Annotated in this window: 52 protein-coding genes and 1 pseudogene (2 of these 53 cut by a window edge); 19 read left to right on the top strand and 34 right to left on the bottom strand. The window is 71.2% G+C overall.

The genetic code is table 11. The features are described from left to right. The 5 genes from ACQP12_RS16340 to ACQP12_RS16320 all read right to left on the bottom strand — a co-directional run. Positions 1-795 carry the 5' portion of an aldehyde dehydrogenase family protein gene (locus ACQP12_RS16340; protein ID WP_433288923.1) on the bottom strand. The gene continues 642 nt to the left of window position 1, outside the view, so the window shows 795 of its 1,437 coding nt (coding positions 1-795); it begins with the start codon at positions 793-795; its stop codon lies off the left edge, out of view. Continuing rightward, on the bottom strand, positions 792-2,012 hold the full coding sequence (locus ACQP12_RS16335; protein WP_433288921.1) for an NAD(P)/FAD-dependent oxidoreductase: 1,221 nt from the start codon (positions 2,010-2,012) through the stop codon (positions 792-794). Before ACQP12_RS16335 ends, ACQP12_RS16340 begins: the two co-directional genes overlap by 4 nt. 7 nt (positions 2,013-2,019) lie before the next feature. Next, positions 2,020-2,397 (bottom strand): Rieske (2Fe-2S) protein, encoded by a 378-nt coding sequence (locus ACQP12_RS16330; RefSeq protein ID WP_433288919.1) that lies wholly within the window; start codon positions 2,395-2,397, stop codon positions 2,020-2,022. A 98-nt stretch (positions 2,398-2,495) separates the two neighbouring features. Continuing rightward, positions 2,496-3,209, bottom strand: a complete 714-nt coding sequence (locus tag ACQP12_RS16325; RefSeq protein WP_433288917.1) for a TenA family transcriptional regulator — start codon at positions 3,207-3,209, stop codon at positions 2,496-2,498. A 611-nt stretch (positions 3,210-3,820) separates the two neighbouring features. Beyond that, the gene (locus ACQP12_RS16320) at positions 3,821-4,696 is read right to left on the bottom strand and encodes a DUF4253 domain-containing protein (protein WP_433288915.1); all 876 of its coding nucleotides are present in this window, start codon (positions 4,694-4,696) and stop codon (positions 3,821-3,823) included. A 210-nt stretch (positions 4,697-4,906) separates the two neighbouring features. On the opposite strand from ACQP12_RS16320, the gene ACQP12_RS16315 reads away from it, so the two are divergent. Then, positions 4,907-5,317, top strand: a complete 411-nt coding sequence (locus ACQP12_RS16315) for a hypothetical protein (RefSeq protein ID WP_433288913.1) — start codon at positions 4,907-4,909, stop codon at positions 5,315-5,317. 82 nt (positions 5,318-5,399) lie between these two features. Here ACQP12_RS16315 and ACQP12_RS16310 read toward each other — a convergent pair whose 3' ends face one another. Further along, entirely contained in the window at positions 5,400-6,047 is a 648-nt protein-coding gene (locus ACQP12_RS16310; protein WP_433288911.1) for a response regulator, read from the bottom strand. Continuing rightward, a complete protein-coding gene (locus ACQP12_RS16305) occupies positions 6,044-7,273 on the bottom strand; it encodes a sensor histidine kinase (RefSeq protein WP_433288909.1) in 1,230 nt (409 codons plus the stop codon). Before ACQP12_RS16305 ends, ACQP12_RS16310 begins: the two co-directional genes overlap by 4 nt. Before the next feature lie 17 nt (positions 7,274-7,290). On the opposite strand from ACQP12_RS16305, the gene ACQP12_RS16300 reads away from it, so the two are divergent. The 3 genes from ACQP12_RS16300 to ACQP12_RS16290 all read left to right on the top strand — a co-directional run bounded on the left by ACQP12_RS16300 (position 7,291) and on the right by ACQP12_RS16290 (position 9,268). Then, positions 7,291-7,884 carry a CDP-alcohol phosphatidyltransferase family protein gene (locus tag ACQP12_RS16300; protein WP_433288907.1) on the top strand — a complete coding sequence of 198 codons (594 nt, stop codon included), beginning with the start codon at positions 7,291-7,293 and terminating at the stop codon, positions 7,882-7,884. Continuing rightward, the gene (locus ACQP12_RS16295; protein WP_433288904.1) at positions 7,881-8,351 is read left to right on the top strand and encodes a hypothetical protein; all 471 of its coding nucleotides are present in this window, start codon (positions 7,881-7,883) and stop codon (positions 8,349-8,351) included. The genes ACQP12_RS16300 and ACQP12_RS16295 overlap by 4 nt, the downstream gene beginning before the upstream one ends. A gap of 254 nt (positions 8,352-8,605) precedes the next feature. Continuing rightward, positions 8,606-9,268, top strand: a complete 663-nt coding sequence (locus tag ACQP12_RS16290; protein ID WP_433288902.1) for a Type 1 glutamine amidotransferase-like domain-containing protein — start codon at positions 8,606-8,608, stop codon at positions 9,266-9,268. A 122-nt stretch (positions 9,269-9,390) separates the two neighbouring features. Here ACQP12_RS16290 and ACQP12_RS16285 read toward each other — a convergent pair whose 3' ends face one another. Next, positions 9,391-10,581, bottom strand: a complete 1,191-nt coding sequence (locus tag ACQP12_RS16285; protein WP_433288900.1) for a hypothetical protein — start codon at positions 10,579-10,581, stop codon at positions 9,391-9,393. Positions 10,582-11,089: 508 nt separating this feature from the next. Beyond that, positions 11,090-11,506 (bottom strand): annotated as a pseudogene (locus ACQP12_RS16280) (hypothetical protein); the annotation flags it as partial. Positions 11,507-11,648: 142 nt separating this feature from the next. Between ACQP12_RS16280 and ACQP12_RS16275 the strand changes: the two are divergent. Next, positions 11,649-12,341 carry a hypothetical protein gene (locus tag ACQP12_RS16275; RefSeq protein WP_433288898.1) on the top strand — a complete coding sequence of 231 codons (693 nt, stop codon included), beginning with the start codon at positions 11,649-11,651 and terminating at the stop codon, positions 12,339-12,341. Here the strand turns inward: ACQP12_RS16275 and ACQP12_RS16270 are convergent. Beyond that, the gene (locus tag ACQP12_RS16270; protein ID WP_433288896.1) at positions 12,325-13,032 is read right to left on the bottom strand and encodes a hypothetical protein; all 708 of its coding nucleotides are present in this window, start codon (positions 13,030-13,032) and stop codon (positions 12,325-12,327) included. The two genes, ACQP12_RS16275 and ACQP12_RS16270, sit on opposite strands and share 17 nt — an antisense overlap. A gap of 168 nt (positions 13,033-13,200) precedes the next feature. On the opposite strand from ACQP12_RS16270, the gene ACQP12_RS16265 reads away from it, so the two are divergent. Then, on the top strand, positions 13,201-13,815 hold the full coding sequence (locus tag ACQP12_RS16265; RefSeq protein ID WP_433288894.1) for a dihydrofolate reductase family protein: 615 nt from the start codon (positions 13,201-13,203) through the stop codon (positions 13,813-13,815). On the opposite strand, the gene ACQP12_RS16260 is transcribed toward ACQP12_RS16265, so the two are convergent. After that, the gene (locus tag ACQP12_RS16260; RefSeq protein WP_433288892.1) at positions 13,812-14,096 is read right to left on the bottom strand and encodes a hypothetical protein; all 285 of its coding nucleotides are present in this window, start codon (positions 14,094-14,096) and stop codon (positions 13,812-13,814) included. The genes ACQP12_RS16265 and ACQP12_RS16260 overlap by 4 nt on opposite strands. Before the next feature lie 31 nt (positions 14,097-14,127). Between ACQP12_RS16260 and ACQP12_RS16255 the strand changes: the two genes are divergently transcribed. Together ACQP12_RS16255 and ACQP12_RS16250 are read left to right on the top strand one after the other, a co-directional pair. Further along, the gene (locus tag ACQP12_RS16255; protein ID WP_433288890.1) at positions 14,128-14,625 is read left to right on the top strand and encodes an N-acetyltransferase; all 498 of its coding nucleotides are present in this window, start codon (positions 14,128-14,130) and stop codon (positions 14,623-14,625) included. A 103-nt stretch (positions 14,626-14,728) separates the two neighbouring features. Continuing rightward, positions 14,729-15,226, top strand: coding sequence for a DUF2809 domain-containing protein (locus ACQP12_RS16250; protein ID WP_433288888.1), 498 nt, complete (start codon positions 14,729-14,731; stop codon positions 15,224-15,226). Here ACQP12_RS16250 and ACQP12_RS16245 read toward each other — a convergent pair. Continuing rightward, positions 15,189-16,463: a DUF1479 domain-containing protein gene (locus tag ACQP12_RS16245; RefSeq protein ID WP_433288886.1), complete on the bottom strand. Its 1,275-nt coding sequence runs from the start codon at positions 16,461-16,463 to the stop codon at positions 15,189-15,191. The genes ACQP12_RS16250 and ACQP12_RS16245 overlap by 38 nt on opposite strands. An 89-nt stretch (positions 16,464-16,552) precedes the next feature. Here ACQP12_RS16245 and ACQP12_RS16240 point away from each other — a divergent pair, with 89 nt between their 5' ends. Beyond that, positions 16,553-17,662, top strand: coding sequence for an ROK family transcriptional regulator (locus ACQP12_RS16240; protein WP_433288884.1), 1,110 nt, complete (start codon positions 16,553-16,555; stop codon positions 17,660-17,662). 335 nt (positions 17,663-17,997) lie between these two features. On the opposite strand, the gene ACQP12_RS16235 is transcribed toward ACQP12_RS16240, so the two are convergent. The 6 genes from ACQP12_RS16235 to ACQP12_RS16210 form a co-directional block, all read right to left on the bottom strand. Continuing rightward, positions 17,998-19,878: an L-lactate permease gene (locus tag ACQP12_RS16235; RefSeq protein WP_433288882.1), complete on the bottom strand. Its 1,881-nt coding sequence runs from the start codon at positions 19,876-19,878 to the stop codon at positions 17,998-18,000. A gap of 55 nt (positions 19,879-19,933) precedes the next feature. After that, complete coding sequence (locus ACQP12_RS16230; protein WP_433288880.1) at positions 19,934-21,355, bottom strand: (Fe-S)-binding protein; 1,422 nt, start codon at positions 21,353-21,355, stop codon at positions 19,934-19,936. Beyond that, positions 21,355-22,602 (bottom strand): FAD-binding oxidoreductase, encoded by a 1,248-nt coding sequence (locus tag ACQP12_RS16225; protein ID WP_433288878.1) that lies wholly within the window; start codon positions 22,600-22,602, stop codon positions 21,355-21,357. The genes ACQP12_RS16230 and ACQP12_RS16225 overlap by 1 nt, the downstream gene beginning before the upstream one ends. Continuing rightward, positions 22,602-24,074, bottom strand: coding sequence for an FAD-linked oxidase C-terminal domain-containing protein (locus ACQP12_RS16220; protein WP_357949121.1), 1,473 nt, complete (start codon positions 24,072-24,074; stop codon positions 22,602-22,604). Before ACQP12_RS16220 ends, ACQP12_RS16225 begins: the two co-directional genes overlap by 1 nt. A gap of 30 nt (positions 24,075-24,104) precedes the next feature. Then, complete coding sequence (gene aceB / locus ACQP12_RS16215; protein WP_433288876.1) at positions 24,105-25,688, bottom strand: malate synthase A; 1,584 nt, start codon at positions 25,686-25,688, stop codon at positions 24,105-24,107. Between the two features lie 173 nt (positions 25,689-25,861). Further along, positions 25,862-26,776, bottom strand: a complete 915-nt coding sequence (locus tag ACQP12_RS16210) for an alpha/beta hydrolase (protein WP_433288874.1) — start codon at positions 26,774-26,776, stop codon at positions 25,862-25,864. An 85-nt stretch (positions 26,777-26,861) separates the two neighbouring features. On the opposite strand from ACQP12_RS16210, the gene ACQP12_RS16205 reads away from it, so the two are divergent. Next, positions 26,862-27,617 (top strand): PIG-L deacetylase family protein, encoded by a 756-nt coding sequence (locus ACQP12_RS16205; protein ID WP_433288872.1) that lies wholly within the window; start codon positions 26,862-26,864, stop codon positions 27,615-27,617. Positions 27,618-27,747: 130 nt separating this feature from the next. On the opposite strand, the gene ACQP12_RS16200 is transcribed toward ACQP12_RS16205, so the two are convergent. Then, positions 27,748-28,686 carry a hypothetical protein gene (locus tag ACQP12_RS16200; RefSeq protein WP_433288870.1) on the bottom strand — a complete coding sequence of 313 codons (939 nt, stop codon included), beginning with the start codon at positions 28,684-28,686 and terminating at the stop codon, positions 27,748-27,750. 225 nt (positions 28,687-28,911) lie between these two features. Between ACQP12_RS16200 and sigJ the strand changes: the two genes are divergently transcribed. Then, the gene (gene sigJ, locus ACQP12_RS16195) at positions 28,912-29,853 is read left to right on the top strand and encodes an RNA polymerase sigma factor SigJ (RefSeq protein WP_433289293.1); all 942 of its coding nucleotides are present in this window, start codon (positions 28,912-28,914) and stop codon (positions 29,851-29,853) included. An 86-nt stretch (positions 29,854-29,939) separates the two neighbouring features. Next, entirely contained in the window at positions 29,940-30,875 is a 936-nt protein-coding gene (locus ACQP12_RS16190) for an NAD-dependent epimerase/dehydratase family protein (RefSeq protein ID WP_433288868.1), read from the top strand. 185 nt (positions 30,876-31,060) lie between these two features. Here the strand turns inward: ACQP12_RS16190 and ACQP12_RS16185 are convergent, their stop codons facing one another. Beyond that, on the bottom strand, positions 31,061-31,951 hold the full coding sequence (locus ACQP12_RS16185) for a hypothetical protein (protein ID WP_433288866.1): 891 nt from the start codon (positions 31,949-31,951) through the stop codon (positions 31,061-31,063). A 151-nt stretch (positions 31,952-32,102) separates the two neighbouring features. Then, positions 32,103-32,480, bottom strand: a complete 378-nt coding sequence (locus ACQP12_RS16180) for an MmcQ/YjbR family DNA-binding protein (protein ID WP_433288864.1) — start codon at positions 32,478-32,480, stop codon at positions 32,103-32,105. Between the two features lie 256 nt (positions 32,481-32,736). Here ACQP12_RS16180 and ACQP12_RS16175 point away from each other — a divergent pair, with 256 nt between their 5' ends. The 6 genes from ACQP12_RS16175 to fxsT all read left to right on the top strand — a co-directional run bounded on the left by ACQP12_RS16175 (position 32,737) and on the right by fxsT (position 41,335). Then, positions 32,737-33,198: a GntR family transcriptional regulator gene (locus tag ACQP12_RS16175; protein WP_357949145.1), complete on the top strand. Its 462-nt coding sequence runs from the start codon at positions 32,737-32,739 to the stop codon at positions 33,196-33,198. After that, complete coding sequence (locus tag ACQP12_RS16170) at positions 33,195-34,115, top strand: ABC transporter ATP-binding protein (protein ID WP_433288861.1); 921 nt, start codon at positions 33,195-33,197, stop codon at positions 34,113-34,115. Before ACQP12_RS16175 ends, ACQP12_RS16170 begins: the two co-directional genes overlap by 4 nt. Further along, complete coding sequence (locus tag ACQP12_RS16165) at positions 34,112-35,173, top strand: ABC transporter permease (protein ID WP_433288859.1); 1,062 nt, start codon at positions 34,112-34,114, stop codon at positions 35,171-35,173. Before ACQP12_RS16170 ends, ACQP12_RS16165 begins: the two co-directional genes overlap by 4 nt. A gap of 200 nt (positions 35,174-35,373) precedes the next feature. Beyond that, positions 35,374-35,808, top strand: coding sequence for a hypothetical protein (locus ACQP12_RS16160; RefSeq protein ID WP_433288857.1), 435 nt, complete (start codon positions 35,374-35,376; stop codon positions 35,806-35,808). 48 nt (positions 35,809-35,856) lie between these two features. Further along, positions 35,857-37,353: an effector-associated domain 2-containing protein gene (locus ACQP12_RS16155; RefSeq protein ID WP_433288855.1), complete on the top strand. Its 1,497-nt coding sequence runs from the start codon at positions 35,857-35,859 to the stop codon at positions 37,351-37,353. 91 nt (positions 37,354-37,444) lie between these two features. Beyond that, the gene (gene fxsT / locus ACQP12_RS16150) at positions 37,445-41,335 is read left to right on the top strand and encodes an FxSxx-COOH system tetratricopeptide repeat protein (protein ID WP_433288853.1); all 3,891 of its coding nucleotides are present in this window, start codon (positions 37,445-37,447) and stop codon (positions 41,333-41,335) included. Positions 41,336-41,358: 23 nt separating this feature from the next. Here the strand turns inward: fxsT and ACQP12_RS16145 are convergent, their stop codons facing one another. From ACQP12_RS16145 to ACQP12_RS16125, 5 genes are all read right to left on the bottom strand, one after another. Next, positions 41,359-43,035 carry an HEXXH motif domain-containing protein gene (locus ACQP12_RS16145; protein WP_433288851.1) on the bottom strand — a complete coding sequence of 559 codons (1,677 nt, stop codon included), beginning with the start codon at positions 43,033-43,035 and terminating at the stop codon, positions 41,359-41,361. A 547-nt stretch (positions 43,036-43,582) separates the two neighbouring features. After that, a complete protein-coding gene (locus ACQP12_RS16140) occupies positions 43,583-44,704 on the bottom strand; it encodes an effector-associated domain 2-containing protein (RefSeq protein ID WP_433288848.1) in 1,122 nt (373 codons plus the stop codon). Positions 44,705-44,927: 223 nt separating this feature from the next. Next, on the bottom strand, positions 44,928-45,530 hold the full coding sequence (locus tag ACQP12_RS16135) for a LutC/YkgG family protein (RefSeq protein ID WP_433288846.1): 603 nt from the start codon (positions 45,528-45,530) through the stop codon (positions 44,928-44,930). Then, complete coding sequence (locus ACQP12_RS16130) at positions 45,527-46,936, bottom strand: lactate utilization protein B (RefSeq protein WP_433289291.1); 1,410 nt, start codon at positions 46,934-46,936, stop codon at positions 45,527-45,529. Before ACQP12_RS16130 ends, ACQP12_RS16135 begins: the two co-directional genes overlap by 4 nt. 17 nt (positions 46,937-46,953) lie before the next feature. Beyond that, on the bottom strand, positions 46,954-47,727 hold the full coding sequence (locus ACQP12_RS16125; RefSeq protein WP_433289289.1) for a (Fe-S)-binding protein: 774 nt from the start codon (positions 47,725-47,727) through the stop codon (positions 46,954-46,956). A gap of 191 nt (positions 47,728-47,918) precedes the next feature. On the opposite strand from ACQP12_RS16125, the gene ACQP12_RS16120 reads away from it, so the two are divergent. Continuing rightward, positions 47,919-48,650, top strand: a complete 732-nt coding sequence (locus tag ACQP12_RS16120; protein WP_433288844.1) for a phosphotransferase enzyme family protein — start codon at positions 47,919-47,921, stop codon at positions 48,648-48,650. 232 nt (positions 48,651-48,882) lie between these two features. Here ACQP12_RS16120 and ACQP12_RS16115 read toward each other — a convergent pair whose 3' ends face one another. The 8 genes from ACQP12_RS16115 to ACQP12_RS16080 all read right to left on the bottom strand — a co-directional run. Further along, positions 48,883-49,362: a heme-degrading domain-containing protein gene (locus ACQP12_RS16115; protein ID WP_433288842.1), complete on the bottom strand. Its 480-nt coding sequence runs from the start codon at positions 49,360-49,362 to the stop codon at positions 48,883-48,885. 139 nt (positions 49,363-49,501) lie between these two features. Beyond that, the gene (locus ACQP12_RS16110) at positions 49,502-51,112 is read right to left on the bottom strand and encodes an FAD-dependent monooxygenase (protein WP_433288840.1); all 1,611 of its coding nucleotides are present in this window, start codon (positions 51,110-51,112) and stop codon (positions 49,502-49,504) included. 151 nt (positions 51,113-51,263) lie between these two features. Then, on the bottom strand, positions 51,264-52,517 hold the full coding sequence (locus ACQP12_RS16105) for an MFS transporter (protein WP_433288838.1): 1,254 nt from the start codon (positions 52,515-52,517) through the stop codon (positions 51,264-51,266). Then, positions 52,517-53,932: an FAD-dependent oxidoreductase gene (locus ACQP12_RS16100; protein ID WP_433288836.1), complete on the bottom strand. Its 1,416-nt coding sequence runs from the start codon at positions 53,930-53,932 to the stop codon at positions 52,517-52,519. The genes ACQP12_RS16105 and ACQP12_RS16100 overlap by 1 nt, the downstream gene beginning before the upstream one ends. Before the next feature lie 76 nt (positions 53,933-54,008). Beyond that, entirely contained in the window at positions 54,009-54,503 is a 495-nt protein-coding gene (locus tag ACQP12_RS16095) for a GNAT family N-acetyltransferase (RefSeq protein ID WP_357949174.1), read from the bottom strand. Continuing rightward, entirely contained in the window at positions 54,503-54,829 is a 327-nt protein-coding gene (locus tag ACQP12_RS16090) for an ArsR/SmtB family transcription factor (protein ID WP_433288834.1), read from the bottom strand. The genes ACQP12_RS16095 and ACQP12_RS16090 overlap by 1 nt, the downstream gene beginning before the upstream one ends. An 11-nt stretch (positions 54,830-54,840) precedes the next feature. Continuing rightward, positions 54,841-56,085 (bottom strand): M28 family metallopeptidase, encoded by a 1,245-nt coding sequence (locus ACQP12_RS16085; RefSeq protein WP_433288832.1) that lies wholly within the window; start codon positions 56,083-56,085, stop codon positions 54,841-54,843. Continuing rightward, positions 56,082-56,229, bottom strand: partial view of a hypothetical protein gene (locus ACQP12_RS16080; RefSeq protein ID WP_433288830.1) — the 3' portion only. 101 nt of this gene lie beyond the right edge of the window; only the last 148 of its 249 coding nucleotides appear in the window; the start codon falls outside the window, past its right edge — the gene reads right to left on this strand; its stop codon occupies positions 56,082-56,084. Before ACQP12_RS16080 ends, ACQP12_RS16085 begins: the two co-directional genes overlap by 4 nt.

The raw sequence follows: 56,229 nt of genomic DNA, 5'->3' as shown, positions 1-56,229 counted from the left end.
GATGTCGGCCGCCCGGTCGAGGTCGGCGTCCGCCAGCACGATCACCGGGTTCTTTCCGCCCATCTCCAGCTGGCAGCGCTGGCTGGGCCCGACGGCGCGGTGGATGGCCGCCCCGACGTCGTACGAGCCGGTGAAGGTCACCGCGCCCACCCGCGGATCCGCGACCAGTGCGGCGCCGGCCTCGCCGCCGCCCTGCACGAGGGCGAGCGCGCCGGCCGGGACACCCGCCTCGAGCAACGCCTCGACCAGCCGCTGGCCGATCAGCGGGGTCACCTCGCTCGGTTTGAACACCACCCCGTTGCCCGCCGCCAACGCCGGGCCGAGCTTGCGGGACGGGATGTTCAGCGGGAAGTTCCACGGGGTGATGGCCACGACGACCCCGACGGGTTCCCGGGAGGTGTAGACGAGGCTGCCGTCGCCGGTGGCGTACGTGCGGCCGGCGACGCGCAGCGCCTCACCGGCGTAGAACCGGAGGTTCGACGGGGTCCGACGGGCCTCGGTGAGCGCTTCGGTGAGCGTCTTGCCCTCCTCGCGGACCAACTCCCGGGCGAGGTCGTCGGCGCGGGCGGCGAGGATGTCCGCGGCCCGGTGCAGGACCGCGGACCGCTCCTCCGGGCCGCGCTCCGCCCACTGCCGGTAGCCGCCCGCTACCGCGGAAACCGCATCGTGCGCGTCCTTCGCATCCGAATCCGGGAAGACCGCGAGGACCTCGCGCTCGTCAGCCGGGTTCCGCCGCTCGCGGGTGCGCCCGCTGGCCGAGCCCACCCACTCGCCACCGATGAAGTTGCCCTTCACAGTTGCTCCTCCAACGCCGTCAGGTCGGACAGGTCGACGTCCTCGTCGGCGAGGATGCGGGGATCGACGCTGACCCGCCCGGCGATCAGGTCCTTGGCGACGAGGACGTCCGCGCCGCGGTCGACCGCGAAGGCCGCCCGCACCAGGCCGTCGCGCAGATAGAACGCCGAGAAGTCGCACTCTTCGACCGAGCCGCGCACGACCAGCTCGTCCCAGACCGGCGCGTGGCCGGTGTACTGCAGGTTGTGCTCGTACTGGTCCGACCAGAACCAGTGCGGGTCCGCGTACGGGGTGATCCGGCCGATCATGTTGTTGGCGGCGGCGGTCGCCTGCCGGCTCGCGTTGTCGAAGTGCTCCACCCGGATCCGCTCCCCGAAGAGCGGATGCCAGTGGTTGGCAACGTCGCCGGCGGCGTACACGTTCGGCACCACGGTCCGGCAGTGCTCGTCCACGAGGATCCCGTTGTCGACGGCGAGGCCGGACTGCTCGGCCACGGATGTGTTCGGCGTGATGCCGATGCCCACCACCACCAGGTCGCCTTCGATGCGCCCGCCGCTGGTGGTGACGACGACGCCGGTCGGTGTCTCGACGATCGACTCGACGGACTCCCCCAGCCGCAGCGTGACGCCCGCACGGCGGTGGATCGCCGCGCAGGTGGCGCCCATCTCGGGTCCGAGCACGCGCTGCAGCGGCACGTCGAGTGTCTCCACCACCGTGACGTCGGCGCCCCTGCCGCGGCTGGTGGCGGCGACTTCGGCGCCGATGAACCCGGCGCCGATGACGATCAGGTGTACGCCCGGGCGGAGCTGCGCGCGGAGGCGGTCCGCGTCGCGCCGGGTGCGCAGGTAGTGGATGCGCTCGCCCTCGACTCCGGGCAGGCGGCGCGGGCTCCCGCCGGTGGCGACGAGGACGGCGTCCGCGGCGACCTCCGTGCCGTCGGCCAGCTCGACCAGCCCGCGCTCCGCGCGGATCCGGACGGCCGGTTGGCCGAGCCGCAGATGCACGTCGTTCGCCGCGCACCACTTCTCCGGCAGGAGGTGCAGGCCGCAGTCGTCGTCGCCGGCGAGGTACTCCTTCGACAGCGGCGGGCGCTGGTACGGCGCCTCCGGTTCCGCACCGAGCAGCTCGATCCGGCCGTCGAAGCCGCGCCGGCGCAACGCGCGGGCGGCGACGGCGGCGGCCTGGCCGGCGCCGATGGTGACGATGGTCCTGATCATCGGCGTCTCACCCCGCAGCCGTGGTCGTGTACGGGGCGGTGTCGGCGTCCACGCGGCCGGGACGCCGTCCCGGGTCGACGTAGACCTTGTCGTCCTCCACCCGCACGTCATACGTCGGCTGGCACTCGACCTGGTTCGCCGCCTCTCCGGTCGCCGGGTCGAAGGACCACTGGTGACCGGGGCAGATGATCCGCCCGTGCAGCACGGTTCCCTTGCTCAGCGAGCGCTGCTTGTGAACGCAGACGTCGTACAGCGCGAACACCCGTCCGTTGACGAGGAACAGCGCGATGGGTGTGTCGCCGACGACCACCTGCTTCTTCTTGCGGCGCGCGAGCTCGGACAGCTCGGCGACGAGCACCCACTCGACGGGGTTAGGCTCGCTCACTCCCGACTCCCTCCGGGTCTGACGCGGTGTACGGATCTCCGCCCGCAGATGCCGGAAGGGTGGGCCAACCAGTGGACCCACCCGTCCGGCGGCTTCGATCAGGCGCTGACCAGGTCCTGCGCCACGTAGGTGTCGTAGAGCGCCTTGGTGTAGGAGAAGCGCATCTCCGCGCCCCAGCGGACGAACTGCAGCGATCGCTGCTGCAGCTCGGGCGTGTTCGCGTGGTCCAGGACGATCTGGTAGCCGCGCTCGCCGTGCACCTCGTCCGAGGTGATGTGCAGGTCGAAGAACTCGATCTCGTCCTCGGTGAAGCCGTACGCCTCGCGCAGCGGGACGATCTGCTTCTTGTAGATGCTCGGCACCTGGGACTCGAGGCCGACGACGAGCGCCGCGGTCGCCACCGCGAAGTGCTCCCGAATCGAGGTGGCGTAGCACCACGCCTGGAGGCCGCGGGTCACCGCGTTCATGTTGTTCGGGTCCTCGATCCGCTCCCGCGTAGTCCCGCACGCCTCGGCGAAGCGGATCAGCAGGTCGGTGTGGCGGATGTCGGCCAGTTCCTCCTCGTACATGTTCTGCAGGAGGAAGTCCTTGGCGTCCGTGCAGGTGTCGGGGGTGTTGGCGTAGACGTAGCTCAGGTAGTCGGCGAACGGGCCCACGTAGTGGTAGTGATTCTCCGCCCACCGCGCGAAGTGGTGCCGCTGCAGCTTGCCGTCGGCCCAGGCCTGGCTGAACGACGCGTTCTTGGCCTCCCTGCCCTTGATCGCGTCCTCGAGGGCAGCCCGGAAGTTGTCGCGGGAGAGCAGCTCGGTCATCTGGTCGCCTCTCTCTGTGATGCGTCGGTGCGGTCCCGGCAGCTCGGCGTGGCGTCACGGGAGTTCCTGGGGTGCCATCAACGCTAGGGAGCCGGCGACCAGCGCCCCACGGTCAAGATGCACATCGTTCCCCGTACTCTTCTGTGCAGACAGCCCACGGCGTTGCGCGGCCACCGCCCACAGGGCTGTCGACACAAAGCGCCAAGAGCCTCGTTGTGGCGGCGCCGCGAGGGTGGCAGCTGCGGCGGCCGCTCCCGCGAGAAGCACAGCCGCGGCTGGCCATGCGGCGTTCGTGAGGCCGATGAAGGCGTGGTGCCCCATCATCGCGGCGGTCAGCACCGTACCGCCGTAGATCGCGCTGGACGTGCTCGCGGCCCAACCCACCCAGGAGGGCCACCGCGACAACCAACTCACCTCTGAGCCGGCGCCCGGATCACAGCAGACCGGCTACTCGGACTGGTCCCCTGCGAGGCATCCGCCATGCACGAAGTATCGACAGCCCTGCCTGTGAATCGGCTGAGAAGCGCAACCGCACATACCGCCGAGCGGCCGTCAGGCCTCAAAGAGCGGCACGGTCGGCGGGTTCGACCGGTCAGGTCTGCTCGAGTTTGTCAGGGCCGGTTGTGCACGAACCACGCGTCACCGGCGGGCATGGCGACCGCGACCTCCCACCGGCTCAGGGCGAGGTTCGGGGCGAGCGCCTTGAGCTGGCCGGCCGCGGTCCACGCCTCCGCACCCGGTGTCGGGCGGCGGTCCACCTGGAACTGCAGCATGGTGCCCCACGACGCGACCAGGCGGGCGTCCCACCGGTGACGCCACTGCGCCAACACCTCGGCGAGCCTCCTCTGGTACTCCCGGGTGGGCGCACCGAAGAAGTCGACCCAGTACCCCGAGCTGCGGACGTCGCTCGTGGGCAGCAGCATGAGCAGGACGCTGGTCGGTGTGTACCAGTAGTCGGTCTGCGTCACGAACCGCGCGCTGCCGAGCACCCGGGCATGCAGGTCGGCGTCGGCGAGCAGCCGGTCGTACAGCTCCCGCTCCAGCGCCTGACGCCCAGTCGGCAGCGCCACATCCGACACCAGGGCCGTCAGGTCGACGCCGGTCACGCCACGCGCGTAGTACTCGACCTCACCCTCGTGGACCTCGTCGTCCTCGCTGTAGTGGTGGTAGACCAGCCAGGGATCGGAAGACTCGGCCGCCTCGGCGAACGCGCGCAGCTCCGACGCCGACGGGCCCGGCTCGGGCTCGGGCCGGAACCTCAGCCCGCCGTGGAAGTCGTCGGTGATCATGACGGGCCGGCGTCCGGTGGCCGGCACCAGCGCCTCGGCAGCCTGCCACGCCTCGTGCAGGCGATTGGGGTCGATGTCGGCGACGAGGATCGTGCCCGACGGGCCGTATCCGATCGGCAGGCCGGCCAGCGGCGTACCGAGGAACACCGCTTCGATCTGGTCGAGGTCGGTCAGCATGGTGAAAGTCTCTCCGATCATCGGCGCTCGACCAGACCCTGACCCGCGAAGCTCAGTAACTCCCCGCCAGACCGACCAGCCGGCGAACGGGTGGAGACCCGCGCACAAATCTGCCGCTGGTCGGTGCCGACCGATCGCGCCGGGTCGGGCGAGGGAAGGTGGCTCACGATGCGGCGATGACCGTCGGCCCGTCGATGTTCGACGATTCGGCTCCTGCCGAGATACTGCCGGATGACCAAGACTGAAGCGATGCCTCACGATGTCGGGGGTGCGCCACGCATCCAGGTAGCAGTCACCGCGCTGCTCATCGTCGCCGGCGTGCTCGTGCTCTTCGTTCCCGCCGGTGACGAGGGTCCAGTCCTCGTGCCGGTCAGCGACGGCCACGGACTGTCCGCCGTGGACGGGGTCGGCGCGGCGCTGCTGGCGGTGGGTGGCACCTGGCTGGAAGTGCTCGTGGTACGGCGCCTGCCGTACCTCGCGCTGCCCCCACGGGCCCTGTTCGGACTCGGCCTGCTGGCCGGCCTCGGCATGGGACTTCTGATCGCCTCGGTCTTCACCGGATTCTTCTGGTGGTGGGCTGTCGGCGCCGCCGCACTTGGCGTTGCCGTCCTCGTCCTCGCGCCTCTGACGGCGCGCCGTTGAGATCGCTGACCGTACGTCTGCTCTGCCGTGGGGCCGCTCGGCCTGCGATTGGATACGCCGAGCGAACCGCTGCTGGTTCTTGTCAAGGTGAAAGGCCCGCCCGGATCGCCAGGATGGCGGCTCCTACGCGGTCGCGGCTACCCGTCTTGGCCAGCACATTGGTGACGTGGGTCTTGACGGTGCTCATGGAGAGGTAGAGGCGGTCGGCGATCTCGTTGTTGTTGAGCCCGGCACCGATCAAGGCGAGCACGTCGGTCTCCCGAGCGGTCAGCTGGTAGGCCGCCAGTTCCACGTGGGTGGCCGGCCCGGTCGCGCGTACCCGGTCGAGCACGGCGCCGGTGACCTCGGCGGAGAGGATCGCCTCGCCGGCGGCGACGGTGCGCACCGCGGCGATGAGGTCGCGGGCGCTGCACCGCTTGAGCAGGAACCCCCGCGCGCCGGACGCGATGGCGTCGAGGACGTAGGCGTCGTCGTCGAAGGTGGTGACGACGATGACGGCCGGGGCGTGCGGGATCGCGGCCAGCTCGCGGGTGGCTTGCAGGCCGTCGAGTACCGGCATGCGGATGTCGACGAGGGCCACGTCGATGCGGGAGTCGTGACGCACGGCTTCGAGGAGCTGCTGCCCGTCGGCAGCCTCAGCTGCGACGTCGATGTCGGCCTGAGAACGCAGGATGAGACTGAAGCCGTCGCGGACCAACTGCTGGTCGTCGGCGATCGCGACACGGATCATGGTTTCGCCACCGGCAGGTTGGCCTGCATCATGGTGCCGCCGCCGGAGCGCCGGCTCAGCTCCCAGCTCCCGCCGAGGGCCCGCACGCGCTCCTCGATGCCGAGCAGGCCCGAGCCGCGCGTGGGTGCGTGGGGCGGCCCGATGCCGTCGTCGCTGACGCGCAGACGGGCGTGGTCGCCGACGCGGGCCAGTTCGACCCAGGCGGCCGTGGCTTTCGCGTGGCGGGCGATATTGGTGAGGGCTTCCTGTGCGATGCGGTAGGCGGCCAACACGCCGATCTCGTCCAGGCCCGGCTCGGAGTCCAGCCGAACCTGCACCGTCACACCCTGCTGGCGTAGCGGCTGCGCGAGCAGCTCGTCGATGTCGGACAGGCGTGGCGGGGCGCTCACCGCGATCGCCGCGTGCGGATCGCGCAGGTGCACGACGAGCGTGTCGAGCTCCTTCAGTGCGGTGCGTCCGCTGCCCGCGATCGCCCGTAGCGCCGCCCCCGGGTCGTCACCGAGTTGGCCCGCCTCGGCCTGAACCACCATCGCGGTGACGTGGTGGCCGACCACGTCATGCAGCTCGCGGGCCAGGTTGGTGCGCTGCTCGAGCCAGGCCGCCTGGCCGCGCAGCTCGCCCGTCTCCCGGGCGAGGGCGTGGCCACGGGACCACGATCGCAACAGGGTCGCCAGGAGGTAGCCGGCCGCCACGAAGGCGAAGGGCTGCTCGTAGAGCCCCCGCTGGTTGAGCAGCGCGGTAGCGAGGGCGCCGACGGCGCCGATCAAGCCAGCCACCCACCCGAGCCACGGGCGCCGGGCCGGGTCTTCGCAGATCGAGACGAACACCAGGCCGGCGGCCGCGAGGCCCAACTGCACCGACTCTCCGGTGCTCACCATCGCGACGAACCCGGCACAGACCGCGAAGACCAGAGCCCGGAGGCGGGGCCGCAGCGCCATGGCCCAGAGGCCGACGGGCAGCACCAGCCACGCCCAGCCGGCCGGCACGGACAGGCCCCCCTCGACGGTCGTGACGACGACCGCGACGATCAAGCCCGCCGCACCGTACGCGAGTCGGCGCACTCGCTCGGGGTCGCGCAACCATTCCCGGATTCCAGTCGTCACCTGCACAGTCTCCGCGACCAGCCCGGAAACCGGCCAGGTACCCCGGTACGAGATCGGCCGGTACCCCGGTGCCGCCCCCGCGCCCAGATCGGCACCGCAGCACGTTCCGCCCGGAACGCTCACCGCACGACGCTGCGGAGGTGACTCTTGTTGACTCCCGCGCCGCCCTCACCGTCGGCCCTCTCCGTACGGTTCCCAACTACATCACCGCCATCCGCACGATCGCCGCTGTCACCCTCGGTGTCGTCGCCCTCGTCGCCGGCTCCGTGGCACTGCTCGCGGTGGCGTACGGCATCTACTGGCTCGGCGACGTGCTCGACGGCTGGGCCGCCCGCCGGCTCGGACAGGAGACCCGGGCGGGGGCCGTCCTCGACATCGTGAGCGACCGCGCGTGCACCGCCGTGCTGTGCGTGGGTCTGGTCTCACTCGTGCCCGACGTCGCGGCCGTGGCCCTGGTGTTCCTGCTCTCGTTCCTGGTGCTGGACACCATGCTGTCGCTGGCGTTCCTGTGCTGGCCCGTGATTAGCCCCAACTACTTCCACCTGGTCGACCGGCGGGTATGGGCGTTGAACTGGTCGCCTCTGGCCAAGGCCGCCAACACCGCCGGGGTTGTCGGCGCCATCGCGTTCGGGCAGTACCGGCTCGCGCTGGGCGTTGCCGTCGCCGTCGTCGCGGTCAAGCTGTGGTCAGCCGCAGCGATGGTCCGGCTGCTCGAACGGGACGGCCGGCCATGAGCAGCCTCGCCGAGGCGGTGGTGGCGCTCGGGTACGGTCTCGCCTCGGCGCTCGTCCCGATCGTCAACGCCGAGGCCTACGCCGTGGTCGCCGGACACCGTGGCGGCCACGCTCTGATCGCCGTACTCGCTCTGGGGCTCGGGCAGACCGCCGGCAAACTGCTCCTGTTCGAAGCCGCGCGTCACGGAACGGGACGGCTGGCCCAGAAACTCGCGCAACGGAACCGATCAGGTCGCGCGGCGGCCAGGGCCGCCCGTTGGGCCGAGCCGATCCGGCGCTGGCTCTCCCGCCGCCGCACCGCCCTACCGACAGTGCTCGTCTCCGCCACACTCGGGGTTCCACCGCTGGCCGTGGTCAGCGTCGCCGCCGGCACCGCAGGCCTTCGACGGTGGGAGTTCGCCGGCTCGTGCCTTCTCGGGCGGTTGATCCGTTTCGCCCTCCTCGCCCTGCCGGCGGCGCTGGCCTGAGCCCCGCTTGTCGTCGCGCACGCCGAAACCTCGACCGGCTTGATCCGCTGCCGCCAGCCGGCCGTCCCGGCTCAGCGACATGCGCATCCTGCGTGCGTCGGTCGGGTGCACGTGCGGGCGGTAGGAGCGGGTGGAGGATTAGTGCACCCAGCGACCTGAGGGACCTCTGAAGAGGTTGGTCGACCTCCGATGAGTTCCGGCACGATCCCGGGTCTACAGGCACATAACCCTCCGCACGCGAATCTGGAGGCACCTTGAAGCTCTTGCTTACGTCAGGCGGCGTCACGAACCCGAGCATCCACTCGGCGCTCGTGCAGCTCCTCGGCAAGCCGATCGCCGAGTGCCACGCCCTCTGCGTCCCGACAGCACAATGGGGTCACCCGATGTGCGGTCCGAAATCGGTGCGGGGCTTCGTAGCCGCCGAGCCCGCGTTTCAGCACCTGTCCGGCCTGGGTTGGGCGTCGCTCGGTGTCCTCGAGCTCACCGCACTGCCCACGATCGGCGCGGAGCGATGGGTCCCCTGGGTCCGGGAGGCCGACGTTCTCCTGGTCGACGGCGGCGACGCGACGTACCTGTGCCACTGGATGCGGGAGTCCGGGCTGGCAAATCTGCTGCCATCGCTGCCCGACACGGTCTGGGTGGGAGTGAGTGCTGGAAGCATGGTGATGACGCCCCGGATCGGAACGTACTTCGTCGAGTGGCCGTCCGCGCCGGACGACCGCACCCTGGGAGTCGTCGACTTCTCGATCTTCCCGCACCTGGACGCTTTCCCCACAAACACCCTGGCCGACGCAGAGCGGTGGGCCGCCGACATCGGTGTCCCGGCCTACGCCATCGACGAACAGACGGCCATCAAGGTCGTCGACGGCTCGGTCGAGGTGGTCTCCGAAGGGCAATGGAAGAAGTTCGGGTCATAGCCGCCCGACATCCGTGACGTCGCGTCGTCGGACGAGACCGTCACGCTCGACGTCCGGGCCACAGTGCCCGGCCGGCACATTGCAGTGCCGCGAGGCTGGGTTGCGGTGGTAGCTCGACCGGTTCACGTCAGCATTGCGCGCAATGCCTCGCGCTCGGCGGGTAGGCCGGCTTTTCCGAACCAGATCATCGGGTTGGCGATGTTGCCCCAGCATTCATCATTGTCCACGAGTGCGGAGAGGAATCGTCGCTGCGCCGCCGAGAGCTGCCCCTGCTGGGCTCCGGCGAACGCTCGCTCCAACAGCGGCCCCCAGTCGAAGTCGACCGTGTACGCGTTGGTCATCTGCGCCACAGCGACCGCAGCGTCGGCGACCTCAGCAAAGGTCCTGGTCCGTCGCAGCAGCGCCTGGACGAGGAAGAACCGGACCTGCCCGTCGAGCTGCGGCGGCCGGTCCTCACCGAACCAGGCGTCAGCGGCCCGCGGGTCGCGCAATGCCGCACGGATCTCCTCGAGCGATGCCGGAACGTCATCGAGCGCCCGGGAGAGCGCGGCACAGCCACGAACCTCGGGACGCTCGTCTGCGAGCAGCGCGAGCGGCGGTATGCCCCAGCTGCCGATGCTCAACGCCACGGCCGCGCGCTCCGCCGCACTCATCTCTGCCACGGAGTCCATCAGTCGCTCGGCGGTGTGGGCCCGTCGGTGCGCCAGCTCGGGCGCTGCGAGCAGGTGAGTCATTGCACCAATGGCGCCCTGCCGCACCGAGGCATCGGTGTCATCGAGGAATTTTTCGACGGCGGCGTGGACGTACCCCCGGACCGCTCGGCATGCCTGAGCGGCCCGAAGCTCTTGAGCGTCGTCATGATCGTCAGCGGCGTCGGCCGTGGACACGTCCACCTCGGCGGGCTCGCCCCATGCCGCCGACTCCGCGACCTTGCCCAGCCACTCCAGCAGCCCAGCCCGTAAAGAGCGGGAGCGCTCGTCCCACGGCAGCGCGCTCTCGCACTGCACGAGGGTCCGCGGATCGTCGAGGATCGCCGCCACGAACTCGGCAGCCGGTGCTGTCGCCGAGTACATCGAACCCTGGTGCAGCAGCACCGCGTCGATGTAGGCCAAAGCGTCGCCGGCTCGCTCCGGGTCCTCGCTGAGCAGGTGAAGCAACCGAGCCGGCGTGTCCGAGGCGGCGGCATATGCATGGTGCAGATTGCCCCAGCCGGTGTCTTCGATGATCGTTCTCGGCGAACGCATGTTCGAATGATCCACGGCCTGCGGGCGGCCGCGCAAGCCCGTGACGCCCGGGCGGGCCTGACGTTTCACGGGCACGGTTCATCGCGCGATCCCTGAGCACAACCGTCGGCTCCTGCGTCCGCCATGGTCAGGTGGACGGATCCGCCGCGAGGCGAGCAGTCGATCAGGCCCCCGCCGAGGTCCGCTAATCCTCGAAGTCGAACTCGAAGGTGCCCGCCTCGATGCGGTCGACAAGCTGGCCGACATCGTCCGCTTGCCGTATCGCGCTGTCCCATCCACTGCTTGTGATGTCGACCAGCAGCACCGGCGCAGGGTCGCTGCGCAGGTCGAGCACGAGCTGCTCACGGGAGCCGTCGCCGCCGATGATCGCGATGCCGGGGTGCGCGTCGGTGGCTTCGTCCCACGCGTCATGCAGTTCGAGCATCTCGCGCGGCGAATTGAGCCACACATAGGCTCCGCTGCTCAGCCAGCCGCGCCGCAACCACGACTCACCTTGGAGGTAGGCCCGCCACTCGACCGGCAGAGGTCGAACCAGTGCCTTGTCGGCGTCGATGAACTCCTGGTCGTTCACCGGGCCGCGGTACTCGGCCTCCTCGACGATCGCGCCGACGAGGTGGGCGTTGAGGTCGGCAAGCTCCTCGGCGGGGATCCAGTACTCCAGCACGTCGCGGCCACCGGCCTGGTGAACCTCGTAGCGGTCCAGGTACGAACGCTGAACGTCGAACCGGGTCACGTAGCCGACCCCACCGGCGGGGACGTTCCACTCGCGGGCGATCTTCGTGGCGTACCAGCGGTTGAGCACGGGGTAGAAGATCGGCTGGTCCGGCAGGCGCGGTGGCCAGGCCCGCCACCCCGACGTCGCCACGAGGTCGAGTTCGGCCTGCCCGGTGGGCCGCCACAGGGTGACCGTGTCGGAGTTGTCGATGATCTGCTCCTCGCCAATGGTGGCTGTGGGTGGTCGTGGCGAGCCACGCGTCCACCATTCTGGTGGTATCGGCCCCGAGCGTTTCCGTGGCCCGGCCGGCTCGGTCATCGATTGACGAACCCGTCGCCGACAGGGCCGCGATGCAGGTCTGAGGTCAAGCGCCGGCTGGCCTGCCCGTGGCCCGCTAAGGCCGCGGTGGCAGGCTGCTGTGGTGTTTGCGGAGCCGCGCGGTGACTACTCCTGGGTGTTCGACCTGGTGGCGACCGATCCGGTCACGCGCCACCGTGCGCTGGACCGCCATCAGGCACTGCTCGCGGCAGCGAGCGACGCGTTGCACCGGTCGAACGCCCTGTGGTCCGCGCACTACCGGTCGAGGTCCAGTCAGTCTCGCCTCGGGGCGGCGATGGACCAGGCGCACGCCGACTTCCGGTGGCATGAGGCGCAGACGATCCACGGGCCTCTCCACGCTTTCCGGGACGCCGCGGACGGTGACGGTGTGGCCCGCGCGATGTGGGCACCGTTCGCGGTGCTGTACCTGCGGTGGGAGGCGGAACATCCCGACGAGTGGAGTGCGCCGCAGTCGTGGATGTGGTCGCGCTGGGAAACCAAGGAGATGCTCCTTCGCCGGCTCGATCGCGGCGGTCTGCCGGAGGACATCCAGGCTCCGATCGCTGAACTGGTCCTTGCGGCGCTGAGAAGGCCCTACCGGTGCAAGGACTGGACGTACGCCTGCCTGGTCCGGCACCTCGACGACCCGCTGTTCCTCAGCGAGGTGGAGGTGCTGGCTGCCGCCGATGACCCCCTGGCCCGGCTCCGAGCGCAGTTCGTTCTCCACGTGGCCACGGACCGCGAGCAACGGATCACCCGCACGAGCTGGCGACGGTGGCTCACCGCGGTCGGCTGACCTCCTGGCGGCCGGCACGCCCATATCGCGGGTACCGGCGACCGCCCTCCAGCGTGAGCCGCGCCTCACCGTCGTCGGTGCTGATCGCCACGCAGGTCTCGCGGGTGTCGAGAAGCCAGCCGGCCGGGCGGCAGCTCCGCCCACCGTCGGGCCCCGGCCAGCCCTCGCTCACCAGGTGGTCCCACATCCGTCGGGCCACCTGGTCGGCCGACTCGCCCGCACGGCCGACGAGTGGGTATGAAACGGCGCAACGACCGGTGCCGCACTCCGCGTCGCCGCCCGCGCCCCGAACGGCGAGTCCGCCGGGCAGCGGGCCGAGTTCCTGCACCGACGGTACGAACCCGTCGTCGTTGAAGTCCCAGGCCGCCACGGGGATGCAGCCCAAGGCGACGAACAAGGCAAGACCGACCCCGATCCGGTACGGCCAGCGCCGGCCCGCCCGATCGTCGTCGCCCCTGTCGCCGAGCCTGCGGCGCTGCGCCTTCACCGCGACGAGCAGTGTCACGGCAACCCCGACGAGCAGCAGCAGGCGCGCCTCCACCGCCGCCCGAGGCTGGACCCCGGTGAGGGTGACCGAGGCAGCCGCGACCAGGGTCAGCGCCACCAGCACCACGCCGGTGAGCCAGCGCAGCCGGGCGACGGTCAGCCACACAAAAAACGCCACCAGGGCGACGACGGAAGCGAAGAGCACGGACTGATGATCTCGTGGCGGCGGGTTCCAGGCGTACCGCACGGGGTGGCTCCGACACCGTGGGGTCGCCGGTCCCCTGGTCGGCGAGTTGGTCTCTGGCCGGGCGATGAGTTTGAGATGCTGCGGCGGTCCACCTGTCGACACCACCTGACTCGAAGGGACCGCCCGATGGCAAAGGTCATCTCCACGCTGTTCATCTCGGCCGACGGTGTGGCCGAGATCGACCCGGACTGGCACTTCCCGTACTTCGACGACAACATGGGCCGCGCCGTCGCCGAGGACTACGACACCGCCGACGTGCTGCTGATCGGTCGCGAGACCTACGACAGCTTCGCCGGCGCCTGGCCGGACCGCGAGGCCGCGGGTGGGGACGACGCGCCGTTCGCCAAGCAGCTCGGGGACATGCGCAAGGTGGTCGTGACGCGCCAGCCGCTGGAGTTCTCCTGGCGCAACTCGGAGCTGATCAAGGACGATCTTCTCGACGCGGTCACCGCGCTCAAGGCCGACGCCGGCAGCAGGGGAATCCTCATTCCGGGGTCGATCTCCGTGGTGCAGCAACTGCTCGCCGCCGGGCTCGTCGACGAACTGCGCCTGCTGGTCCATCCGGTGGCGGCGCGTAAGGGCCGCAAGCTGTTCGACGACGGCGACGCCCCGTACCACTTCCGGGCGACGGCGACGGAGGTCTTCCCCACCGGCGTGATCCGCGTGATCTACGCGCCGGTCGCGGAGCCCGCCAAGGTCGGCTACGACGACGTCAAGGACCAGGTGCCCGGAGGCAACTAGTGCTTCAGCCGTAGACCTTGATCTTCATGGCTGCGCGGTTGCCGGCCGCTGGTCGTGGCTGCGGCGTGCACGGGCTTTTGCCGTCGACGCCACCGGAACCGGTAGCTGGGGCTCTCGACCCGGTAGTGGGCGCCGGCATCGAACCGCAGCTCGCCCTCAAGCCGGCGCGCGTCGTCCGGCACCTGGCGGTACGGCGCCAGCACATGCATGATCGCGATCGACGGCGGGAGTATGTCCGGATCGATGGTCGTCCGCGGTGCTGCCCACGGCCTGCTGCTCATCCCGCGCTCACCGTCTGTAGCCTCGGCCCCTATGAGTTGGCTGCCTGGCGACTTCGTCCACCCCGTCCACGTGCCCGTGCCCGACACCGCGCTTCACCTGCGGCCGATCCGGGAGGCGGACGCGGCGCGCGACTACCCCGCGGTGATGGGCTCCCGGGAGCGCTTGTGGGAGATCTTCGGCCCGGCCTGGGCCTGGCCCTCGGAGACGATGACCTCTGAGGCGAACCGCATCGACCTGCTGCGGCACGAGAGGGAGATAGCCGCGCACCAGTCGTTCAACTACGCGCTGCTGGACGAGGAGGAGACGGCGATCTTCGGCTGCGTCTACATCGACCCGCCCGAGCGCACCGGCTCCGACGGCGAAATCGCCTGGTGGGTGGTGGACGAGCTTGTCGGGGGCGAGGTGGAGCGCGCGTTCGACGCGCTGGTGCCGCGGTGGATCGCCGCCGACTGGCCCTTCCAGCAGCCCCGCTATCTGGGCCGCGACATCGCCTGGCAGGACTGGCTCGCGCTGCCGCGCGCCTCGTGACCCGGCCGGATCGTGTCGGTCCCGCCACCGGCGCTCGCTGACCAGGCTGACGCCGGCGGGGAGCCGCCGCACCGGCATCGGTCCGGACCCGTACCTTGAGCCGGTGCCTACCCTCGCGCGAACGCCGATCACGGCCCGTACGGTGCGGCTGCTCATGCCGGTGGCCGCGCTGCTGTTCCTGGGCCTCGCACTGCTGATCCGCGTCGTCGACGACGGGGCGCTGCGGCAGTACTCCGGCACCGCGCTGTACGCGTCGATGGTCTGGGCCGGCGTGCTGTTCCTGCGGCCCCGGATGGCGCCGGTGCCGGCCGGGACGGTCGCCACCGTGTTCTGCTGGTTGGTGGAGTGCGCGCAGCTGACCGGGCTGCCGGCCGAACTGTCGGCGCGGAGCCTGGCGGCGAGGCTGGCGTTGGGCGTGCAGTTCGACCTCGTCGACCTGGCCTGGTACCCGGCCGGCGTGGCTCCCCTGGTGGTGCTGCACCACCTGGTGCGCGCTCGGGCCCGCCCGAGGCCGCAACCGCCGCGCGACGCCGTCCCCGCGCCGGCGCATGTGCCCGTAGCTGTCAATCGAGGCCGAGACCGCGGCGTCCGATCCCGTTGAGGTCCTCGAAACGGAAGCGGTTGGGCCAGTCCCGCTCGTAGTGCTCGGCCGGGAAGTCGCTCGGGCTCGATCCGGTCCGGAACGCCTCTCGCACCTGAGCCGCGTACCGCTCGTTACGCGGGCACCAGGGCGCGGCGGGGATGTACATGACGTTGCCCCAGCCCTTCTGGTCCGCCACGGGGGCCACGCTGTGGATCATGTCGCAGTGCCACCAGACGGAGTCGCCGGCCCTGACGTCGGGGATGCCGGCTAGAGCCTCCATGAGCGGGGCGTGCCACTTGTGGCCGGCCGGGAAGACCTGGTTGACGGTGACGCCGCACATGTCGTCGTCGGGCACGTCGCTCAGCAGCGGGCGCAGCATCAGGTAGGCCATCGCCTCGGGGATCGGCACGGTGTGCAGGACGCCCTGGTCGTGGTCCATGTCGGACAGCGCGGTCCACCCCTGGAAGGTGCGGAAGGCCGAGCACATGGTCGAGCCGGGGTACTGCGGGCCGCTCGTGCGGTGGGCCGCGTCCCACGGGTCGTACTGCTCGACACTGCCGTCGAACAGGTGCCGGAACGCCTTCTGGTAGGCCTGGGTCATCCAGAGGTCGAGGGTGCCCGGGTCGAGGTGGGTGCCGAGGCCGGCCGAGTCGGCGCCCTCGGGGCGGCGGCGGATGCGGTCGGGGTAGAGCGAGTCGCGGTCGGGGTCGAACCACCGCACGCCGTCGGACTCGTGCTTCCACTGGCCGTTGAGGAACGCCTGGACGGTGGCCATGCGCTCGCTCTGCCGGGCCTGCATCTGGGCGGGCGACCAGTAGATCGGGTAGATCTCGGGCTTGGAGCCCACGCTGCCGAAGAAGTCGTCGCCCGGACCGCGGTAGTTCTCGAAGAAGCTGTTGCTCTCGACGTAGTCGACGATGTCCCGGTCCCAGGCCAGGGCCGTGTCACGTGCGAAGTGGCCACGCACGACCAGGCAGCCGCGGCGCCGCAGCAGGGCGACCTGCTCGGCCGGGACGGCGCCGGCGGCGATGTCGGCATACTCGATGACCGGCCAGATCGTCTCGCCCCGGCGGCGGGCCGCCGAAATGTCGTCGACGGCGGCCTGGACGCGCTGCTCGACGACCGCGAAGACCTCCTCGACGGTACGGCCGGAGGAGGCGATCCGCTCCCGCAGCGCCTTCTTGATCTCGCGGGTCGCGGCCGTGAGGTCGGTCGGTGTCTCCTCCCAGTGCGGCAGCCCGGCAGTCGTCGTCACGGCGGTTCCTTCCAAGTCAGCTCTCCTTACTTGAAGGACCCTACGCGCTCCCCCGAATTCAAGGCAAGAGCCCTGACTAGAATCGGTGCGTGGAATCCGCCAAGCCGTCGCTGGATCTGGTCCGGTCGCTGACCGACGAGCACGTCCTGCGGGCGCTGATGCGACACCGCCGCCTCACGCGGGCCGAACTCGCCGTCGAGGTCGGCATCTCCAAGCCGACCGCCGGCGAGAGCGTGCGCCGGCTGACCGAGCGCGGGCTGGTCGCCGACACCGGCGAACGCACGCCGGGCGGACGGGGCCGTGGTCGGGTGGGCTCGTACTACGCGCTGGCGCCGACGGTGGGGGTGGCGCTGGCGGTCACCATCGCCCCGGAAGGCGTGGTGGCGGAGTGCCTGGACGTCTACGGCGACACCCTGGCCCGGGCGGTCCGCCCGATCGACCGGCCGGCCCAGCCGAGCCAGGTCTCGTCGGCGTTGCGGGCCGCGGCGGCGGAGGCGGGCGCCGCCGCCGGTCAGCCGGCCCGCCTCGCCGTCGTCGGAGCAGCCGACCCCGTGGACCGTGCCACCGGCCGGCTGGTGCACCTGCCCGACGCGCCCTTCCTGGTCGGCGAGCTGGACCCGGTCGCTGTTCTCTCGCCGTACGCCGGTGGAGCGGTCGTGGTCGACAACGACGTGAACTGGGCGGCCCTGGCGGAGCGCGACAGCGTCGGCGCGGAGCAACTGCGCGACTTCGCGTACCTCTATCTGGGCGAAGGCCTGGGATGTGCGATCGTCAACGACGGCCAGGTCCGGCGCGGGCGCAGCGGCCTGACCGGTGAGATCGCCCATCTGGTGACTGCCGGGCCGGGCGGCCGGGCGGTCCGCTTCATCGAGCTGTTCGAAGAGCTGGGTCTGCGCCTCAGCGGGACCACGGCGGTCGACACCGCGCGGCTCCTCGACAGCTCGGCGGCCACCCGCGAGACGATCGGCACCGCCGTCAGCGGGGTCGTCGCCGCCGTGGTCGCGCTCGCCGACCCGCAGGAGGTCGTCGTCGGCGGCTCCTGGGGCCCGGCACTGATCGACAGCATCCGCGCGGCGACCGCACGGATGCCGCGACAGGTGTCCGTCCGGCCCGCCGAATTGACCAGCGAGCCGGTCCTGGCCGGTGTGCGCGCCGAGGCGCTGCGACGCTTGCGGTCATCGGTCACCGCCAGCAGCTGATACCGCTGGTCGGCCTCATCGGGGCTAACGACGCGATGGGAGGCGTGTGGGCCCGGCCGGCCTGCGCCTCATGGGCGCCATCAGATCGGGCAGGTCGCGGCCGGTCGGGCCGTTCTGGTAGCGGTGCTCACATCTCCACGGTCCGCACCGCCGGGCGGTCCGTGCAGGGCCACTGGTCCCGAAATCCGCCGGCATCGGCCCGCCTCGGGCGCAGAAGCAAGCCGAGCCGGAGCCGCGACGAGACGAGCCGGAGCCGCGAGGAGACGGGCCGGAGCCGCGAGGAGACGGGCCCGGGCGCCACGTGATCCGTGGCGCCCGGGCGGTCGGGCCTGCGGTCAGGGCACCATCCAGCTCAGGACCGGGGAGCCCTGGAGCGCGACCAGCACGCACATGAACAGCAGCAGCACGAGGCTCCAGCCGAACACCTTCCGGAAGATCTCCCCCTCCCGGCCGGCCATGCCGACCGCGGCGGCGGCGATCGCCAGGTTCTGCGGGCTGATCATCTTGCCCAGCACCCCGCCGGACGAGTTGGCCGCGGCCAGCAGCAGCGGATCCAGCCCGGCCCGGGCCGCCGTCTGCACCTGCAGCGCGCCGAACAGCGCGTTGGCGGAGGTGTCCGAGCCGGTCACCGCGACGCCGATCCAGCCGAGGATCGCCGACAGGAAGACGAACGCCCCGCCGGCCGCGGCGAGGAACGCGCCGAGGGTGTTGGTCTGGCCGGACTGGTTCATCACGTACGCCAGGGCGAGCACCGCCATCACCGTGACGATCGCGTAGCGCAGCTCGACGTAGGTGCGGCCGTACGCGCGCAGCGCCCGACCCGCGGAGACCCGCAGCACCAGCGCGGTCAGGATGCCGGCGAGGATCATCAGCGTGCCCGCGGCGGGCAGCCAGTTGAGGGTGAACGTCATCGAGGACAGCGGCTTGCCGTTGCCGCCCAGGAGGTCCAGCCCCGGCCAGTCGAACTTCACCGTCCAGGGTTCCTTCGCCAGGGCCGTCTTCACCGCGCCGAGGTTGGCGACGGAGAAGATCGCGATGATGATGAGGTAGGGCGCGTACGCCCGGGCGACCTCGGCCGGGGTGTCCGCGATCCGCCGGCCGCCCGTGGTGGCGGCGCGCACCTGGTCGGTGGGCCGCGGCTCCAGGTCGTCGTCGCGGTGCCGGCCGACGGGAGCGGTCTCGTCGATGCGCGGATCACCCGGTGGGGTCTCCCCACCGGAGCCGCCCAGCCCGGGGGCGGCGGTGCTGGTCGTACCGGAGCGGGTGCCCGCGGCGGCGCGGACACTGCCGGGGCCGGCCAGCTCCGCGTCGACTGCCCCGCGGGCGGCCGGCACGGCGGCTGCCTCCGGCTCGCGGCCGAGGTCGGCGGGGGTGACCGGGCGCCAGACGCGGACCAGCAGCACCACGGCGGCGGCCGAGACCAGCGCGGCGACGATGTCGGTCAGCGGCACCGAGATGTAGTTCGCCGCGACGAACTGCGCCAGGCCGAAGCTCACCCCGGCGACCAGCGCGGCCGGCCAGGTCTGGCGGATGCCGCGCCGCCCGTCGACCAGGGCCACCAGCATCAACGGTACGACCACCGCGAGGATCGGGGTCTGCCGGCCGACCATCGCGCCGAGGGTGTCGACGGTGAGCCGGGGGTCGGGGTTGGCGCCACTGCTGACGCTGGCCAGCGTGACGATCGGGGTGGCGAGCGCGCCGAAGGCCACCGGCGCGGTGTTGGCCAGCAGCGACACCGAGGCGGCGTGGATCGGGCGGAACCCGAGCGCCATCAGCATCACCACGGTGATCGCCACCGGCGTGCCGAAGCCCGCGAGGGCCTCCAGCAGCGCACCGAAGCAGAACGCGATGATGATCGCCTGGATACGCATGTCCGGGCTGACCCGTTCGAAGGAGCGGCGCAGCACGTCGAAGTGCCCACTCTCGACGGTGAGGTTGTAGACCCAGATCGCGTTGATGACGATCCAGAGGATCGGGAAGAAGCCGAAGGTGGCGCCCTCGGTGGCCGAGAGCACGGCCTGCCCGATCGGCATGGCGTAGACGGCGATGGCCACGATCAGGGCGACCACGAGGGAGATCACGCCGGCCAACCAGGCCTTGACCTTCATGACGCCGAGCAGGACGAAGAGGGTGAGCAGGGGTAGGACCGCGAAGATGGCCGAGAGCGCGACGGAGTCACCGACCGGATCGGTGACGACCTTGAACTGGTCGAACATGGGTCACCTCGACGCTTGGGGGGACGGGGGTCAGCGGTGACGGTGGATCCCGCCGTCAGGACGGGGTTCGCTGGTGCAGCAACTCCTCGACCCCTCGTCCGCGGATCGAGGCGTCGAGGACCTGGGCGGTGTGTGCCAGCGCGATGTCGCCGCCGGCGCGGGTCACCGAGGCGGCGACCTGCATCAGGCAGCCGGGGTTGGCGGTGACGAGCAGCCGCGCCCCGGTGGCCAGTACGGTGCGGGCCTTGCGGTCGCCGAGTTCGGCGGCCGGCCCGGGTTGGAGGATGTTCCAGATGCCCGCCGAGCCGCAGCAGATCTCCGGATCGGCGATCTCCCGCAGTTCCAGGCCGGGGATGTCGCGCAGCAGCTGGCGGGGCTGCGCGCGGACGCCCTGGGCGTGGGCCAGGTGGCAGGCGTCGTGGTAGGCGACCGTCACCGGCAGCGGGTGCCGGGTGGCGACCTGGCCGAGCTCGACCAGTACCTCGGAGAGGTCGCGGACCTTGCCGGCGAAGTCGGCGGCGAGTGTCGCGTAGCGGGGGTCGTCGCGCAGCAGGTGGCCGTACTCCTTGAGGGTGGAGCCGCAGCCGGCGGCGTTGACCACGAAATAGTCGATTCCGGCGGCGGCGAACGTGTCCACCATCCGGCGGGCGAAGCGGCGCGCCTCCTCCTCCCGTCCGTTGTGCGCGCTCAGCGCCCCGCAGCAGCCCTGCCGGTCGGGCAGGATCACCACCTCGCAGCCCTCGGCGGCGAGCACCCGGGCGGTGGCGGCGTTCACCTCGGGGAAGAAGGCGCCCTGCACGCAGCCGGTGAGCATGCCGACGACGGCCCGCCGGGTGCCGACGGCGGCGACCCGCTGCGGCGGGCGGGCGGCCCGGCCCAGCCGGGGTGCGAGGGACTCCACCGCCGCGAGGGTGGGTGCCAGCCGGCGCAGCAGCCCGCTGCGGCGGACCAGCCGGGGCAGGCCGGTGGCCTGATAGGCCCGCAGTGGCCCGCGCAGCAGCCGCAGCCGCCTCCGGTACGGGAAGAGCGCGAAGATCGCCGCCCGCAGCGCCCGGTCCCGGGGGCCGCGGCGGTGCCGGCGTTCGACCTGCTGGCGGGTGGCCCCGATGAGCCGGTCGTACTGGACGCCGGAGGGGCAGGCGGTGACGCAGGACATGCAGCCGAGGCAGCGGTCGAAGTGGGTGACCATGGAGTCGGTGAGCGGTTCGCCCTCCAACCCCTGCTTCATCAGGTAGATCCGCCCGCGTGGCGAGTCCATCTCCTCGCCCCAGAGCACGTAGGTAGGGCAGGTTGGCAGGCAGAAGCCGCAGTGCACGCAGTCGCCGATCAGCTCGGCGGGCGGCGGGTGGTGCTCGTCGAAGGCGCCGACGCCGGGCGGCTGGGCGGCCGCGCCGAGCACGTCGCGGGGACCGCTGGCCGGCTGGCTCCCGCCGGGTGAGGTGACCGGGGTCGGGCCGGGCTGCTGGGGGATGCTCATCAGATCCCTCCCACGAATCGGCCGGGCGCCAGCCGGGCGTCCGGATCGAAGCGCTGCTTGACCCGGCGCATCAGCTCCAGGCCGTGGACCGGTCCCCACAGGTCGACCCGGTCCCGCACGGCCGCGGGCGCGGTGAGCACCACCGTGTGCCCGCCGGCGGCGGCGGTCGTGGCGCGGAGCGCGTCCACCAGGCCGGCGACCCGCTCCGGGTCGGATGCGCCGGGCAGGCCGGCGTAGAGGACACCGACGCCGGCCGAACCACGCAGCGCCAGCGGCAGATTGTGCCGGTCGGCCGCCGCGCGGGCATCGGCCAGCAGCCGGGGTACGCCGGAGAGCGCGGCGGTCAGCTTGAGGCCGACGTCCCCGTCCCGCCACGGACGGCGTGCCCAGCCTTCGGGCGGCCGGTCGGCGTCGGTGGCGTCGGCGCCGAGCAGCCGGCGGGCCGCGGCGGCCCGGGCGGTCACCCCGGCCGGGGTGCCCTCCAGCAGCACGGTGACGGTCGCTCGCCCGCCGGCCGGCGCGTCCACCTCCAGCGCGGTGGGTACGAGCTGGGCCGCCCGTACCGTGGCGGCCAGGCGGCCGGCCTCGGCCACGTCGTCCACTGCGCGGGAGACGTATGCGACGGTGGCGGGCAGCGGGTGCAGCCGGAACGCGCACTCCGTGATCAGCCCCAGCGTCCCGTACGCGCCGGTGACCAGCTTGCCCAGGTCGTAGCCGGCGACGTTCTTGACCACCTTGCCGCCGGCGTGCGCCACCACCCCGTCCGCGCGCACCAGGGTGACCCCGATGAGCAGGTCGCGGACCGTTCCGTAGAGCATCCGGCGCGGGCCGCTGGTGTTGGTGGCGACGGCGCCGCCGACGGTGCCGCCGGGCAGCGGTGCGTCGAGGGCGAGCTGCTGCCCGGCGCCGGCCAGGGTGGCCGGCAGCTCGTCGAGGCGGGTGCCGGCGCGGACCACGGTGATCAGGTCGCCGGCGGCGTGCTCGACCACCCCGGTCAGGGCGGTGGTGTCGAGGATCAGGTCGAGTCGACGGGGTGGACTCCCCCAGTCCTGCTTGGTGCCGCCGCCGCGGAACGTGACGGCCAGGTCGAGCGCGGCCGCCGCGCGCAGCAGGGCGGCGGCCTGGCCGGTGTCCCGGGGGGCGGCGACGTAGCGGGCCGGCACCCCGGCGACGGTGTCGTGCTCACCGGCGGCGCGGACGGCCTCGGCGGCGGCGCGGAGCTGGTCGAGGGTCCGGTCGGCGGGCATCAGAACACCTCCGCCAGTCCGGCCTCCTGCGCCGGGTGGACCCCCTTGTGTCGACCCGGCACCTCGCCGCAGAGGCGGGGCGTCGGGAAGACCTTGCCGGGGTTGGCCAGCCCGTCCGGGTCGAACGCGCAGCGCAGCAGCTGCATCGTGTCCAGGTCGTCGTCGGTGAACATGCGGGGCATGTACTTCGCCTTGTCCATGCCCACGCCGTGCTCCCCGGTGATCGAGCCACCGTGGGTGATGCAGAGGTCGAGGATCGCGCCGGAGACCTCCTCGGCGCGGACGGTCTCGCCGTCGACGGCGGCGTCGAAGAGGACCAGCGGGTGCAGGTTGCCGTCGCCGGCGTGGAAGACGTTCGCCACCCGGATGCCGCGCTCGGCGGAGAGCTCGCCGATGCGGCGCAGCACCTCCGGCAGGGCGGTCCGCGGAATCACCCCGTCCTGGACGATGTAGTCCGGGCTGATCCGCCCCACGGCGGCGAACGCGGACTTGCGTCCCTTCCAGAACAGCGCCCGCTCGGCGTCGTCGGCGGCGATGCGGATCTCGAACGCCCGGTTCTCCCGGCACAGGCTCTCCACCCGCGCGAACTGGGCGGCGACCTCCGGTTCCGGCCCGTCCAGCTCGACGATCAGCACCGCTCCGGCGCCGGGCGGGTAGCCACAGTGCACCGCCGCCTCGGCCGCCTCGATGGCCAGGGCGTCCATCATCTCCACCGCCGCCGGCACCACCCCGGCCGCGATGATCGCCGAGGTCGCCGCACCGGCCTGGTCGGTCGTGGAGAACGCGGCGAGCAGGGTGCGTACCGACTCGGGCAGCCGGGTCAGCCGGACGGTCACCTCGGTGGCGATGCCGAGGGTGCCCTCGGAGCCGACGAACGCGCCGAGCAGGTCGTAGCCGGGGGCGTCGGGGGCGCGGCCGCCGAGGCGTACCCGGTCGCCGTCCGGGGTGACCAGCTCGACGCCGAGGACGTGGTTGGTGGTGAAGCCGTACTTCAGGCAGTGTGCGCCGCCCGAGTTCTCCGCCACGTTCCCGCCAATGGAGCAGATCTGCTGGCTGGACGGGTCCGGCGCGTAGTAGTAGCCGTACGGGGTGGCGGCCCGGGTGACCGCCAGGTTGATCACGCCGGGCTGGACCACCGCCCGCTCGTCGTCCGGCGCGATCTCCAGGATGTCGCGCATCTGCGAGGTGACCACGAGGACACCGTCGGCGCGGGGCAGGGCGCCGCCGGAGAGCCCGGTGCCGGAGCCGCGGGCCACGAACGGCGTACCCGCGGCGACGCAGGCCCGCACGACGGCGGCGCACTGTTCCGCGTCCGCCGGGAGCGCCACCAGCGCGGGGATCACCTTGTACTGGGCCAGCCCGTCGCACTCGTAGGTGCGCAGCTCCTGCCGGTCGCTGATCACCCGGTCGGCGCCGATGGCGGCCCGCAGGGCGGCGGCGAGAGCGTCGAGGTCCGTCGGGGTCCTGCTCATCGCCACCTCCACCGTCGCGTCGGTCGTCGGTCAGGGCATCCGTTCGTACGCGGGCACGGTCAGGAAGTCGGCGAACTCGTCGGCGACGGCGACCTCCATGAACAGCGCCCGGGCGTCGGCGTAGTCACCGGGAGCACCGGGCAGTGTCGCGATCTCCTCGTCGGCGATCCGTTCGACCAGCTCCCGGGTGACCCGCTCACCGGTGTCGTCGAGGGTGACGTCGTTGTGCAGCCACTGCCACACCTGGCTGCGGGAGATCTCCGCGGTGGCCGCGTCCTCCATGAGGTTGTAGATGGCCACCGCGCCGGAGCCGCGCAGCCAGGTGGCCAGGTACTGCACGCCGACGCTGACCGCGTTACGCAGCCCGCCCTCGGTGCGCCGGCCCGGGGTCGACCGGACGTCGAGCAGCTCGGCGGCGGTCACCCGGACCTCGTCGCGGGTGCGGTCGAGCTGGTTCGGCCGGTCACCGAGGACCTGGTCGAAGACCTCCCGGCAGATCGGCACCAGGTCGGGGTGGGCGACCCAGGAGCCGTCGAACCCGTCGCCCGCCTCCCGCGTCTTGTCGTCCCGGACCTTCGCCAACGCCGTCTCGTTGACCTGCGGGTCCCGGCGGCTGGGGATGAACGCGGCCATCCCGCCGATGGCGTGCGCCCCCCGCCGGTGGCAGGTCCGCACCAGCAGTTCGGTGTACGCGCGCATGAACGGCACGGTCATGGTCACCGAGTTCCGGTCGGGCAGCAGGAAGTCGGCGCCCCGGGTGCGGAACTTCTTGATCACGCTGAACATGTAGTCCCACCGGCCGGCGTTCAGCCCGGCGGAGTGCTCGCGCAACTCGTAGAGAATCTCGTCCATCTCGAACGCGGCCGGGAACGTCTCGATGAGCACGGTGGCCCGGATGGTGCCGCGCGGGATGCCGAGGCGCTCCTGCGCGAGCAGGAAGACGTCGTTCCACAGTCGCGCCTCGAGGTGGCTCTCCATCTTGGGCAGGTAGAAGTAGGGTCCGGCGCCGTGGTCGAGCTGCCGGCGGGCGCAGTGGAAGAAGTAGAGGCCGAAGTCGACCAGGCTGCCGGAGGTGCGCTCGCCGTCGACCAGGATGTGCTTCTCGGTGAGGTGCCAGCCGCGCGGCCGGACCAGGATGGTGGCCAGCTCACCGTCGTGCAGGGCGTACTGCTTGCCGTCCGGCGAGGTGAAGTCGAGCTTGCGGTCGATCGCGTCGCGCAGGTTGAGCTGGCCGGCGATGACGTTCTCCCAGAGCGGGGTGTTGGCGTCCTCGTGGTCGGCCAGCCACACCTTCGCCCCGGAGTTGAGCGCGTTGATGGTCATCTTGGCGTCCGTCGGGCCGGTGATCTCCACCCGGCGGTCGACCAGGCCCGGCGCGGGGTCGGCGACCCGCCAGTCGGACTCGCGGATCTCCCGGGTCTCGGGGAGGAAGTCGAACGGCGCGCCCGCGGCGAGCTCGGCCTCGCGCCGCTTGCGCCGGTCGAGCAGTTCGCGGCGGCGGGCGTCGAAGGCGCGGTGCAGGTCGGCGAGGAAGCTCAACGCCTCGGGGGTGAGGATCTCGTCGTACCGGGGGTGCATCGGCCCGGTGACCTCGATGCCGGCAGGGTTGGCCATCGACTCGCTCCTCACCGTGATATGTGTCGCGATCTATCCGGTGGTGCTCCCGCCGACTGTAGTTCTCGCTGGTCATGGCCGCGAGTTGAGCGGCGGCACAGTGGCCGGGAACGGTCGGTCCACTGCGGCGAGCGGTGCCTGACGAACGGCGAACGGTCGGATCGGGCTGGTGCTCAGGGTTCCTCCTCCGACCAGCGGTGCAGCGCAGCGGCCATCTGGGCCAGGGCGACATGGGCGGCGTCGAACAGGGCCAGCTTCCGCGGGAAGTTGTGGATGAGCCCCTGGTAACGGGCCGCGGTGACGGGAACGCCCGCCGCCAGCAGCCCGGCGGCGTACCGCTCCCCCTCGGCGGACAAGAGGTCGAGTTCGGCGGTGATGACCACGGCGGGCGGCAGGCCGGTGAGGTCGGCCCGCAGGGGGTCCAGATCCGGTTGCGTGCGGTCCACGCCGGGTGGGGCGAACGCGTCCCAGAAGAACCGCATCTCCTCCCGGTCCAGCCCGTACTCGTCCAAGGCCGGGTAGTCGGCAGCGGGGTCGATGACCGGGCAGACGAGGAGCTGTCCCGCAAGCCGGGTCCCGGCGTCCCGGGCACGCCGGGCGGTCACCGCCGCCAGGTGCCCTCCCGAGGAGTCACCGGCCACCGCGATCCGGGCCGGGTCGAGGCCGTGCCGAGGCGCCTCCGGCCCGCGCAGCCAGGTGAGCGCGCGCACCATGTCGTCCAGCGGGGCCGGGTACGGATGCTCGGGCGCGAGCCGGTAGTCCACGGAGAGCACGGCCCAGCCGGACGCGGCCGCCAGGTGCCGGCACAGCCCGTCGTGGGTGTCCACGCTGCCCATCACCCAGCCTCCGCCGTGCGCGTAGAGGACCACCGGCAGCGCGTCGTCAGCTCCGTCGCGGTAGAGGCGGGCGGGCACGCCGCCGGCGTCGACGGTCATCACGGACCGGATCGCCGGTCCGCTGCCCACCTCGGCGGGAGTCGCCTGGAGCATGCTGAGCCGTGCCGCCGGCAGGTTGGCCCGGGTGAGCGGGACACGCTGCTGGACTAGCATCGCCGCCCGCGCCTGCGGGTGGAGCCGGCTGGGATCCACCCGGTCAGTATCGCCGGCCCGGCGGATGGCAGTGTTGCCGACACGGCGGTGCCGGACGGGCGAAGAGACCGCTACGGTCGGGACCGTGGACGAGCTTCTGCCGGCGCTGCCGGAGGACTGGGACCGCTGTCTCGCGGTGGCCGCACACCCCGACGACATCGAGTACGGTGCGGCCTCGGCGATCGCCCGCTGGACCGCTCAGGGCAAGCAGGTCACCTACCTGCTGGCCACCCGGGGCGAGGCGGGGATCGACGCGATGCACCCGGACCAGGCCGCGCCGTTGCGCGAGGAGGAGGAGCGCGCCGGGGCCCGGGAGGTCGGGGTGGACGTCGTGGAGTTCCTCGACCACCGCGACGGCGTCGTCGAGTACGGTCCGGACCTGCGCCGCGACATCGTGCGGGCGATCCGCCGCCACCGGCCCGAGGTGATCGTCTCGGGCGCGTTCACCGTCCGCATGGTGGGCGGTATGACCAACCAGGCCGACCACCGGGCAGTGGGACTGGCGACGCTGGACGCCGCCCGCGACGCGGGCAACCGGTGGATCTTCCCGGAACTGGTGGACGAGGGGCTGCCGCCCTGGGGTGGTGTGCGCTACGTCTGCTTCGGCGGCGCCGAGCGCCCTACACACGGCGTGGACGTCACCGGTGAACCGTTGCGGCGCGGCATCGCCTCGCTGGCCGCGCACGCGGAATACACCCAGGGCCTGGGTCTGGCCGGACCGGAACCCGGGCCGTTCCTGACCTGGGCGGCGCGTCAGGGCGGGCCGGCGCTGGGCGTGGAGGCGGCGGTCCTGTTCGACGTTCACACCCTCGCCTTCGAGGGCCCACCACCCTGGCTCTGAGCCTGCCTGAACCCTCTCCGCGGGGCGTGGCGTGCGGACGGTAGCCAGTCCGGCGGCGCGCCGATGACCACCGCCGGGGTGGCGCATGGTGCCGGCCTTTCCGAGCCGACGCCGATCGCCTCACGCCGGATCACCGCGCGCCGGCCCCACGAAGCTTCCGCCGGACGGTCCTGAGTTCCCGGGGGCTGCCGAAGGGGTAGATGGTGATTCGGTTGCCGAGCGCCGCCATCCGGGCGGCGGCGCCGGACAGGTCACCAGCAAGCCAGAGGACGTACGAGAAGCTGCACTCGGCCTGGACCCACCCGTGCACGGGCCGGTAGTCCGGGTGCCCGACCGACCTGGCCACGGCGTCCCGGATCTCGTCGAGGACAGCCGGCGAACGCAGGTGGGCGATGCCCGACTCGTACGCGAATTCCAGGTGCGCGTCGGCCACGGCCGCCGCGTTGAGCGATCCGGGCGGCGACGTCTCGGCACAGCGCCGCGCGAAGCTGAGCAACGTGTCCAGCGAACCGCCCCACTTCGGGCACAGCTGCTGGACGTGGGTCAGCTGGGCGTAGAACGGATCCGACCGTGCCTTCGCGGCGCGCTCGTACCGCCGGTTCGCCTCCGCCTGCCCCAACTGGAGGCCCCGGGCGGTACGCAGCCGCGCCGTCCACGCGGCGATGTTGCCCGGCTCCTCCGCGGTCACGTCGCCGAGCACCCGCTCGGCCTCACGGAGGATCTCGTGGAAGGACGCGAACTGGCGGTTGCTGGTGTACGTGGCGCGCGCCGCCCCTCGGGCCTCCCACGCCATCCACACCAACCGGGCGCCGAGCAACGTACCGGCCAGGGTCGACTCGGCCGGTCCGCCTCCTGCCGTCCGCAGGAACGTCTCCACGCCCTTGGTCTCGGCGACCATCGCGGTGGCGACTGTCGGGTCGTCGTGCTCGGGCAGTTGGTCGAAGAAGGCGACGACGGCCGGCCAGTCCTCGGCGTGCAGGGCGCGCCGCAGCGGCGCGAGATCGGGGTAGTGGTCGACGAGGTCGTAGCTCGGCAGCCCGAGAAGTGAGGAGATCTTGAGGAGCGGCACGCCGGAGAGCATAGGAGCAGGCGGCCGGCCGCCGAGGGCGCCGATTGGCCCGAGGACGGGATCGAGCCGAAGCTGTGACCGGTCACCATACGTTCGACCACGAGCGGGCCCCCCGTGCGCCCCGCCGATCCGGACAATCTGTCGGGCGTGTTCGGTGTCCGGATGGCCTCGATCCGCGAGTGGGGCCGCGGTCAGCTGGGGCATTGCGGGAAATATGATCAGGTCATGCCTCTGACGGTGGATGACGTCGACCGGTTCGAGCTGTCGAGGCCCCGTCTGGAGGCCATCGCCTATCGTCTGCTCGGCTCCGCGGACGAGGCGGAGGACGTCGTGCAGGAGACGTTCTTGCGCTGGCAGGCCGCCGACGTCGATCGCGTCGAGGTCCCCGAGGCCTGGCTGACGAAGGTACTCACCAACCTGTGCCTCAACCAGCTCACCTCCGCGCGGGCCCGCCGCGAGACCTACGTGGGTCGGTGGCTGCCCGAGCCGCTGCTCGCGGGGGATCCGATGCTCGGCCCGGCCGACACCGCCGTGCAGCGCGAATCGGTGTCGTACGCGGTGCTCACGCTCATGGAGCGCCTGTCCCCCAACGAGCGGGCCGTGTACGTGCTGCGGGAGGCCTTCGACTACCCGCACCGGGAGATCGCTGAGATCCTCGACATCACCGAGGTCGCCAGCCAGCAGATCTTCCACCGCGCCAAGAAGCATGTCGCGTACGGCAGAGCCCGCAGCGAGATCGACCAGGCCGCCGCCCGGCGGATCGTCGAGGAGTTCCTCGCTGCCGCCACCAGTGGCCGGACCGATGAGCTCGTACGCCTGCTCACCAAGGACGCCATCTCCATCGGCGACGGCGGAGGGAAGGTTCCGGCACGCACCAAGGCGTTCGAGGGAGCCGTCGCGGTCGCGAAGTTCGTTTGGGGCCTGTTCAGGCCCGCCGAGGCCAAGCGCGCCATCGTCGGCGGCTCGCCCGAGATCTACGCCTGGACCGCCAATGGCGAACCCGCCGTTGTGGTCGTCGTGGAAGGCCGGGTCGTCGCCGTCATGTGCCTGGAGGTCACCGCCGAGGGCATCACCGCCTGCCGTACGCAGGCAAACCCCGACAAGCTCGAACGCGCGACCCAGCAATGGGCGGCGGCCCACCATGGAGAGCCCTTGCTCATGATGTGACCCGCATCACCCGTGGCTCCTGTCAGGAATCGGCGGGCCATCCGGTTCAAGTGACAAATCCGGACCGGACAGTAAGGGAGCCGACGATGAGGGTGCTGGTGGCAGGAGCGACCGGAGCGATGGGCAAGGAACTGGTGCCGCGCCTGGTCGATGCCGGACACGAGGTGTTCGCCATGATCCGCAGCGAAGCCAACAAGTCCAGGGCGGCACAGCTGGGCGCGGTGCCGGTCGTCGCCGATGCGCTGGATCGCGCCCAGGTGGAGGCGGCGGTACGCCAGGCGGCCCCGGAGGTGATCGTCCACCAGCTGACCGCCATCGGCGACATTGATACCCGCCACTTCGACCGCAGCTTCGCCGCCACCAACCGGCTGCGGATCGAGGGCACCGACAACCTCCTGTCGGCCGCACGCGCCACGGGAGTACGACGCTTCGTCGCCCAGAGCAACGGCGCGTTCACCTACACGCGGACCGGCGGGCCGGTCAAGAACGAACAAGATCCCCTGGATCGCGCACCGGTCGGCCAGATGGCCCCGATGATCGCCGCGATCGAGCACTTGGAGAAGGCAGTGCTGGGCGCCGCCTGGACCGAAGGGATCGTGCTGCGCTACGGCGCCTTCTACGGACCCGGCACCTCCATGGCGCCAGGCTCCGAGCAGGTGGAGATGATCCGCAAACGCAAGTTCCCGGTCGTCGGCGACGGCGGCGCGGTGTGGTCGTTCGTCCACATCGCCGACGCCGCCGAGGCCACGGTCGCCGCGGTGGAGAACGGCGGCCGCGGCATCTACAACATCGTCGATGACGACCCCGCACCGGTCGCCGAATGGCTTCCGGAACTGGCAGCGATGCTGGGCGCCAAGAAGCCGATGCGGGTACCGCGGTTCATCGGACGGCTGGCCGCCGGACAGGCCGGCGTCGTGCTCATGACCGAGCTGCGCGGCGCATCCAACGCCAAGGCCAAGCGCGACCTGGGCTGGCACCCGACACACCCCACCTGGCGCCACGGCTTCCAGGTCGTGCCGTGACTTGCTGAGCGTCGTTCTTGCGGCCTCAGCCGGTGTCAGCGGAGCCGAACGCCTGTCGAAGGGCAACCATCCGCACGGATGGCTGCCCTTCGACCGGGAGCGCTCGTACACCCGCGACAAGCTCTTGGACCCGGTGCCGACCTCGGGCGGCCTCAGCAGTTTGCCGCCGAACCGGGTGACGGAGTTTATTCGATGAACACGTTCAAGGAGTCGGCCAGCCCGTCGTTTCGGTTGATGCCGACGAAGAATTCGCTCCCCACGTGGGTGACGTCTTCGATCTCGTCGGTCAAGTTGTTCCCCGGAATGCCGATGTCGCTCTCCACATCGCCTCCAGACCAGTTGTACTGGTACACCCAGTTCCACCCGGTGGCGGGCGTTGAAGTGTTGATTGACTTGGTGTTCCAGATGTAGTTCTCAGAGCAGTCAATGCCTTGGTCGGAACGATTATCGTGACTCGTCAGGTTGCTCTTCGCCAGCGTCCATCCACTCGTCAGCGCACCGGCGCCGGGATGGGTCCACAGGCTACCCAGTCGTCGGGCAGCATATTTGCCGGCTCCGCCGGCGGCCGTCGCGCTGTAGCAGAGGCCGCTGATGTTGCCGATCGGTAGACGCACTTCCCCGGTGGCGCCAAAAGATCCGTCGGCGTTCAGGCGCACGACTGTCACCTCATCGCTGAGAAACGCCGACTGGCTCCCTTGGGTGGCAATCAGGGCCGGGCCCTGGCCCAGATAGTTCGGGTTGTAGGCGAGGTCATTGCCATGGCCGAGTGTGGGCATGGATGTTGGCGCCCCGGCGCAGACCCAGCTGGCGCCGTCCCAGGTTGAGCCGTCGCGTAACCACCTGGACAGGACGGGCTCTGCGCCGGCCGCCTTTGTGAAGACGATGTAAAGCTGGCCGCCCGGCCCCGCCACCATGCCTTGCATGACGGTGCGACCCGCCTTGCACGCACTGCTGTTCGGGATGTTCAGCCGTTCCGCCCCGCTCCTGTCTGTAGCAGCGTAGGCGGACGCTGCCGGCGCAACAGCGATTCCCATTGACAGTGCGAGCACGGACGCGAGGCTCGATAGTTTCTTCACTTCGGTGTCTCTCCTCCTAGGGGTAAGGCGGGAGCAGGGTATCGCTTAATGTAGACCTGTCTATGTTCTCCGCTGCGACGCCTCCCGCCTGAGGGTGTGGACTGAGGGCAGCGCTATCTCGACCTGCTAGTGGGCCCTGCTCAGACCTGGGTCACGGAGTCGATGCCTGATCGACGTCACCGACGAGCGCGTCTGGGGCCCGCATGCGCCACGCGTCGGTGACGAGTTCCTTCAACCGATCAACACTCACCTGCGTCAACCGCACCATGACCAGGGGCAACCCGTCATACGCGGGCGTGGTGAAGAAGACCGCGGGCTCGCCGAGGAGTAACGCCTGCTTCTCCGCTTCGTCGCCCACGTACAGCACCGCGATGTCGGTCCGGATCCGGCGCGGCGCACCTGGCCTGCGCTCGGGGTAGGACCAGACGAACCCTTTGCCGGCGACCCGGAAGTCGAAGCCGGCACTGTCGATCTCGACCACGTGCGGCAGCGCCAGCGCCAGGTGACGGACATCGTCCGCGTCAGCCATCGAGGTCGCTCCAGGACACCGCTTCCTGCATCCGCAAAGCCTATCCGCCGCGCTGCCGCCGGCCGCCCTGGGTGATCGGGTACCTACTCACCACGGGCGCGGCGATCGACTCCACCGTGGTCGGGCGCCCGAGGCGATGTTGCGACCCCGTTCGATGCGGCCAGCCGGCCGGCACGTCCTTGCCCTGTTGGTTAACTGGTGTTCTACTTCACCAGAACAATTACCCACGCCCGTTGCGGATCGGGAGGACCACCAGGTGATCAACTTTCATGTCGACCGGTCCAGCAGCGTCCCCGCCTATGCCCAACTGGTGCGGCAGGTGCGTGAAGGCCTACGGATCGGGACGCTGAAGCCCGGGGACCAACTCCCCACCGTGCGCAGCGTGGTGACCTCCTGCACGGTCAACCCGACCACGGTGCTCAAGGCCTACCGGGAACTGGAGCTGTCCGGCTTGGTGGAGGCACGGCAGGGGGCGGGCACCTTCGTCAGCGGAACGCTCGGCCACGCGGATCCCCATGTCATGGCCCGCTTACGCGGCAGCCTGGCCCGGTGGCTCGGCCAGGCCCGCGAGGCCGGTCTGGAGGACGAGGACGTCCAGGCGCTGCTCGCCTCGGTGATCGTGGAGAACTCGACGCGCAGGGCCCAGGCCGGCGGCGACCGGCCGCAGGCAGAGCCGGCACCGGGCGCCGGGTTCCAGAGGCGGGAGGGCGCCGCATGAGCGAGCAGTCCATCGCCGTGGAAGCCCGCGACGTGGGCAGGCGCTACGGCAGCGTCTGGGCGCTGCGTGAGTGCAGCTTCCAACTCCCCGCCAGCCGCATCATCGCGCTGGTCGGCGCGAACGGCGCGGGCAAGTCGACGTTGATGAGCATTGTCGCCGGTACGTTGGCGGCCACCTCCGGCTCACTGCTGGTCCACGGCCGACCGGTGGTGAAGGGCAGGTCCACCGACGGGGGTGGTTCTGCCGGGAGCCGGGTCGCGATCCTGGCCCAGGACAAGCCGTTGTACCGGGACTTCAGCGTGTCGGACATGCTCCGCTTCGGAAGGTCGATGAACCGCGTGTGGGACCAGCGGCGGGCGCTGTCGTGGCTTCAGCGCTTCGACATCCCCCTGGACCGCCGCTGCGGCAAGCTGTCCGGCGGCCAGCGGGCGCAGGTCGCGCTGGCGGTCGCCCTGGGCTCCCGCCCGGCGGTGCTGCTGTTGGACGAGCCCCTCGCGAACCTGGACCCGGTGGCCCGCACCGAGGTGACCGGCGAACTCATGGCGGAGGCCGCCGACAGCGACATGACCGTGGTGCTGTCGACCCACATCATCGCCGAGCTCAGTGGCGTCGGAGACCATCTGTTGCTGCTCGATGCGGGCCGGCCGGTGCTCACCGGCGACGTCGAGGAGTTGCTCGACAGCCACGTGCGGCTGACCGGGCCCCGCGCGGAGCAGCCGCCTGGCCCGGGCGCGATCGTCCAGGCGCAGCACACCGACCGTCAGTCCACGTTCGTCCTCCGGCAGCCGGCGTCACCGACGGCGCACGCCGTCGTCGCCCCCGGCTGGACCGCGCAGCCCATCAGCCTGGACGAGCTGATCCTGACCTACCTCAAGGCATCGTCCAGGGCACAGCATGGTTTGGAGACAGCGGCATGAGCCCGGTCACCCGAGCGGCCCCCACGATGCGCCAGGACGATCTCGGGTACGCCGGGGACATCCGCGGTCTGCTGTGGCTGACCTGGCGGCAGCACCGCTGGGCCCTGATCGGCATGCTCGTCCTGGCCGCGGTCCTGGTGGGCTGGATGACCTACCTGTCCGTGGAACTGACGGACCTGTGGCACCAGTGCGGCAACGCGTACTGCCCGGAGAACTCCCCACAAGGCGAGCGGCTCGCCGGTTCCTCGCGCCTGGTCCTGACCCTGGGTGCCCTGTCCCGGCTGGTGCAGTACATGCCGCTGCTGATCGGCGTGTTCATCGGCATCCCGGTGCTGACCAGGGAGCACGAGCAGCGGACCCTGCTGCTGGCCTGGAGCCAGGACGTCTCCCCGGGACGCTGGCTGTGGACCAAGCTGGGCATGCTCGGCCTGTACGTGGCGGCGGTGACCGCGGCCGTCGCCGGGGTCAGCGACCACCTGGAGCGAATGAGGACTCTGGTCGCTCCGGGAACCCTGTTCGACTATGTGCCGTTCCTGAACACCGGGATGCTGCCGGTCGCGATCAGCATCTGCTGGTTCGCGGTCGGCGTCGCACTCGGCGCCGCGCTCAAACGCACGCTCCCCGCCGTGTTCGGCGTGCTTGCGGGGTTCATCGGCCTGACCTACCTCGTCCAGTGGCGGTACCCCACCCTCATGAGGCCGTTGTCCGCGCACCTACGGGTGGGCGGACCGGACGGCGGTCTGTTGCGGGACAACGCCCTGGTCGTCAAGGGCGGCATGATCGACTACGGTGCGGAAGGGCCGTCCGGCGCGTTCGACGCCGCCGGCCGCCAACTCAGCGGCGTCGAACTGCAGACCCTGTGCCCGCCCGACAACGATGGCGGCAAGATACTCGCCTGCGAGTACACCAACCAGATTCAGCAGCACCTGCAGTACCAGCCCGGCAGCCGAATCCCCGAGTTCCATCTGATCGTCGCGACCGGCTACCTGAGCCTGACCGCGGTGGCGCTCGCCGCCGCCTGGTGGATCGTCCGCCGCACCAACCTCAGCGCGGGCTGACCCCGACGCCTGACAATCTCGCACCGGGCGCCGAAATGAAGGCCACGTTGCCCGACCCGTATCGGTGGTGGGACCGCCGCGGTATCGGGCGTAACCGGCATGGCAGGCGGCCAGGTCAAGGTTGAGCGGCATTGAAATCTGTCAAGTTGGCGACACTTCGCCGATGCCACGGTCGCGGCCTCGACTAATACCATAGGCCCATGTCACCAAAGGTCTCGATTGTCGCCACGGACCGCCACCGTGATCCGGGCCCGAGAGACGGCACCGATGTGACCTTTCTGCCGCTCGCCGAGTACGAAGGTACCTCGGTCTACCCCGAATCGACCCCGGCGCTGATGCAGGAACTGGTAGCCGCGGGCTTGGTGGTGGACGCCTGGCATCCCGCTGCGGAATGCGATTTCGTTTCATCGCGCGGCCTGGTGACCGACACTCTGCTCCAGATCGGCGTCGGAATCGGCTCCTCCGCCGGATGGTATGCCTTGCAGTCGATGTTGCGCCGGCGCACCGGGCAGGTCACCGTGCGCGCAGTCGTCGACGACGGTGTCCAGCGGCGGCGCGTGGAGGTGACCGGAGAGGCCGCTGACGTCGTCGAGGCGCTGGAGACGCTCGACCCGTTCAGGTCGGAGCCCTCCTGATGGCGCCGGCCACGGCGTCCCGCCGAGGCCCCGCCTGCGAGCGATGACATGAGGCCCGTACGTGAGGCCTCGCGGCGTTACTCGCCAGCTGTCGCGGAGGAACGCCGCCGACTCGTCGGGCAGATCGCGACCGTCATGGAGGCGTCGTCGGTCATCCGCGACCCGAGCAGCCGGCAGTTGCTGCTTCAAGAACTGAGCCACGCATTGGCCGGCGCCCTGGGCTACCGAGAGCTGAGCCTGCTACGACCCCAGATCGTCGAGCTGGTGACGGTCTGCGTTGATCGCCCGGGCGGGCTGCGCTGCCTCGTCGAATGCATGGAGCTGCTCGAACCGGGCACCGAGCATACCGTCGCGCTCCTGAGACTGGCCGACGAGTGGCACGCGATCGAGTTGTTCACCGACTACGACATTCCCTGGTTGCGGGGTCTACTGTCCACGGTAGACGTGACTGCGGATCTGCGGCGATTCGTCGCCGAGACCCGTGCGGCCCCGGCCCCACCCTGGTGCAGGACCGCCTGGGATCTCTTCACTCACCTCGCGTCGGCGAACTCGCATGATTCGGTGCCGCCGTGGCTGCCGCTGCTGGACAGGTTGGCGACGGCCGTTCCCGAGGTGTCCCGGGACCGAATGCGCGAATTTGTCGCGCAGCTGTCGCAGGACTGGGGAATCACCGATCAGGTCGAGGAGTCCCAACCGGATCCTCCGGCGCCCATCGGCACCGCCTACCTGGTCATCCAGTTCGAGAAGTACGGCGGTGACGACGACACCTACATCATGTCGCACTGGTACCAGTGGGCGTCCCCGGTGTGGCAGCCGATTCGCGGCGAGGACCGGCACGTCTCGTACGGGGAACTCGAGGCGGCCGTCGACCAGGTCATCAACGAGACCGAACGCCGTTGGGCGGATCAGGTCGGCGCGGTGACCATCGAGTTCGTCCTGCCCTGGCAGCTGATCAATGAACCGGTCGACACCTGGCGCAAGGAGCTCCAATCGCTGCTGCCGAGTCCCCTGACGACGGAGTACCCACTGGTGATCAGGAGCCTGGAGCGCATCCGCGCCAGTCAGTGGCACCGGGTCTGGCGCAGCCGTTGGCAGGGCCTCGCCAGTAGCGACAGCGACCGGCAGCTGATCCACTGCGCGTCGCGGCACCATGTCGACGTCCAACTCGAGGCGACTCTCAAACGCAAGAGCGGCGCCGCGGTGCTGGTGCTCAGCGAATCCCCGACCGCGAACAGCGACGGTGAGCGCCAATTGCTCGTCGGGCTGCGGTCGGGAGTTCCGGCAATCGTCTGGCACCGCAATGCACCATCCATGATGGACCTGTGCGAGACTGTCGCGTCGATGATCGGTGATCAGACGTCCGGTCGAGGGGTGGTCGAGCTGCCGCACCATGCCGCGCACCTTCGGCAGCTGGCGTGGAGTGAGGACCCCAAAGGGCTCGGCCAGCACATGGGACACGGCTTTGTGATTTTGTTCGACGATCCGGATCGGCAGCCAGGAGGAGCGGCCTCCGCCGACGGCGACAGGCGGAAGGTTCTCGCATGAGCCGCATCGGCCACGGGACGTGGTTTGCCGCCGGCGGGTTTCGCCGCCGCATGCGACCACCGTGGCCTGCGTCCACATCGGCGGTTCCACGATGAGCCGGCCGACCTCGACGACCGCCAACCCTGCGAGCCGACACGCCGAGGGACTCGGGCTCGAGCCGGCGCGCCACGGCCGGGATCTCATCGTGGTCGTCGACGACGACACGGTCATGGAGTTCTGGGCGGACGAAATTTCGACGTTCGTCGCGGTACTGCGGGCCCAACGCGCCTTCGCCTCGGTCGAGGTGAAGCGCCTGACCGTCGAAGACGGCGCGGTGTGGGTGACCGGCGAGCCCGACACTGTTAACGCCCCGCCCGCGAGTCTGGTCGATCCCGCCGGACAGCGGGTCATTTTCCTCGTGAGTCACGGCGGGTCCGACGCCTGGCGGGCCGGGCTCGTTTACCCCGTGCTCGTCTCGTGGGCGGCCAACGTGGCCGTTGCCGTGGTCAATCTTCTACCGCAGCAGCGTTGGCGCGAGCGGGGAATGGAAACGACCGAGGTGGCGTGGAGCCTGGAAGGCGCGGGATCGGCGACCTCCCGGTCGTCGTGGCGGGTGAGCGGCCTGGACCTTCGCCCCACCGACCAGCGTGACGACGCCCGGCTGACGGCGGTGCCGGTCATCGAACGAGGCATGGACTGGTTGCAGCGATGGAGCCGTCTGCTGACTGAGCCGACGACGGGCGAGCTGCGGATGCATGCGCTGCTCCTGCCGCCCGACGGGCTGCCCACCCGCCGACCGGGCAGGTCGCTCACTGCTCACGATCTCGTCGCCCGATTCCGGGCCACCGTGTCGCCGGCGGCGTTCACACTGGCGACACGCCTGGCGGCCGCCCCGCTCAACGTCCGCGTGGTGCGCGCCGTGGCGAGGACCATGGTCCGCTCGGGACCGGAGCAGTTGACCGAGGTGCTGACGAGCGAACTGGTGCGGCCGGTCCCGCGCGCGGCGGCGGCGAGCGGCGACACCAGCATCAGGTACGAATTCGTGCACGGCGTACGAGAGCGGCTCCTCACGCTCGGGTACCGCGACCGCACCGTCGAGGTCCAGCACCTTGTGGAGTACGAACTCGCGCACGACGTGGAGGCGGTGCGCAACCTGACCCTTCGCGTCAAGGATCCGCGGAACGCATCGTACGAGCGCGTCACGCCAGCCGCCGAGCCGTACCTGCGGGTCGAATTGGCTGTCCACCTCTCACTGGGCGGGCCGAACCTCGTCGCAGCCGCGCGGCTGGGTCAGGCGCTCGGCTCTCCCGTCCCACGGCAGGTACGTCGAGTACTGCAGCCACCTTCCGTTATCGCTCACAGGACCATGGAGTCCGGAATGTCTGACAGAGTGAACTCGCCGGACCTGGGGGGCTCGTTCGGCACCGCAACCCACATCACGCTGGACGCCGAGCGGGACAACTTCCCGAGCAGGCGACCGACCAACGACCTGCAGCCCGTACAACGGCTCGACGGGCAGTTACCGGCCATCGTCGGCAACCTGCCGCTGAGAAACACGAACTTCACCGGCCGGCGTGAACTGCTCGACTCCCTGCACCAGCGCCTGAGCGCCGGCACCACCGCCGTGCTACCGGAGGCGCTGCACGGCGCCGGCGGGGTGGGCAAGTCCCAGCTCGCCATCGAGTACGTCTACCTCCACCAGCAGGACTTCGACCTCATCTGGTGGATCCCGGCTGAACGACCGGCCCAGATCCAGTCCGCGCTGGTAGAGCTGGCTGCGCGCCTGGAGCTGCCGGTCCCGTCTACCGCCAACACGGCTGTGCCGGCGGCGCTGGAGGCACTGCGGATCGGCCGCCCGTACTCCAACTGGTTGCTCGTCTTCGACAATGCCGAGGACCCCGACAACGTCGAGCAGTTCTTTCCCAAGGGCGGTCCAGGCAGCATAGTCGTCACCTCGCGCAACGGTGCGTGGCGAGAGGTCGCGAACAGTCTCCCGGTCGACGTGTTCGAACGGCAGGAGAGCATCGATCTGCTCCGCCGTCGCGGGCCGGACCTGGCCGTCGACGACGCCGACCGGCTCGCCGCTGCCCTGGGCGACCTTCCTCTGGCCATCGAGCAGGCCGCAGCCTGGCGCGCCGAGACGCGAATGCCGGCCGACGAATACCTGGAACTCCTCGACGCCAGCCGGCCGGTCCTCGATGACGAGACCACGCAGCAGGACTACCCGGAGCTCGTCGCCGCGGCGTGGAGCGTGTCGCTCAACTGGCTTCGCGACCAGGACCTGCCGGCGCTACGGCTGCTGCAGGTGTGCTCGTTCTTCGCGCCCGAGCCGATCGGCAAGGTACTCCTGTCGAAGCCGCGCGCGCTACGCATCCATCCCGATCTCGATCCCCTCGTTCGCAACCCGATCCGCCTCAACCGGGCGATCCGCACGCTCGGCCGCCTTTCGCTTGCGCGCATCGACCACCGGACGAACTCCTTCCAGATGCACCGCCTCGTCCAACGCGTACTGATCAACCAGATGGATCCGCAGGACCGCGACGCCCTGCGTCACGGCGCCCACATGCTGCTGGCCGGCAACGACCCCGACCAGCCCGACGACGCTGACCACTGGCCGCGGTACGCCCAGCTGTACCCGCACATCGTCGCCTCCGGAGCCGAACGGTGCTCGAACGAACTCGTGCGGGACATGGTGCTGAACGAGGCGAAATACCTCTGGCGTTGGGGCGACCATCTCGGCGCACGAGAGCTGTCACAGCGAGCGTGGACAGCCTGGAGAGCCGACGGCGACGAGGCCGCCCCGGACAGTCTCCGCATGGCGAGCTGGCTCGGCTTCATGCATTTCGTCGTCGGTGATTACGCCGCCGCAGCGACCCTGAACGCCCAGACGCTCGATCTCTACCGGCAGACCCTCGGCGACGACCAGGAGGAGACCCTGAACGCCCTGGGCGCGGTGGCCGCCGACCACCGGGTCGCCGGTGACTTCGCCGGTGCGCTGGACCGCTCGCTCGTCGTCTACGAACAGGCGAAGCGGAATTTCGGTGAGGAGGAGCCGTTCACCCTGCGTGCCGCGCACAATCTCGCCGTCAGCATGCGGCTGTCCGGTCTGTTCGGTCGGGCTCTCCAGCTTGACGAGCAGTCCTACCAGCGCCGGGTGCAGATCTACGGCACCGACCACCTGGACAGTCTGAGCACCTTCGGCGGCATCAACCTCGACCGTCGAGAACTGGGCGACTACGTGGCGGCGCACGCAAACCAGGAGACCGTCGTCGCCACGGCCCGCCGGATGCTGAGGTACGACGACCACCCGGAACTCCTGCGGCAGAGCCACATGCTGGCGAGTTTCCGGCGCAAGGCCGGTCACCACCACGACGCCCTGGACCTGTCCACCGATGTGCTACGCCGCTTCCGCACCCGCTACGGCGACGACCATCCGGACACGGTGCTCGCCATGCTGACGTTCTCCATCGACCAGCGGCTGAGCGGCGACCTCCGCGCCGCCAGAGAGGCGGCGGAGGTGGCGGTGGAAGGGCTGCGCCGGCTGTACGGCGAGGACCACCCGCACACGGCGGGCGCGCAGGTCGACCTGGCGGTGACGCTTCGGTTGCTGGGCGAGTGCGAACAGGCCCGGGAGCTCGACCAGGCGGCGTTGGAGCAGCTGACCAGCCGGCTCGGCGATTCCCATGCCCTGGTGCTGGCCGCCCAGATCAACCTGGGGAGCGACCATTACGAGCTCGGCGACCTCGCCGAGGCCCGCGCCCTCGACGCGGACACCCTCGAACAGTGTCGTCAGGTGCTCGGCGGCGCTCATCCCACCACGCTCGTGTGCGCGCTGAACCTCGCCATGGATCTACGCGACCTCCGGCGCGATGCGGAGGCAAGCATGCTGTTCGACACGAGCCTCGAGCAACTCCGCCAGACCCTCGGCCTCCGACACCCGGCGGTCGCGGCGGTCGGCGCCGGCGTACGGGCGAACTGCGACATCGACCCACTCCCGCTGTAGCGGCAGGCGTTCGATCCGGCGGGTCAGACGGCCAGCCAACCCGCCGGGTCGACGGTGTCGAGCTGCCGATCACGCAGCCCCTCACCAACCCAGCCGGCCAACTCCAGCGGATCCAGGGCATCCGCGGCGGACCCGCGCGACCGCAGCCCCTGGACCACGGCCAGGACGAGTTCCGGGCGGCCCAGCAGGGCCCGCGTCGCCGGATCGGCGAGCTGGTCGACCTGGGTGAGGCCGAGACCTACCCAGCCGTGCACGCTAAGTGGGTCCTGCCTGAGCTCGCGGAGGTAACCGGCGCGCGCCCGATCGACATCGCCGGCCACGAGGGCCAGGTCGGCTGCGGTGGCGCCGGCAACCCTCTCCCCCAGCTCGTCGGGCGTGGCGCGCAGTCGGTTGAAGGCATCCGGGTCGAACAGTAGGTATCTGCACAGGACGGCCCGAGCGTCGAGCAGGCCCACCGGCGGTTCCGCCCGCACCTTCGCGGCGCCGACGGCGAAGACCGCGTCCGCCGCCGAGGCACGGTGCTGCCAGGCTGCCGCGAGCGCGTCGTGGTCAGCGGGGTCGAGGCAGATGTTGTGCCCCCGCCACATCGCGCGGTGGTCGAGTGCGACGGCGTGAGCCGCATCGAGCGCGGCGGGGGGCGCGTGGTCTTCCTGGCATGCCTTCAGCTCGGCGTGAAGGGTATCGACGAACCGCTGACCATGCCCGGTCAGCCGGCCGGACGTCGCGAGCACCCGCAGGACGCCCAGGGTCTGCCGTCGCCACAGCGCGAACTCGAATTCCGCGGCCGCCCGCTCCCCCGGCGGCGCCTGCTGCCGGCGGACCCGCCAGAACTGGGTGATGCCGGCGAACGCGTACGCACCCTGCAGGATGCCGGGGAGCGGTCTGGGGTCGTCCCGCCAGGGGGCGTAATAGCGGAGGCGATCGTCGGCCTCGCAGAGGGTGAGCAGGTGGGACAGGGCACCAAGCTTCTGATGCTGAGACTCGTGCACCAGCGTCACCGCCAGCTGCAGCGTGTCGTCCGGTTGGGAGAGCAGGATGCCCCCGAACGCCTCGGTGCCGGACGCCGACAGCGGACGGAAACGCTCGCGGCGTGGCACAGGTGCCAGGGTCCGTACGATTCCGGTGATCGTCAGGGCACGACTGGGCTGCTCGCGGACCAGCAGTTCCCAGGCGCGGGCGAGATCCGCACGCCAGCCGGCGATCTCGGGCCCCGACAGGGGTTGTGGCGACGAGGGGCCCCGCAGGTCGCGGTACAGGTCGCGATCGAGCAGCTCGACCCGGAGGTCGACGCCGTCAGCACGGACCTCGATGACGATGGGTTCATGCCAGTCAGGGTCGCCGGGTCGGCACCGCACGGTCCGGGCGCCGGTCTCCATGTCGACGTGCCCTTTGCGAGCCCGTACACGGACGACCTCGACATCCAGCGGGACCGACGCCGCGCCCACGGTGGGCAGTACCGCGGTGCGGTGGCGCGCCGGGATGTCCAGTTCGAAGGTGAGGCCGGCCCGAACGGCACTTGCCGCCGCGAGTGCGTGCAGGTAGCCGACGTCCAGCCACAACGGCACCGGGTCGGGGCCGTTACGGAGCCGACGCAGGGTGTGTGCGGCCCAGATGCCGACCTGTGGCCGGGCCAGGATGTCCTCGGTGATCCCTGGAGCGGCACCGTATGCCTGGACCAGGAGGTCCCAGGCGTCGCTCACGGGTGCGAGCGGACCGGAGGCGTCGGCTCGGGTGGCGCAGATGTCCAGCAGGGCCCGCAGCACGATCAGCCGCCAGCTGCGCTCGGACCGCCAGAGCGCTGCGATGCTCGGTTCGTCTCCGGCCCCGGTGGCCAGGGCATGGAAGTGTGCGTGTTCGAAGTGGGTCGGACCTAACGGGAGGGAATCAGACGACATGTTCCTCCGAATCCGGTCCGGCGGACCGTATCCGGCTCGGGAAGGAGCCGCTGTAGCCGCTGATGCTGCCCCCCGAATCGGCGATTCTTTCTCGCACTCGCGAGATCGCCGCAGTCATGCCGGTGAGGTCAACGGATCGCAGAGTCGCTACGGTCACCGCTGACAAGTCAAGCAGCTCAGACTCGATACCGGCGAGGCGTTCCTCCATGTACGGCAACCCCCAAGTGATGACAGTCGATAACGCCATTATTACTTACCGGTGCAGGCAGCGAAAGCGCCGAGCGACGGGCGCCACAGGCCGAGTCCGGACGTGACGCTCTGATGTGGACGCGGCGGAACTGGCACTGTCCTGTCAGGAATTCGGTGCCAGCCGCGCGGCGGCGTCCTCGACTCGGCTCATCGCAGCGTCGTCGGTGGCGAAGAAGCGAACCGCCTCGACGAGTTCGGACAGGGCTCCCGGATAGCGCAGACACGTTCGCACGGCACTGATGGCATCGAGTCGCGCCGCGCTGCTGCGCCGGATGGCCGCGTACACCTGGCCACGCAGCAGGGACAGGATTTCCTCACGGTCGTTCGGTCGCAGGAACTCCGGCACCTCAAGCAGCGCGTCCACGATGGGGCCCAGCATGGCCGGGGAGGGAGGCGCTGGCGCCGCGGGTGCCACATTCCCGGCTTCGGATCGGTCGAGAAGGAAACCCTCGTCGCCGAGGGCGTTGCGGTGCCAGAGGTACGTCGGGGTCTGCGCGGTCAGACCACTCGCCCGCAGCACGGCGAACCGCTCCCGCAGGGCGGCCATGAGGCGCTCCGGATCCGCGAGCCGACCGGCCTCGCCGTCGTCGAGCAGTCGCAGTACTTCCCGGCTGAACAGTCCGGTACGCCGCACACCTAGGTTCGCAGCGACCTGGCCGAGGCCGGCAGCGAACAGGACGTCCTGCCGCCGACCGGCGACCGGCTTTCCGACGGGGAAGGTCTCGCTGCCGGTCACGCACACCCCCTGCGGCCGATCGTGCAGTTGGCACGCGTCGACGATCCACACTTGTCGATCAAAAGTCGGCACGAGGTCGGAGGCGAACGTGGCAAGCATGGAGTCGAGGTCGAGGGAACCGGCATCTGTGGCAGTGGCGTCGGCGTAGTAGAGCCGCCTGCGACGGCCGGTGTCGACATAGCCGTGGCCGCCCCAGATCACGTAGAGGGTCGATGCCTGTCGCGATGGCAGTTCCCGCAACAGGACCTCACGTACGGTCGCCCGGTCGGCTGGCCGCAGGACGGCTCCCGGCGGGATGGCGTTCGGGCCGGGATCGGGCGACGACAGCACGGTCACCTGCCCGGGCGGCACATCCCGGGCCACGAACCAGCGGGCAAACCGGAGGGCGTCGTCGGCCGGCCCGACCAGGCTCCAGTCACGGCCCGCCGCGTACTGGTCGATGCCGACAGCGACCACGTGCACATCGCGCGGATCGTGGCCGGGGCCCATGGCTCACTCCTCATCCACCGCTGCGACAGCCGGGCGGCTTACCGGGCCGTCCGCCGGGCGTGCCCGGGATCCGGTGACGGCCCCTTACCGGCCGTGTCCTCATCCCAGGGGACTGCGGCGGCGACCTCGACCATATCCATTGGCGCCATCAGTCACAGTCCACTGTCGGCGCCACGGTGGCGCGGGATCCGGTACGTCCGGCGCTGCGGCCTGTCGGCCTGGTTCAGTCGACGATGATCACGTGGAGGTTGCGGGGGCCGTGGACGCCCTCGACCCGGTTGAGTTCGATGTCGCTCGTGGCGGACGGCCCGCTGATCCAGGTCAGCGGCCGGCCCGGGGTGACCCGGGCGAGGGCGTCCGGCACGGTGGCGACGACCTGATCGGCCCGGACCACGCACACGTGCACGTCGGGCAGCAGCGTGATGATGCGGCGGCCCTGGTCGGGTGCTCCGTCGAGCACGATCGTGCCGGTCTCGGCCACGGCCACAGCCGCCGCGGTCACCACCCCGTCCGCGGCGGCGATCCGCCCCGCTGGGAGGTCGTCGTCCGTGACCGCGACAACGCTGTCGGGCAGCCAGTGCGGGGGCAGGCCGGGCGGCACCACGGCCTGCCGGCCGCCGAGCACCTCGTCGACGATCCGGGTGACGCCGGTGTCGGCGCACCGGTGCACGGCTGCCCGGTAGTCGGTGAGGCGGTCCACGAGCAGGTCCAGGTCGGCGGCGACGGCGCCGGCGGGCCGGTAGTCCCGGGGCACCTCGGTCGGCACCGGCCGGGGCTCGCCGAGGGCGGCACGCAGCCGGCCGAGAATGACCTCGCGCGCGCTCACCGCTGTGCCCACCACTGGCGGAAGGTCTGTGGCGGCGGCTCCGGCAGGTCGCGGCTGGCGGTCCAGCCGGACAGCGGCGGCGGCAGGCCTCGTCCGCGCGGCCCGGCGAGCTGGCTCAGCCGCGCCGCGCGCTGCGCGGCGGCGTACAGCGCCGGGCGGTCCATGGTGTACGCGGCCGCGGCCATGGTCGCCGCCTCGGCGCGCGGGTGCGGGGCCTGGGCGCGCAGGTGTACCAGGATCGAGGGGATGTCGATCATGACGGGGCAGGCGTCGTAGCAGGCGCCGCAGAGCGACGAGGCGTACGGCAGGGAGGCGTTGTCGGCCACCCCGGTGAGCTGCGGGGAGAGCACGGCGCCGATCGGCCCCGGATAGACCGACCCGTACGCGTGCCCGCCGGTGCGTTCGTACACCGGGCAGACGTTGAGGCAGGCCGAGCAGCGGATGCAGTGCAACGCCTGCCGGCCCACCTCGTCGGCGAGCACCGCGCTGCGGCCGTTGTCGAGCAGCACCAGATGGAACGCCTGCGGGCCGTCACCCGGCGTGACGCCGGTCCACATCGAGGTGTAGGGATTCATCCGCTCCCCGGTCGACGCCCGCGGCAGGAGTTGGAGGAACACCTCCAGGTCCCGCCAGGTGGGGATGACCTTCTCGATGCCCATCACGGTGATCAGGGTCTCCGGCAGGGTGAGGCACATCCGCCCGTTGCCCTCGGACTCGACGACCGCGAGGGTGCCGGTCTCGGCGACGGCGAAGTTCGCGCCCGACACGGCCACCCGCGTACTCAGGAACGTCTCCCGCAGGTGCCGGCGCGCCGCGGCGGCCAGGACCGCCGGCTCGTCCGTGAGCGCCGGGTCGACGCCCGGCATCGCCCGCAGGAAGATCTCCCGGATCTCGGCCCGGTTGCGGTGGATCGCCGGCACCAGGATGTGGCTCGGCCGGTCGTCGCCGAGCTGCACGATCAGCTCGGCCAGGTCCGTCTCGACGGGCTCGATCCCGGCGGCCTCCAGAGCCTCGTTGAGGCCGATCTCCTGGGTGGCCATCGACTTGACCTTCATGACCCGGTCGGCGCCGGCCGCCCGGACCAGTTCGGTGACGATCCGGTTGGCCTCGACGGCGTCGGCGGCCCAGTGCACCGTGCCGCCGGCCGCGGTGACGGCCGCCTCCAACTGCTCCAGCAGTTCGGGCAGGCGGGCCATGGTGTCGGTCTTGATCGCCCGGGCGGCGGCGCGCAGCTCCGGCCAGTCCGGCACCTCAGCGATCACCGCCCCCGACTTCGCCCGGATCGTCGTGGTCGCATGCCGCAGGTTCCGCCGCAACTGCGCGTCGCCGAGGGCGCGGCGGGCCGCGGCCGGGAACGACTCCTCGCCGCGCAGGTGCCCCACACCGGTGGGGGCGGTGGCGGGCATACCCAGGAACGTACGTGTCACGGTCGCACCCCCGACCGCTCCCGCTCCCCCACCGTCTCCGAGCGTTCCGTGCTGGCCAGGATCTCCGCCATATGCACCGTCCGCACCCCCGCCCGCAGCCGCGACAGCCCGCCGACGATGTGCATCAGGCAGGAGGCGTCCCCGGCCGTGCACACGTCCGCTCTCGTGGCCAGCACGGTGCGCATCTTGTCAGCGAGCATCGCCGTCGAGGTGTCCGCGTTCTTCACGGCAAACGTGCCGCCGAAGCCGCAGCACTGCTCCGCCTGCGGCAGCTCCACCAGGTCCAGCCCACGGACCGCGCGCAGCAGCCGCAACGGCCGGTCCCCCACCCGCAGCATCCGAAGCGAGTGACAGGTCGGGTGGTACGTCACCCGATGCGGGTAGTACGCCCCGACATCGGTCACCCCGAGCACGTCGACGAGGAACTCCGACAGCTCATACGTCCGCGCGGCAACCCCCTCCGCCCGGCCCGCCAACCGCTCGTCGCCCGCCCGCCGTGCCACCATCGCATGCTGGTGCCGCACCGAACCGACGCACGAGCCCGACGGCGCCACCACCACGTCGTACGGGGCGAACACCCGCACGTGCCGGCGGACCAGCCGCAGCGCCTCGTCCGGATAACCGGTGTTCACGTGCATCTGCCCGCAGCACGTCTGATCCTCGGGGAAGACGACCTCGTGGCCCAGGCGCTCCAGCAGCCGTACCGTCGCCTTCGCCGCTTCGGGGAAGAGAGTGTCAGCGAGGCAGGTGACGAACAGAGCAATCCGCATGTTCTTCCACCCATCCGGGTCTCGGCGGCCCACCAGGTCGCCGTCGATCGCGCCGGCGGCACGGGCCTCCACCAGGATGCTACCGAGCGCGGTGGCCTCGACCAGTCCGACGAGTACCGGTATTCCGCCGGCGTCGGCGGTGAGCTGGCACGGCGGACATCGATGTGCGGAAAGCCCGTAAGGTGTGGCGAATGGGGTGGGAGGCACTCGAGCAGTGGGGGGAGGACGCCGCTCGCATCGAGCCGCTCGCCGGCGGAGTCGCCAACGACGTCTGGAGCGTGCGCGTCGGCGGGCACCTCGCGGTCGGCCGTCTCGGCACCAGGAGCGACGCTGATCTCGCGTGGGAGACCGAGCTTCTCCACTATCTCGACCGTGCCGGTCTGACCGTGCCGGTGCCGATCCCGACCACGGACGGCCGGCTGTTCGCCGATGGTCTGGTGGTGATGACCTACCTGGAGGGCGGACCGCCCGAGACGCAGGCCGACTGGCGTCGCGTGGCCGGCGCGCTCCGCGAGCTGCATCGGTTGACGCGGGGGTGGCCGCAACGTCCAGGTTGGCGGTCGTCGACCGACCTCCTGCACGCCGAGACCGGGACGAAGATCGACCTCGGTGCGATGCCCCGTGAGGGCGTTGCTCGATGCCGGACAGCGTGGGCGCGGCTCGCCGGACGTGAGACCTGCGTCGTGCACGGCGACCCTAACGCCGGCAACGTCCGCATGACCGCGAATCACGTCGCGCTGATCGACTGGGACGAGGCGCACGTCGACGTGCCCGACCTCGACCTCGTGCTGCCCGACAACGCCGCCGGCCTCGACGACGGCGCGTACGACATTGCCGCGCAAGCGTCGGCCGCGTGGGAGGCCGCTGTCTGCTGGGACGACGAGTACGCAGTCAAGCGGCTCGCCGAAGTTCGGGCGGTCTGAGAGCCCGTTCGAGGAGTGGACCTGATGGCGGTCGAGTGCGCACATCTGCCGCCGACCGCGCGTCACGCACGGCAGGCAGCAGGCGTCCGCTGTCTCGGGCGGTGCTCGCTGGTCGCTGGTTGCTCACGTGTCAGCAGCGGTGCTTCCCACTCCTACGACACCGCATCCTGCTCGGCGGAGTGCAGTCCCTCATCACCGAGAACGAGACAGCCGCAGGTTGAGAAGGAGCCGTTCACGAGACGGTCCCCTTCTCGGCGCGCTTGGAATTGAGGAAGAGTTCGAGGGCCTCGACGACGAGGCGGTGGTCGTCGAGTTGGGGCAACCCTGAGACGGTGACGGTGCCGACCGGACCGGTGCCCCTGAGGATGATCGGGAAGCAGCCGCCGTGCGCGGCGTACAGGGCCGCGTCGAGGTGGGACTTTTCCTCGAAGGTGGTGCCGCGGTCGCGGTAGGTCTGGCCCACGAGGTAGGAGCTGTGTCCGAACCGGCGGACCACGCGGATCTTGCGTTCGATCCAGTCGTCGTTGTCGGCAGAGGTGCCGGGCAGTGCGTAGTGGAAGAGTTGGTGGTCGCCGAGGCGGATGTCCACGGTGACGGCGTGGCCGCGCTCTCTGGCCAGCCCGACCAGGCGACTTCCCAGGGCCCAGGCGTCGTCATGGTCAAAGCGGTCGAACTGGAGGCGTTCTTCCTGCTCCTGAAGCTCCGGCGTCACGGCGTACCGTTCCCTTCCTCGATCGTCAGGACGATCTAAGCAGAGGAAGAGCCGGCGAGCGGAACCTTCATCGTGCCGTACGTCCGTCAGCAGATCGCGGGGGGCGCCGGCATACGTCGGAGAGGGTCTTCACACGTCGTCAAGCATTCGGGGGTCCGAACCAGCGGCGCAGGTAGGCACGTAGGCCGGTCAGGTCAGTGCCGCCTGCGCGGTAACCGACGTGCCCGTCCGGCCGGACCAGATAGGCGGCGTGCGCGCCGGGAGCAACACCCAGCCGGCGCAGCACCTGGTCATCAGACTCGGGCGCCGCCCCGACCGGACCGGCGAGGTGATGTGCGGCGAGCCTGCCGTGGTGGCGCCGGGTCAGGTCGTCGATCTCGTGCGCCGGCCAGCCTTCGGGCGGGCCGCAGAGCAGCAGGTGCCAGCCGGGCGCGGCGGTGAGCCGGTGCAGCGAGCCGCCGTCGGCCAGGGGGCCGTCGGGCAGCCGGTCGCCGGCTCGCGGACCGGTCCGCGGCCCGTGCGGGCCGTCGGTGGACAGCGGACTGCGGTGGTAACGGATGGCAAGCTGGGCGACCGTGCGGAACGCGGTGGCTCGCACGATCCGGGGCGCGAGGACCGCCGGCAGCAGGGCGGGTGCGAGCCGGGTCCGGGCGAAGCGGACCAGCGGGTTGGTGGTCGTGGCGACGGTGAAGGCCCGGTCGCTGAACCGGAGCACCATCCGGCCGACCGGGGCCCGCTCCGCGTGGTAGCTGTCCAGCAGCGCCGGGTCGGCGTCGGCGTGCAGGGCCTGGGCGAGTTTCCAGCCGAGGTTCACCGCGTCCTGGATCCCGGTGTTCATGCCCTGCGCGCCGGCGGGGCTGTGGATGTGCGCGGCATCCCCGGCCAGGAACACCGGTCCGGCCCGATAGGCGGTGGCGGCCCGATGGTGCAGCCGGAAGTTCGTCGCCCACAGCGGGTCGTGCAGCCGCAGCGCGCCGCCGGCGTACGCGTCGGCCAGCGCCTGCAGCTCGGTGAGGTGGACCGGCGCGCTCGGCGGGGTCGCGTCGTTCAAGGGTCGCATCGCCACCATCCGCCAACTGGCCGGGCGCCCGAGCGGGAAGAGGAACAGCAGCCCCCGCCCGGCGAGGAAGGCGTGTGCCGCGCCCGGTTCGACGCCGTCGACCTCCAGGTCGGCCAGGACGAACGTCTGCGGGTACGCGCCACCCTCGAAGCCGATCCCGGCGAACTGCCGCACCGCGCTGTGCGCACCGTCGCAGCCGACCACGTATCGGGCCGACACCTGTTCCTCGCGGCCGTCGCGGTCGCGCAGCGTCGCGACGGCGGCCTGATCGGTACGGTCCAGGCCGACCAGTTCGACGCCGCGTTCGACGCGAACGCCGAGCGTCGCGAGGTGCTCGCCGAGCAGCCGTTCGGTCTCCGCCTGGGACAGGAACAGCAGATACGGGTACGCCGTGTCGGGCAGGCCCAGGTCGAACAGCGGCACCGAACGTTGCCGCCGGCCCGCGTGCAGGGTCAACCGGACCGCCGGGTTGCCGGCCGCCACCATCTCGTCGGCCAGTCCGAACCCGGCGAGAACCTCCAACGTGCGCGGCTGGACCGCCAGCGCCCGCGACTCGTGTACCCGGTCGAACGCCCGGTCGACCACGCGCACCCGCGCGCCGTGCCGGGCTAGTTGCCCGGCCATGGTGAGGCCGGTCGGCCCCGCGCCGACCACCAGCACCTCCACCTCGGAGCCCGCACCGCCCGTCATCGGCAGCCCCCTGGTTCAGCGGCGAGGATGGCACCCACCGGTCAGGGCCACGGTAGCGCCAAGGGTGCAGGTGTAGTGCCCGAGACGAACCTCAGCTGCGCGGATTACGGGCCACGAATGATCGACGGAGGGAACGCAGGCTCCTGGGCAGTCAGCCGGTCTCGTCGTCGTGCTCGCCCCGGTCGGTTCTGCTCTGCCCCATAAAGCGCATGCCGATGGCGGCGAGAAGACATGCGGTGGTGACGGCGGCAAGCAGTAGGTGGTAGCCGCCGTGCGGTAGGAGCGCGGCGGCAAGCAGGGGTGCGGCGGCTTTGGCGGTGGTGACGGGGGCGGCGAGTCGTCCGGCGATGGTGGCGTAGGCGGTGGTGCCGTAGCGGTCGGCGAGCAGTGCCGGGGTGGCGAGGCTGGCGATGCCGAAGCCGAGCCCGAATCCGGTGACGGTGACGATGGCCCCGACGCGGGTTCCGGCGGTGAAGGGCATGGCGAGGGCAGCGACGGCCTGGATGGCGAAGACCGTGGCCACGACGGTGGTGACCCGGATGCGGCGACGCGCGCCGGTGAGAACGAGCCGTCCGGTGACGGACAGGACGCCGAGCAGGCCGGCAATGGTGGCGGCGAAGGTGGCGGGGTGGCCCCGGCTGGTGAGGTAACCGACGAGGTGCACGCCGATGGTGCTCGTGGCGGCGCCGTGCGCGATGAGGGCGGCGGCGAGGATCCAGAACCCGGGATCGCGCAGCGCGGCGCCGGCCGCGGCCCGCCGCAGGGTGTGTTCAGGTCGCGCCGTAGGGGTGGGTGCGGCGGTGTGCGGTGTGCGGATGGTGAGGGCGTGCAGGGGGATGTTCACCGTGCCGTGGATGGCGGCAAGGGTGAGTAGCGCGCCGCGCCAGCCGAGGTGCGCGACCAGCATGCCGGTGAGGGGCATGAAGATGGTGCTGGCGAACCCGGCGACGACGGTGACCGCGAGCAGCGCGGTGGAGCGTCGGTCGGGGGTGAACCAGGAGATGATGACCGCGAAGGCGGGTTCGTAGAGGACCATCGCGCCGGTGATGCCGATGCCGATCATGACGGCGTAGAGCTGCCCGGTGGTCTGGACCTGGGACCAGGCGATCAGGAGTGCGGTGGCGGTGATCGAGCCGGCGGTCATGAGGGCTCGTCCGCCGTGCCGGTCGAGCCACCTCCCGACGGGGATGGCCATCAGCGCGCCGGCGAGAACGCTGGCGGTCAGCGCTCCGGTGACCGCGGTGGTGGAGGCGCCGAGGCTGGCGGCCATGGGACCGAGCAGGACGGCGAACGCGTAGTAGAGGGTGCCGTAGCCGGTGGTGGAGGTGATGGCGAGGGCGGCGACGATGCGCCATCCGTGGCGCCCGCCGACGGTCGGGTCGGCGGGCACCATGGTGGTGGTCATCAGCTGGCGCAGCAGCCGCCGGTCTGGCCGCTGGTCGGGGTGTCGAGGCTGATGAGGTTCAGCGGTGCGGACAGCAGCCCGCCGGAGATCCCGGTGGCCAGACCCTTGCCGGCCGGCTGGGCTGCCGGGGCGGGGCCGCAGCAGCTGTCGGTGCCGGTGGAGTCGGCGGGGTTGCTGTTGCAGACCCCGGTTTCGGGCAGGTCGAGCTGGACGTCGCGGGCGGCGTCCCAGTCCCCGGCGAGGGCGGCGACGACGGAGCGGACCTGTTCGTAGCCGGTGGCCATGAGGAACGTCGGCGCGCGGCCGTAGCTCTTCATCCCGACGGCGTAGTAGCCCGCCTCCGGGTGGGCGAGTTCGTCGACGCCGTGCGGGGGCACGGTGCCGCAGGAGTGTTCGTTGGGGTCGATCAGCGGTGCCAGCGCCCGGGTGGCGCCCATGACCGGGTCGAGGTCCAGGCGCAGCTCGGCGGCGATGGAGTGGTCGGGACGGAAGCCGGTGGCGGCGACGATCCGGTCGACCACAACCTGCTCGTCGCTGCCGTCGGCGTGCCGGACGACCACGGCGACCCGGCCGCCGGTCGGGGTGAGCGCGTGCACGGAGAAGCCGGTGAGCAGCCGGATCCGGCCGGCGTCGACGTGCTCCCGCAGCCGCGAGCCCAGCGCGCCGCGGGCGGGCAGGGCGTCGGCGTCGCCGCCGCCGTAGGTGCGGGTCGGGCTGGCCGAGCGGATCGCCCAGGTCACCTCCGTGCCCGGCTCGGTGGCGGCCAGCTCGGCGAGGGAGAGCAGGGTGTTCGCGGCGGAGTGGCCGGCGCCGACGACGAGGGTGTGCCGGCCGGCGAAGCGGTCCCGGTCCGCGCCGAGCACGTCGGGCAGTGCGTGCTCGAGGAACGCGGCGCCGTTCTTCTCGCCCCGGGCGGGCAGGCCGGAGGCGCCGAGGACGTTGGGGGTGCCCCAGGTTCCGGATGCGTCGATGACCGCCCGGGCGAGCAACTCGTCGCCGTCGGCGAGGCGGATCAGGAACGGCGTCTGTTCGCGACCGGCGGTGCGCAGCCGGTCCAGGCCGAGCCGGCTGATCGCTTCCACCCGGGCGCCGTAGCGCAGGTGGGGCTTGAGCTGCGGCAGCTCCGCGAGGGGCTGGAGGTAGTCGGTGACCAGCTCCGCGCCGGTGGGCAGGGCGTCCTCGGCCGGGGCGACCCAGCCGGCGTCGTCGAGGAGTCGGCGGGCGGCCTGGTCGACGTTGTACCGCCACGGGGAGAAGACCCGAACGTGCCCCCACTGCCGCACGGCCGCGCCGGCGGTGTCGCCGGCCTCCAGGACAAGGAAGGGCAGGCCGCGGTCGTGCAGGTGGGCGGCGGCGGCCAGACCCACCGGGCCCGCGCCGATCACCACGACGGGCAGCTCGGTCAGGACGGTCATCGGAAAACTCCTCTGTGTTGAAAACTATCGAATCAGAAAGGTGCAGTGGTGCTGGGACATGCGGAGCTGAAGGGGTTCAGATGGCGGGGCTGCGCCGCTCGAGCAGGATCACGTCGCGCCACCGGCCGTGGTGCCGTCCGACCCGTTCGCGGGTGCCGATGACGCGGAAGCCAACCCGCTGGTGCAAGGCGAGACTGGCGGTGTTCTCCGGGAAGACTCCGGATTGGATGGTCCAGATGCCGGCGGCCTCGGTGGAGGCGATCAGGGCGTTCAGCAGCAGCCGGGCCACCCCGCGGCCCTGGGCGGCGGGATCGACGTAGACGGAGTGCTCGACCACCCCGGCGTAGACCGCCCGGCTCGACGTCGCCGACACCGCCACCCATCCGATCACGGTGTCGTCCGCGTCGACGGCCACGAAGCGGTGGTCAATCAGCCGGGTCTCGTCGAATGCCCGCCAGGTCGGTGCGGTGGTCTCGAAGCTGGCGTCACCGCCGTCGAGGCCGGCCTGGTAGATGGCGAGGACTCGATCGGCGTCGTCCGAGGTCATCGGGCGGACGGTGATGTCGACCATCAGCAGGCTCCGATCGGGTTGGGGGCGGGACGGCCCATGACGACGTCGGCGGCGGACGGGAAGCAGCTGACGCAGGCGTCGTTGACGCGGTAGTGACGGGCGGTGCCGACCGGCTCGACGAGCACGAACCGCACCTCGGTCAGGATCTTCAGGTGCTGGGAGACGGTGGACTGGGCGAGCCCGACGGCGGCGACGATCTCCCCCACGCTCATCGGCCGGGCGTGTCGGGCCAGGTACTCCACGATCTGCACCCGGGTCGGGTCCGCGAGGGCCCGGAACCACGAGGCATAGGTCTGCGCGGTGTCCCGGTCGAGGAGGTCGTCCACCACCACTCCTTTTATCGTTTATCGCCGATTGGCGATGGAAGCGTAGCAGGCGCCGTCCCGGCGAGGTGGGCGGTGGCGACGACGAGGCGGGCGATCGCGGTCAGGGTGGCAGGGTCGACCTTGTCGGGGGTGTCGGCGGGACTGTGGTAGCCGCCCATCCCGGCGCCGACGCCGACCGCAGCAAGGCCCGCTCCGCCGTAGCGGCGGTTGTCCGATGCCACCGGGCCCGCCGCCAGGGGGACGCCGGTGTGCCGACCGGCCTGGTCCAGCAGCGCCAGAAGGCGGTGGGCGGGGCCGCCGGCCTCGACTGCCGCCGCCCCGTCCAGGCGACCGGCGCCGTCGACGTTGATGACCAGCGGTGCGGCGCCTTCGGCGCGGAGTTGGGTGGCGTGGTGGGCGGAGCCGAGCGCCCCGACCTCCTCGCCGTCGAGCAGCGCGACGGACAACCCGACACCTGCGGGGAGTCCGGCGGCGAGGATGCGGGCGGCTTCGAGGACCACGGCGACGCCGGTGGCGTTGTCCGATGCCGCGGGCAGGCGAAGCCCCGGGTGGTCGCCGACGCCGTCGTAGTGCGCGGTCAACAGCAGGTCCACGGCCCCGGGGGTGGGCTGTCGGGGTCGGGCGAGAACGTTCGTGCCGGTGACGTCGTCGCGGCGAAGCGGCGTGGCCCCGTCCAGCCAGCCGGCGCCCGTGGCCGCGGCGGCGAGGACGACGTGATGGGTGTCCGGGTCGAGGGTGAGCACCGGCAGCGGCCCGGGATCCGGTCCGGCGAGCATGGTGAACTGCCAGCCCTCGGCGTCAACCGGGCGACGGACCAGCAGGCCGGCCGCGCCGTGGGTGTCGCGGTAGGCGTCGAACAGGCTCATCTCGGCCGGCACGACGAGCCACCGCCCGGCCGGGTCGTCCGTGCCGGCGAGGCCGAGCGGGCCGCGGGTGGGGTCGGCGGTGTCGGCGGAGGCGGGGTGGATTGCGACCTGCCGGCCGAACACCAACTGGTGGGAGTCGTTACGGTTTCCCCAGGTGACCGCCGGCGCCTCGTACACCTGCGGCACCGCGCGGACGGGAAAGTCCTCGGTGCGGACCTCACCGTGAAGGCCGGTGAGGTGGTCGACGAGCCAGGCGCGGGCCGCCGCGCCGCCGGGCGAGCCGACGCGCCGACCGGCCAGGGGGTCGGAGGCCAGGGTGGCGACGGTGGCGGTCATCCGGCCGGCGCTGACCTGGTCGAGCAGGCTCGCGAGGTCGGTGCGGGTGGTCATGAGCAGCATCCCTGTCCGGTGGCGATCGCGTCGGTCCTGGCCTGCGTCCCGCAGCACGAGTCGGCCTGCTGTGCGGCCTGCCGGGTGCCGCAGCAGGGGTCGCTGGTCGCGCTCCCGCCGGCCGGCGGGAGGATCGCGCCGACG

Origin of the sequence: Micromonospora sp. CA-244673 (assembly GCF_050948395.1) — a bacterium.
Taxonomy (GTDB): domain Bacteria; phylum Actinomycetota; class Actinomycetes; order Mycobacteriales; family Micromonosporaceae; genus Micromonospora.
This window is presented reverse-complemented; position numbering and strand designations above follow the sequence as displayed.

What these genes read in the sequence shown, in the direction of transcription:
- ACQP12_RS16335 (WP_433288921.1), bottom strand. Translation starts at nt 2,012, where the DNA reads ATGATCAGGACCATCGTCACCATCGGCGCCGGCCAGGCCGCCGCCGTC.
- ACQP12_RS16325 (WP_433288917.1), bottom strand. Translation starts at nt 3,209, where the DNA reads ATGACCGAGCTGCTCTCCCGCGACAACTTCCGGGCTGCCCTCGAGGAC.
- ACQP12_RS16320 (WP_433288915.1), bottom strand. Translation starts at nt 4,696, where the DNA reads ATGATCGGAGAGACTTTCACCATGCTGACCGACCTCGACCAGATCGAA.
- ACQP12_RS16315 (WP_433288913.1), top strand. Translation starts at nt 4,907, where the DNA reads ATGACCAAGACTGAAGCGATGCCTCACGATGTCGGGGGTGCGCCACGC.
- ACQP12_RS16310 (WP_433288911.1), bottom strand. Translation starts at nt 6,047, where the DNA reads ATGATCCGTGTCGCGATCGCCGACGACCAGCAGTTGGTCCGCGACGGC.
- ACQP12_RS16295 (WP_433288904.1), top strand. Translation starts at nt 7,881, where the DNA reads ATGAGCAGCCTCGCCGAGGCGGTGGTGGCGCTCGGGTACGGTCTCGCC.
- ACQP12_RS16265 (WP_433288894.1), top strand. Translation starts at nt 13,201, where the DNA reads ATGGCAAAGGTCATCTCCACGCTGTTCATCTCGGCCGACGGTGTGGCC.
- ACQP12_RS16260 (WP_433288892.1), bottom strand. Translation starts at nt 14,096, where the DNA reads ATGAGCAGCAGGCCGTGGGCAGCACCGCGGACGACCATCGATCCGGAC.
- ACQP12_RS16255 (WP_433288890.1), top strand. Translation starts at nt 14,128, where the DNA reads ATGAGTTGGCTGCCTGGCGACTTCGTCCACCCCGTCCACGTGCCCGTG.
- ACQP12_RS16235 (WP_433288882.1), bottom strand. Translation starts at nt 19,878, where the DNA reads ATGTTCGACCAGTTCAAGGTCGTCACCGATCCGGTCGGTGACTCCGTC.
- ACQP12_RS16230 (WP_433288880.1), bottom strand. Translation starts at nt 21,355, where the DNA reads ATGAGCATCCCCCAGCAGCCCGGCCCGACCCCGGTCACCTCACCCGGC.
- ACQP12_RS16225 (WP_433288878.1), bottom strand. Translation starts at nt 22,602, where the DNA reads ATGCCCGCCGACCGGACCCTCGACCAGCTCCGCGCCGCCGCCGAGGCC.
- ACQP12_RS16220 (WP_357949121.1), bottom strand. Translation starts at nt 24,074, where the DNA reads ATGAGCAGGACCCCGACGGACCTCGACGCTCTCGCCGCCGCCCTGCGG.
- aceB (WP_433288876.1), bottom strand. Translation starts at nt 25,688, where the DNA reads ATGGCCAACCCTGCCGGCATCGAGGTCACCGGGCCGATGCACCCCCGG.
- sigJ (WP_433289293.1), top strand. Translation starts at nt 28,912, where the DNA reads ATGCCTCTGACGGTGGATGACGTCGACCGGTTCGAGCTGTCGAGGCCC.
- ACQP12_RS16190 (WP_433288868.1), top strand. Translation starts at nt 29,940, where the DNA reads ATGAGGGTGCTGGTGGCAGGAGCGACCGGAGCGATGGGCAAGGAACTG.
- ACQP12_RS16180 (WP_433288864.1), bottom strand. Translation starts at nt 32,480, where the DNA reads ATGGCTGACGCGGACGATGTCCGTCACCTGGCGCTGGCGCTGCCGCAC.
- ACQP12_RS16170 (WP_433288861.1), top strand. Translation starts at nt 33,195, where the DNA reads ATGAGCGAGCAGTCCATCGCCGTGGAAGCCCGCGACGTGGGCAGGCGC.
- ACQP12_RS16165 (WP_433288859.1), top strand. Translation starts at nt 34,112, where the DNA reads ATGAGCCCGGTCACCCGAGCGGCCCCCACGATGCGCCAGGACGATCTC.
- ACQP12_RS16160 (WP_433288857.1), top strand. Translation starts at nt 35,374, where the DNA reads ATGTCACCAAAGGTCTCGATTGTCGCCACGGACCGCCACCGTGATCCG.
- ACQP12_RS16155 (WP_433288855.1), top strand. Translation starts at nt 35,857, where the DNA reads ATGAGGCCCGTACGTGAGGCCTCGCGGCGTTACTCGCCAGCTGTCGCG.
- fxsT (WP_433288853.1), top strand. Translation starts at nt 37,445, where the DNA reads ATGAGCCGGCCGACCTCGACGACCGCCAACCCTGCGAGCCGACACGCC.
- ACQP12_RS16140 (WP_433288848.1), bottom strand. Translation starts at nt 44,704, where the DNA reads ATGGGCCCCGGCCACGATCCGCGCGATGTGCACGTGGTCGCTGTCGGC.
- ACQP12_RS16130 (WP_433289291.1), bottom strand. Translation starts at nt 46,936, where the DNA reads ATGCCCGCCACCGCCCCCACCGGTGTGGGGCACCTGCGCGGCGAGGAG.
- ACQP12_RS16125 (WP_433289289.1), bottom strand. Translation starts at nt 47,727, where the DNA reads ATGCGGATTGCTCTGTTCGTCACCTGCCTCGCTGACACTCTCTTCCCC.
- ACQP12_RS16120 (WP_433288844.1), top strand. Translation starts at nt 47,919, where the DNA reads ATGGGGTGGGAGGCACTCGAGCAGTGGGGGGAGGACGCCGCTCGCATC.
- ACQP12_RS16110 (WP_433288840.1), bottom strand. Translation starts at nt 51,112, where the DNA reads ATGACGGGCGGTGCGGGCTCCGAGGTGGAGGTGCTGGTGGTCGGCGCG.
- ACQP12_RS16105 (WP_433288838.1), bottom strand. Translation starts at nt 52,517, where the DNA reads ATGACCACCACCATGGTGCCCGCCGACCCGACCGTCGGCGGGCGCCAC.
- ACQP12_RS16100 (WP_433288836.1), bottom strand. Translation starts at nt 53,932, where the DNA reads ATGACCGTCCTGACCGAGCTGCCCGTCGTGGTGATCGGCGCGGGCCCG.
- ACQP12_RS16095 (WP_357949174.1), bottom strand. Translation starts at nt 54,503, where the DNA reads ATGGTCGACATCACCGTCCGCCCGATGACCTCGGACGACGCCGATCGA.
- ACQP12_RS16085 (WP_433288832.1), bottom strand. Translation starts at nt 56,085, where the DNA reads ATGACCACCCGCACCGACCTCGCGAGCCTGCTCGACCAGGTCAGCGCC.